Genomic DNA, 45,067 nt, shown 5'->3' on the forward strand with positions numbered 1-45,067 from the left:
CATTGGCTAAAGCATCTATGGTGCCAGTATCTATCTGGCAGTCGGCATCAAATACCATGACAATTTCTGGTGGCGATTGCTTAAGGAACTGCAAGCCGAAATCTAGTGCATAGCCTTTTCCTCTTTTTTCCTGGTCAAATCTCTCAACTGCCTCTACGCCGGCTTGTCTAGCAACCTCCGCTGTATTGTCACTACAGTTATCGGCCACTACAACGATTCTGGTATTGGTGGTGGCCTGCTGCTTGACTGATTGCAAGGTATGCTCGATACCCGCCGACTCATTATGTGCTGGAATCAGAATCGCAATACGCTCCTGACTGGGCACGATCACTGATTTGCGATAACCAGGCAGGATGGCTATGAGAATTTGGAAGGCAAAGGTCAGAACAGGAATCGCCAGTAGCAACAATACAAGATAAAAAAGTGCGATAAGTGCGTCATAAATCATAGCGAAGGCCTATTAAAGTAAATTTCAATTATTTGTCTGCGGCGCGGAGCAGTATGCCACGCGCTGATGAAGCGTCGCCTACCCCACTCGTGACAGTGACCAGCGGGTAAAAACTATCAACAGGCCACTCAAAAGTCACCAACTCATTATTTTGAAGATCGCGGCTGTCGTAAACTTGCTTCTTGGTCTCTTTGTCAATGATCTTGAACCGTAAGCTGGCACCGCCAGTCGTCACCGCTTTTAAAGTGTACCGTTGCCCTTTTTGTGGCTTTGCCCAGTCAATCGCTGGCATGGAGCGGTCTGAATAGTTGGACTGAATCACTGGGGAGTCTGTATTTTGAAACACAACAGCTTGCTGTGTCGGTACGAATTTACCCAAGGGTTTACCGTTGGAGGCCACCCAAGGGCCTCTCATGGAAAGAAGGTTCAAGTTCTTATTGGGGGTAAATGGCTGCCCATTGCCATCAAGCCAACCGCCTGCCGCTTTGACCATGCGCAGACTTTCTCTAACAAGGTGCAGTTCCTGCCCAAGCTTATAATTCCAGCCACCCTTACCAATTTTTAATCCAGAACCAATTTCAACATAAATTACAAAAGGCGTACCATAATTCATATCGACCACATAAGCACCATAAACTTTTAAAGTATTTGCCACCTTCCTCAAGGTAGCATCTTTAATTACAGATGTATCAAAGTCTTGGGGTAACATCAGTAGCGCTCCTTCAGGAATTCGACCTGTATTCTTTTTGGGGGCACTGGAGTCCGCTGCAGTAGCTGGAAATATATAGGCTGGTGAAGGTGAAAGCGCGTTGTTGGTGAGCGAGATTGCTAATGCATGGCGATACATATCGTCACCATCGTTTAATTCATGTTTACGGATAATACCTGCACATGATGGCACACCAGACGCCCGGGACCCTTGATGATAGTGCGCAGGATCTCCCCAGCCAGAGCCATTTATCGGCATCCAGCCAACATGGGTTGTTCGCCACGCACCATCCACTTTTTTCAATTGCCAGAATGAATAAATAATACCGCTTGTGGTATCAAAAATATCAGCATGCCCATCATCCCCTTCAGCGGGCTCTAACTCTTCCGGCCAGTGGGGGATTATTATTTCGTCGCTAAAACTTTCTGCATCTGCATCATAAACGCCCTTCTTACCCACGGCCGGTTTAAGCCTCATAGGAGAGTCTTTAGCTGTTGCAAAGTAACAACGTGTAGAGTATTTTCCTTCCTGAATAGCAGGGAAATAGTTTGATGTTGGAATCACAAAGCTATCAAATACTGGATCTATCGGCTTGCTGTACCAAAGCGAATTGGAAGTAAAGGGCTTTTCAAAACTACCAAACTCAGCAGCAATAACAAAACTCACTTGAATAAAAAGAATAACTATCAGAGTGACAGAACCAAAGATTGAATTAGATTCTCTTTTGCCCATAATTTTACCTTTCAGGCAGTCAGATCAATCCTGCGATGAAATATGCTTTGCAAGCCGCAAAGCCAACGCAATAATCGTTAATGTCGGGTTGGCATGGCTATTGGTGGTAAACACTGATGCGCTGGCTATATACAGGTTTTTTACGCCATGCACTTTACAATTCACATCCACCACACTGTCATTCGGAGCGGTTCCCATACGGGTTGTTCCCATATGATGGCCGCCAACGGGTAAAGCGTTCTCCATTGCCTTTTGTAACTCTTCAGGCTTATATTCAAGCCTGCATGCTTTTGTCTTCTCAAATTGCTTTTGTAATAAATTAAAAGATTTAATACCAGAGGCGATATCCTGAGCGGTCATTCTCCAATATACGCTCACCCTTGGCATTCCAAACCGATCACATTCGTTTAGCAGCTCAATTCGGTTATTAGCATCTGAGACCTGCTCACTATTAAATTCAATTGGGTAAGTGCCATTACGATTGGCTACCAGCGTGTAAGGGATGCGGCGCTTAGCCAGTTTAATTTTAAACAGCCAGTTAAATGCAAAACCAACCACGGAGCCTATATCCATGACAACATTCATCACATGCTTGAATGATTGACCACGTACAGCAGTTTGGTTCACTCCATGATTTAGTATCGCCTGATATTCAGGCTTTAAAATCGACTTGGCGAGGTAAATCGTCGACATCACCCCACTACCATGTACCGGATCAGCATAGGCCGGAAAATGCAACCTGAATGCAGAGTTAAGTAAGCCGTGCTCTGCCTGGTAATCTGCAGAAAACTGCAGTTTACGCCGCGCATAAATGCCTTCAGAGGTTTTCTGAAAATCGAACACCGGCCGCTCACCATTAAACCGCAATGCCCCAAAAATTAAGTCATAGTGGCAGGCATAGTATTTGCCTAACGAATTATCCAGATTACTCCAGGCAGGTATTTTCTGCCGACTAACCAACATTAGCCGTGTGGTTTCAATGCCCCCACCCGCCAACACTACTTGCTTGACCTTAACGTCAATAGACTGTTTGCCGTCATGCAATGTAACTGAGCTAACAACATCGCCTGCATTTGTAGCATTTAGGCCGATACAGCGTGTACGTAGCAATACATAGACATTGTTTGATTCAGTTAACTCTTGGCGAAACTTTCGTCCAAAATCTGTTGGCAGGCTGTAGCGTTCAATATACTCGTTAAGGTCAGGCGCCAATAGTGGCGCCTCGCTGAAAATAGGCTTAGCATCCGGGCCAAATGACGAAATTGTAAAATCGTCATTGCCCGCATCACAATACTCCAGCGCCTGCGGATAATAGTCAGCAATTTCTGCTGCACCTGCAGGCCAGCCACTTTCTGGAACGTGTGCCCTTTTCTCAAAATCATGCTTATCCAGAGGTACGCAGCGCCCACCCCATAAATGTGTGGTACCCCCAAATCGTTGATACCGGAACTCAGTGGTTTGAGGGTGAGGTGTAGTTGCCTGCCCTACATATGCGTCGACAATATCAGGCGTTTCATTCCAGTCGCCGCCCTCTATAAGCAAGACACGTTTCCCCTGCCGACAAAGGCTAATAGCTAGACTGATACCAGCAGCACCTGCACCAATAATGCAAATAGAGAAGGTTTCAAGAGCCGATTTATCACTACTATTGAGATACCCAATCATGTCAGCTCTTTTGATATGTTGTGATCAATTGCTCAAGTTTGTTTACTTCAAGCTCTAAGTTAAATTGTGACTCAACCACTTTTCTTGCTGCCCGCTTTACGCTTTCGCGCAACTCAGGATTACTTAAATAACTAAAGATGGCATTTTTTAATGCAACTTCATCTGATGGCGCAACAACCAAGCCAGAAACGCCATGTTCTATGAGTTCTGTTACTCCGCCAACATTCGTACCAATGACAGGAACACCACAAGCCATCGCCTCCATTAATGACACAGGTACTCCTTCAGCAAAGCTTGGCAGAATAAATACGTCACTTGCCTGTAATGTCGACCTTACAGTTTCCTGGCTAGCAAAGCCGCCGAAATGAACCATCTGCTCTAAACCCTGCGCTTTCACTTCGGCTTCCAAAGCTGCTCGCTCAGGACCATCCCCCAATAATGTTAAATGAAATTCATGACCTTCATTTTTAAGAGCAATTAAACTACGCAGCAAGACAGGAACGCCTTTTTCTGCTGCCAACCTGCCGACATAGAGTAACTTTACCGGATTGTCAGCCTGTTTCTCTGACTGTTGAGAGATGGTGTAACTGTTAATGTCTATCCCGCAATGAACAATCTGTAACTTATGCCAATCTTCAGTATCTGAAAAAAGCATCATTTGGCTTTTACAATAGTTACTAATGCAAACAATAAACTTTGCATATTTAACTTTCTCGCGTAGTGCTAGCAATGTTGGCTCAAAAAAGATATGCGGCCCATGAAATGTGATGCTATAACCTACACCACTCAGTTGACTCGCAAGCATTGTTACCATACCACTGCTGTCACCAAAATGATTATGGAGGTGCTCTACTTTATTTTCTTCGAGGTAACTTGCAAGCAACAAGGCCTCTTGAAAATAGAACAATTGATAAAGCGTACCTTTTACACCTGGTCGACGTGTTTTAAACGCTAACTTGAGTGTTTTTAAATACGTCGATGCAGAACTAACCATATACCTCAAATTGAGTTTCAGTAGTTTTACCGGATTTGCAGGTAGAAAATAAGTCGTCTGTTTACGCTCATTTAATATTAAAGGGCTAACATTATTAGCGCCCTCTGGTTGCCTCAGGGCGGAGGTTAGCACGTCGATACCTGCGCTACGTAGGCCAATCACCTCACGCTGAATAAAGGTGTCTGTTGCGCGCGGGTATGCGCTTGTAAAATATGCAATACAAGTTTTCATTGTTAATCTAACAGAAAAATAAAATTCGTTACGCTATTTTGAGACACTTGAGAAGTTGTTATGAGAGTCTTTGAATTGACCTAAATAACTGAAAGTAATACCTATTACAAACCACATGTACCACTCACTTATTAAGTAATCCAATAAATTATCAGTTAGCGACTGTAATAAGTATTGAATAAAAATGACTGTTACAGTGAAGACAAGCAGTTTATTTCTCTCATAAAGACTCAATAATGTTTTAAGGTAGGAGTACAGCAGATAGCATAATGATGCTAAACCCAAAAGACCCAATTCAAAAAATGTTTGTACATAAATACTATGCGCTTCAATATCAAAGCGAATTTTTTCGAAGGCATTTGCCATTACAAACTCAGGTGAGAAATGTACAAAACTAGAAATACCGTATCCCAGAAAATAGCGAGTCTCACTCATCCAGCCGATGCTGTCTCCCCAAACTTTTAAACGCCATGCAAAAGAATTTAGCCTTTCATACCCAGTCGAACCAAAATCATTCCCTTTAGTTAAATCCAAAATCCTGTCCTGTATTTCTGGTATGAATAATGCAAAAAGTGGTGCTGCTATTACCAGAATCAGCATTTTTCGTTCATGGAAGATTGCGTATAGGAAAAATAACAAATAAGTTACAACCCACGCCGACCTTGTTTTTGTCATCAGCAAAAGTCCGATTAAGACAAGTATGTAAAGAGGGAGAAACTTGCGTAAAGTTGAAGATATAAACTCGGCTTTAGATTTATACAAATAAAAAGTAACAGAAATTATGACAACCAAGTACGGCGCAAAAGGATTGGGGTGAGGAAACGTACTCTGAAGACGCATACCCTCCCATCGATAATTTAGCAGCCCGCTACCACCAAAAGCAAAGCAGTAAAAGCTATATAAAACCGGAATCAATGAAGATGCAGCAACAGCCTTCATCCATTTACCAAAGTCCTCAGGTGTTTTAATTACGAAGAGGCCTAAGAAAAATACCGAAGCATAAGAAACATACACTAAAAATGCTTTTAGACTTGGGATCAAAGTTGGGGCATAGAAAATTGATACGAACGAGAGTGTTAAAAAAATCAGCCAGGCCTTTTTAATAGCATCTAGTTTAAAGTCCAGTTTTACTGGTTTTTCTAATAAAGTTAACGCAGCAATGATGATTACAAGAGCGTTTAAGACTGCCCCCAAACCAAAGTTTCCGATTTTAATAGCATTAAAAGCTGCATCAAGGGATGATCGAGATAGTATTACCATCAAGAAAAATGCATACCGATCAAAAATAAACAACAACCCAATCAGCAATGCCAGCGGAGGCGCTAATAAAAACACATAGTTTGTATTGACTAACTGTACGAAAGCTAAAGAGGCCAACCCAAAAAACAGGGCAGCAAAAAAAGCCAAAAAGATCAGAAGCGCTTTTGGTTTATTGACGTTTAATTTAGCCACTTTTTTGCCTATTTATTGATGATTACTAAGCTGACGATACAAATGAATATAGCTTTTAGCAATGTTTGAAATTGAGAACTTTTCACTCAAGGTTTTCACTGCTGCCTGTATATTTTCCTGTTTTGCCTCTTTGATGAGACTTAATGCCTGCTGCGCAAACTCGGCAGGGTCATGTGAATAATTAATCACACCGATTCTGTTATCTGAAACGATATCTTCTGTGACACCCTGGATATTCATTGCAATGGTTGGTAAACCACAAGCCATTGCTTCGATCATCACAGTTCCGAAACCTTCTTGCCGTGAACAGAACAAGAAATAGTCAGATGCTTTTGTAAACTCATGCACATTGTATTGTCGGCCAACAAAATGAATATTCTGCAATTGATGTTTAGCAATAAAAGCCTGCAAACTCAAATAATAGCTGTTTGACTCGACATTATCAGGTCCGACCACAACAAGGGTAGCTTCCGGCATATGCTTTTGAATATCTACAAAAGCTTGCAATAGCAAATCATACCCTTTGCGATGCTCAACTTTACCCACGGACAGGAAAACGGGCGCATTTAAAGGGATAGCCAGTTGTGTACGCAATGCAGCTTTCTGCGCAGCGTCTGGAATGAAAAAATTTTCCTCATCAAAACCGTTGAATATTTTTTTTACCACCTGATTATCAAAACCTGCCTGGTAGGATCTCTGCTTCAACTCCTCTGAGATGGCAATCATGTGATTTGCAGACCTGAGTCCCCACATAAACAAAGGAGACAATAATTTTCTGCGCTTAAATGCCAGAGGGTCATCCACGCCTACCAGAGTCAGCTTAAGGATAACCTTTTTACCCATCAACCGGATAATCGGGAATGTAAGTAATTCCAGACCGCGGATAGCATGAAAGTGCACAATTTTGAGATCTGGCCTGAACAGCAGGAACTTGATGAGTTTGATCGAAAAAATCAACTCGCGCAATTTTGAATGCAGATTCTCCGAATAAGTCTTTAAGCGTGTAACCACGACGCCATCATATTGATCATTATAAATGGTTGGTTTTGTCGCATTGTCAGACAAGAATTCTACCTGGCATCCCTGCTTGATTAACTCTTTGGCGAGCCGTAGCGATTGCACGGAAGCACCACCAAACGTGGGCGGAAAAAACATTGAAACCATCAAAATTTTGTTCATGAAGCTTAATATCTTTCGGTCATCAATACTAAATGCAATCAAGCAGCTTTGTTTTTTAATAGTTTAGACAGATAACTATTAAAAGTCTCCCGCAGAAACAGGTAGTAAGCCGCAAAATAAATTGTCATGCCCAGCATAGTGAGCCCTATAAGGGCTGCCACATTGTTCCACCACAAGCCAAGGGTGTGCCAATAGACTGCCCTCACAACCGCACACATGACAATCGCGATAGCCACCGGTCGTAAGCAAGCATCAAGCATTTGCAATCCACTGCAATTAACCAGTTTGCCTGCTACTTTCAGTGACAAGATGCCGGAAATAAAACTGGCATAAAAGTACCACTCGGCAACGCCATCGACACCTTGATTAGCCCCTACCCAAAATGCACCAAGATGCAGCCCGGCATTGAACAAGGAAACCCACATCAGTAACCTGGTTTTACCCTGCGCCATAAAAACAGTGCCTGTGGTACTCGATATTGACTGCATAAACCCTACAGACGTCAACCATGCCAGCACACCAGCGACTTGCAACCATTGCTGGCCAAAAGCAACTTCGACGAACACTTCTCTCACCGAAAATATGCCAGCCATTAATGGGGCGGTGAGAAACGAAATAAATCCAAGTGTCTGCAAATAAAGTCTGCCCATTTCGTCGAGTGCATTCTGCTGACGGCTCATCACCGGAAACAAGGCACGAGAAGCAGCCCAAGTGATATTTTGCACTGGTAACAGCATCACTCTGTAAGCCATGGAGTAAACGCCCAGTGAGACGACACCCAACAAACGGCCGACGATCATACTGTCTGCGTTTCTAAAAAAATAAGTAATTAACTGAAATGCCGTCATATGTCCGGTGAATGGCAAAATAGCCTTTAACTCAGCTAAGGTAGGTTTTCCCTTGGGGCGCCAATCGGAGTTCACCCAAATCAGAGTGGAAGAGATTAACGCCATCAATATTGCTTGTAATACCAAACTGTAAACACCGGCACCATTCAGCGCCGCAATGACGGCAATCACCATGGCCACGATAGATGCAACTAACTCAATAAAAGCGAGTTTTCTGAATTTAGATTCGCGCTCGAGTAATGCCTGGTGTGATATTGACGAACTTGAAATGGGGAATACCAGTGCCAGCACAACTAAAATAGTGATCAATTCAGCATGTTTAAAATAACTTGCAATCAAGGGCGAACTGACCATGATTATGACCGCTATCGTAAAACCAACCAGAATATTGAACCAGAAAACCGTATTGATCGTACTGTGTTCCAATCCCTCTTTCTGAATAATCGCTGCAGATGTACCCTGATCTCTGATCAGTAATGCAAGGTTGGTCACTATCGTGGCCATTGCCATCAGGCCATAATCGCTAGGAGGCAGTATCCTAGCGAGGACGAAGATATTGGCTAATTGCGAAAGGATTCTTGCCGCTTGTGAAACTGCAACCCATTTGACATTTGATACTGCTGACATGCAATTACGACTTCAACGCGTTAGGGATGAGCAGTCCAGGCATGTCGTGTTCAACAGTCTCAACAAACTCCTTAAGAAACCTTTCTTGTAATGCATATGCATCTGCCTGCTTACTCTCATCTGAAATGACAGATGAAACTCGTACGAGGATGCCATCATCCAAACGTCGCTTCAGCAATCCATCTTCAATGATTTTCAGGCGCATTTGCAAGCCAGAGGTCAAGGTGCGGTCACCGACGCGTATCCAGTAACTCACAGCCTCAAGGTGATTTTGGCCGTAGTAGAGCTGCCTTTTACCTACGACTGGAGCGCTACCGCTACGTTGTAATGCATCAAATGCAACCGTTTCAGTTTTTTGCATTTGATAGCCCTGTGCCGGGTAGCAGATATCGGGCTGATGAATTTTCACATCCTGACGTTGCTCCCTGGCATAGGCGAGCGCAACCATGACCTGATGACCATCTGCATCTGCATAAGTCCGCATCAGGGTGTCATCATATAGCTGATTAATGAGGCTTTTTTCATCGCTGACCATGCTGACCTGAGGTGTAGACTGTTGCACCTCTACCCATCCATTAATGTCTCTGGGGATATTTTTCTCGAAGTTGCTTTCTGATTTTGCATAATGCTCGTGAGGCTTGAGAATGGTGGCCAGGCCAAAAAAAACAACACTTAACAACAATAGCTGCAAGCCTGTTGCAAGTGTTACAGAAGGCAGTTTTAAGTATAAGTCTTTCATCACGAAGGCTAGTCTTGGCTAAGCAAGCTGTTAAGTTTGAATTTTTCGGCAATTTTTTGAATCAGTGAGTCAATCACAATAATCAAAATGAGCGCTGTCAGGAAAAGAATCATGCCAGAGAAGTTATGCAAAAAGCCCTGCCCTGCTTCATCTCCCATATGGAACGTAATTAAAGCCAAAGTACACACCCGTAATACATTAGAGGTGAAAGAAATCGGCACGATGAGCACTGCAAGCAGCACGTTACGCCAAAAAGCCTGGTGGTTAATCACATTGATATAGAGCAGCCCAATGGCTTCCAGCGTAAACAAGGAGTTGAGACCAGCACAGGCATCAGCCACCAGCAACTTGTATTGGCCGATCTGCAAAATAACGCCAGAGCGCGCAATTGGATAGTCCAGCGCATACAACAGATGATCTGCTGCAAAGGAAACGGCTATTTTCATAGGCTGGGTCAATGTGTCAATCACTGACGCTGGCCAAGGAATAAGGAACACAAAAAAGAACAGTGCAAACCAGTATTTAAGCGCGATGTGAGCGCCAAATATAATGCAAATTAAGCCGCAGAGGATAAACACCAGAGACAAAATAGAGATGATGTAAACACTCTGTGAGTAGCCTATGAGATATAAGCCTGCCCCTAATATAATCATCGGCCAGCCAAGTAAAGGCGCTGGTTTAAAGGTTTGCGGTTTCTCTAGAATTTGTCTGGTTTTAAAATAAAAAAACCAGAGGCCAATACCCAACACTATTGGGCCATGGGACTGTGTGTCCGAGTTCCAGACTGTCACAAACAAATCATGGAATACCGGTACATATAACACCAATAGCGACAGCAATACCGCTATATAGCCGAAGAGCTTATGGTTTGCCCCTGATGGACTTGTGGCTGGAGACACTGACATCTTAGTTTGTATTCAAAGCAATTTGCACATCAATGCCCAGGCTACGGCAAGCCTCGTAAGCCTCTTGAGTATCTTTTAATGTCGTAATATTTTGCAGTGTAGAAATCAGTACACCACCCACCTTTTTCGCCACAATCTGTGCATCTGAAGATTGCAACAATGGTGACGTATCGAGAATGATCACATCATAGTGGTCGGCAAAACTTTGCAACAACTCATCCAGCGCTTCTTTGTTCAGCAGCTCTTGCGGATTAGGTGGCGTTGCGCCTGCTGTCAAAATGCTCAGGTTGAGCAAAGAGGGAATTCTGACCACAACGTCGGTTGTAGCACGGCCAACCAGAATATCTGATAAGCCATGATGATTGTTTAACTTGAACAGCTTGTGCTGTGAAGGGTCTCTGAGGTTGGCATCGATCAACAAGGTGCGCTCACCTAGTTGAGAGAACACAACTGCCAGATTGGAAGCCAGCAAGCTGGCACCATCTGCATCTTTAGCGGACGAAACTGCGATCGTTTTAAAGCCACGCTCGAACCAGCGCAGAATCAGTTGCGTGCGCAAAGAACGCAGCGATTCAACCTGCTTTGAAAACGGATCAAATGCGGCAACCAGTCCTGTATTAAACGAGGCTTTGTCCGGGGTGATGTAAGGGTAATCAAACTGATAAGACAGCGCCTGATTGATATCCTCTATCGAAACAAAACCGAGTGCCAGGGCAGCCTCACCAAAGCGCATGGACTTTTCTTTTTGAAACTTCAGAATGCGCTCGGCATCTTTATCAGTGATTTTCCCCATATCTAGTAACAAATGTCCGATACTGGAAGAGACGGTTTTCAAGGGCGCTTTGTTTTCTGTTTCAATAATATTCATACGCAATCACTTTGTGCCTGATAAATTGTTTTCTAAAACATCAGCTAAAACTAGACTGACTTGATGTTGTATTCAAACACTGGAATCTCACCCAGCGTCAAAAGATCATCCCTGCTGCGAACACGACGATCCAGCATTTCTGCTAACAGAGCAAATAAGCAACCCAGTAATGCGCCGATAACCATTGAGAATGGTGCGATTAAAAACAGGCTGGGATTGCTTGGCTCTAATGGCGGAACCGCTGTTTCAAGTACCGAGATATCCCCCTGATTAGATTGGCCCTCTAGCGCAGTCTGGCTGAAACGGTTGTTCACAGACTCCAGTGCATTCTGCGCAATTTGTACTTCTTTCTCGAAAATGCTTAAATCAGATCTTGAGCGGTTTAAATCCAATACCTTCTGCTTTTGCTTCTCAAGTTGAAACTTCAAGTCGCCCAGGCGCTGAGAGTTGATGCTTGCGCTGTTACTCAGGCTGACGACTGTACGGTCAATTTCATTGTTCAACTGACTTCTCAACTTAGCCACCTCTGCCTCTGAGGCGATATACATAGGGTGGTTTTTACTATAGCGCTGCCCCATTTCTGCCAGCTTTGATTCAGCGGTTGCCAAGTTCATGCGCAAATTCTGAACAATAGGGCTTTGCACTACGTCTGGTGAATCACTCATATTTTTTGAAGCATCATTGCGACGTGAATTCGCTTCAATCGACTGTGATTGTGCCAGGCTGTACTGTGAAGACAAATCACGTAACTTGGATGTTTCAACGTCGTAAGCTTCCTGAATACTGGTTAAGCCATGTTTTTGCTGATACTCGGCCAATCTATCTTGCGCCTGTTGCAAATTTTCGCGCAGGGCCTTGGTTTGCTCGGACAAATACTGTGAGGCCTTGATCGCTGGATCAATTTTAAGTTTCAGGCTGAGGTTGATATATGACTCCGCAAATGCATTCGCCATCGTCGCAGCAAATACCGGATCCACCCCTTTATAGCCAATGCTGATGACACTGCTTTCCTTAGAAGGCAAGATAGTCAGTTTTTGCTGTAACAAATCTGCCAACCACTCATTGATGTCAGCTTGTTTACCTTCCGTGGCTTCAGCGAACTGCTGTTGTAAAGACTTCACCTCCGCCAGATGTAACCGCTTGATCACGTCCAAAGTCACATTTTTGCTTTGAATAATATCCACTTGAGTGGCCATGTAGCCAGGCATCAATTGCGCTGGCATGGCCATGCCGGTCACTGGGTCGACCCCTTTATAATTCAAAATGACTGTTGTGGCTGCTTTATAGCTTTTGGGAAACAGCAAGCTGACCAGACTGGCTGTCAACAACGTAATCACAGCCACCAGCAAAATCATTTTATAGCGTGCTTTTAAAACCAGCACCAACTGAGATAAATTCATAGTCAACCTTTTAAATTACAATAGACTTTCTTCAATAAACAACACATCTTCATCTTGTAAAGTTGCGGTGAGTTCAGGGATTTGTTTCACAGTGGAGCCTTCGGCATTTTTTCTATGCAATTTGACTGAGCGCTGGGTGCCACGTACTGTCAAACCACCCGCTTTAGCAATGCCTTGCATCACAGTCATGTTTTTATCAATTTTGTACATGCCCGGACGTTGCACTTCACCATAAACATAGACTTGCGGCGCTTTAGGCACGTACACGACATCACCTGGCTGAAGGTCTTTATTCAATGCGCTGGATGGGGATCTAAATAATTCATCAATATTGATTTCCTGTGTGACAGGCGTACCGGACCGTGCTGATGTAAAAAACAGGGTCTCGCCCGCATTTTCAGTGGCGCCACCAGCCAATGCGACGAAATCGCTGATTTTACGAGTGCCACCTTGAATACCGTATTTGCCTGGGCGTAACACCTGACCAACAACAGCGACATCACGTGTACTGATATAGATGGTTTCACCACCAGTCAGGCGAACATCCTGGTCGTTGACATTGCGACGCTCGATGACTTCATTCAAATCATATTCGCTACGTTTATCACCGCGCACCACCGTGATTATCTCTGAGGCATCTGGTACTAAACCGCCAGCCTCAGCCAAAATATCTTTTACATCGGTTGGCCTGGTCACTGGGTAGCGTCCTGGCTTGGGTACACCGCCCAGAACAGAAACCGTCTTACTCATAAACTCAAGCACCAACACAGACACTTGAGGATTGGCAATAAATCCACCACGTTTCAACTGCTCAGCAATGCGTTTTTCACTTTCGATGGTGGTGAGACCGCCCACTTTCACTTCCCCGATCAGCGGCATCGTCAATACACCGTCCTCAGAAACCCTGGTTTCCCTGGTCAGCTCAGCATCCCCATAAACGACCACCTTGACATAGTCACCGGCACCCAAGGTATAGTCCGCATGGGCAACCATACTGAACAGGAATAAAAATATAGCAGCGAAGTAATTTTTAAAATTCATCATAAGTGATAACTCTTTATGGTAATTAAGTCTATATATTACGGCGATCATCAAGCAATATTAAGCGAGCCTACAGCACACTATAACTTAAATGATTCGCTACGTGTCATTGCTTATTAGGTTCTGTATCCATTACTTCAATACTGGATAGCGCCTTTAGCCTGGCAACTTCCTTGGCAATAAATTCTTGCTGTTTTTGCTGGTCAAGTAATCGCCCTGCCAGCAAATGAGCATGTTCTTCTGACATCGGCTGCTCAGTAATATCGTCGATTGACTTTACAATAATATTATTGTGATTGTGCAAAAAAAGTAAATCGCCTTTTTTCATGGCCTTTATTTTATCCAGCACTGATTCTGGCAACCTATCCGTAAATAGCTGACTAGTTCCAGTTTCGTAATGGATACCGTTGGCGACCAACCTAGCCTGCAAGTCCTGTAGGGTGACCGCTTCTTTTTCCAGCGAAGACAAATCAAACTGTGCGACGTCGTTTGAAAAAACCACATCTTGCATTTTAAACACCTTACGATGCCTGAACTTGTCAGGATGTGACTCAATAAAGGTGTTTATATCTGTTTCAGATGCTGCTGTAATTTTCGCCAGTTTTTTTGACAAATAGGCCTGAGCATAAATCTTTGCTTTTGCAGACTCTATCGCCTGGACAACTTCAGGGGTTCTTTCCAGGTCAAGCTTCAAGGCTTCCTGCACCAGTAATTGACGATCAATTAAACCCGCAAGTAACTTTTTGGCGGCATCCTGATCATTTTCATTTTGCTGCGCGCCTTTAAGTTCAGCTTGCAAAGCAAAAGCAGTGATTTCATCACCATTCACCGTGGCTAACACCTGAGAACCATGATTGGCATTATTTTGTCCGGAACAACTTGCCAGCACTAAAAGACAGAAATTTGTAATTATATTTTTCATTCTGAAGTCATTATCTATTAACAATGCATTAATAGATTTATCGATTAAATTTTCAAATCTAGATTGATGCTGGTGAGCGTATCATCAAAATCAAACTGCGATAATGTGGAATTACGATATGATTTGCTGCTATTTACAGAAAGGGACACATTCTTAATTGGTGACCATCGCAGCGATCCACCAAAGCCTTTTTCCTTGTCTGTACGTCCAATTGTGCCAAATTGACCACGCCCATCAAAATCACGATCAGATATTCTGGCGTTGACGGTGGCTTGAACTTTGTCGCTGATATTGTAAATGAGCTCGCTCTTGAGCAGGTCTGTAGATGAGTAGGTACTATTGCTCTGTTCGAATGGATAAACCGTGCGAGAAAGGTTGAAATTCGCCAGCATTTTTCCTGTCAGGTACAAGTCGTAATTGACATACCCAATAAATGACTGGTAGTCCCTTAGGGTTAAATTGTCATATTCCCGCTGTATGTAACCAAGCTTTGCACTTAAACTACTCTTGCCCGTCGCTTTTAAAACTGCATCTATTTCATACTCGGACTCATCATAGCCGCTGTCGAAAGTAGGAGTAACCGGCCTGTCCTGATATTCGCCTCTACGTTTGTGTCCAAGAAACGCCAGACTAGAGCCGGAAGAAAAGCGATATTTCGCACCATAGTCAAATGCAAACGCATTAAAGTTGGCTTGTGCATTAAATTGTTGGCTATTTGTGACATCTGTATAGGTCACACCGCTGATGACGGTCCAGACTTGATGGGGGGAGTATTCGGCCCTAAACCGTTGTATTTTTGAGGTTCTGATATTTTGGATCGGATTCGCAAAATCTCTAAAATCATTGAGCATTTGAGTTTGCTCAGAAGTAATTTTACCTGTCAGATTAGGCGTCAGTGACCAGAGCCAGGCAGCGTTATAGTTTTTGGCATCATAATCAAGAAAGTCTGTTTTGTTATATTTAAAGTTTGCATATGATGCATCTAGCGTGAAACGCTGCAAAGAATAGGTTTTGTCTACCTTGATGCCTAGAGTGCTGATTGTAATAACATCAGAGATTCCATTTTGACTCTGACGAAAAATATTGTCATCGTATGTTTTATTGATTGCAGCATTAAACTGTATGGTATCCAACTCGTCAGCAGTGACCATAAATGGTAATGCGCTGAGGGTAAGTGCAATCCAGCACTGGATGGGGCGTTTAATTTTTACTTTGGGAAATTGCTTGCAAGATGACATGTGTTTAAGCAACAGTAAATTGATGTTTGGACACATTCTAACCCGTAAACATACATTTAATGCTAGAGAAATTTAACTTTTTAGTAATACTTGCATTATCAGCAAAAGATGCTGTTTAGTATACGTGAGGTATCAAGACAGTTTTATTACATCTGAACTGATTTTTGATAGCCATTCGCCGATTGCCGTCAAGCCTGAATTTAGTTACACTCAAAGCGGTATATTGAATTAAATAATTATGAAAAAAACTATTAGGCCGCCAATCAGAACCATCTCAGGGTTATCCTCAGGGCCCAGAAGCCCACTTTACTTCGTTGAGTCCATTGTAGAGCCCCTCGTTTTAGTGTTTTTCATGTGGGGTATTTTTATTTATTTTGAAGATAGAATTCCTATCTCTATCTTTTTTACCTCCATCCTGCTATTTTCAGTCACCTTTCCAAGTGGTGCAAAAATTCGCCTCGGCTTTTGGAAAATGGCACGCGATGTCATTTTTCAGTGGATATTGCTGGCCGGCATGGTGCTTGTTTTTGCGCGTATCACGGGTTACATCACGTTATATACCCCTGAGATTATTTACGCCTGGTTAATTGGCACCCCGATTGCACAGATCCTGGCGTTAACAGCGCTGAGAGTGCTGTCACCTTTCTTCATTAGCCTGCAAGGGCCAACCAAGCATGCTGTGATTATTGGCCTGAATGAACAGGGCCTGGCTGTTGCTAACAACCTGTTGGCAGATGAGTATAGCCGTGTTTCTGTATTGGGGTTCTTTGAAGACCGCGCACCAGAGCGTACGCCGCAAGATCACGGCTTCGAAATTCTGGGGGCATTGACAGATATCCCGGCCTACTGCAAAAGTCACCAGATTCACACTATTTACATTGCGCTGCCGATGTCCAGTCATCCGCGTATATTGAAGTTGCTGGATGATTTGAAAGACACGACGGCATCCATTTACTTTGTACCGGATATTTTTGTCACCGACTTGATTCAGGGCCGGGTATCTGATGTGAATGGTATTCCTGTAGTTTCGGTATGTGAAACGCCTTTCACTGGTGTAGATGGCCTGATTAAGCGTACAGCAGACATCTTGTTCTCGCTGTTTGTGCTGATTCTGATTTCGCCGATTTTGTTAGGGATTGCCGCGGCAGTAAAACTCACCTCCCCTGGCCCTATCATTTTCAAGCAGCGCCGCTATGGCCTAGATGGGCAACAAATTCTTGTCTATAAGTTCCGCTCGATGACTGTGACTGAAGATGGTGGCACAGTGACACAAGCAACCAGGAATGATCAGCGCATTACGCCGTTGGGCGCATTTTTACGCAAGTCGTCATTGGATGAGCTGCCACAGTTCATTAACGTGTTACAGGGCCGCATGAGTGTGGTGGGCCCGCGTCCGCATGCGGTTGCCCATAACGAAGAATACCGTAAGCTGATTAAAGGCTATATGGTGCGGCATAAAGTGAAACCAGGGATTACTGGCTGGGCACAGGTCAACGGTTTCCGTGGTGAAACTGATACTTTAGAAAAAATGGAACAACGCGTTCACTATGATCTTGAATACCTGCGTAACTGGAGTCCGCGCCTGGATATGCTAATCGTGGCAAAAACAGCCTGGTTAACCATCGTCGGCCAAGATGGTGCTTACTAGATAATAAAAAACCGGACAATGTCCGGTTTTTTTATGACTGCGTATGCTGCTGTATCATTATTAACGCCTGCTCGACCCAATCCTCACGCAAGCAATCCAGCACCTGCACATCGTCCATGCCGCGTAGCCAGGTGAGCTGGCGTTTGGCAAGTTGGCGCGTGGCATAGACGCCATGTTCGCCCAAATCCGGCAAGTCAATTTCACCATTCAGGAATTGTAGCGCCTGGCGGTAGCCGACGCAGCGCATGCTGGGGCTATCTACGGTTAATTGCGGATATTTAATCAATAGGCGTTTTACTTCATCGACAAAGCCTTGCTCTAGCATGCTTTGAAAGCGCTGGGCAATCCGTTGGTGCAACACGCTGCGCTCGCTGGGCATTAGGGCGAGTTTAAGGATATTAAAAGGCAGTGATGCCTTTTGCGATTGGGCGCGCAATACACTCATCGTTTTACCGCTGATGCGGTAAACCTCCAGGGCACGCTCAATACGCTGCGAGTCGGTAGTATGTATCTTGGCGGCCACGGCTGGGTCGATGCTGGCCAATTGCGCATGCATCGCGGGCCAGCCTAAGGCATTTGCCTCAGCTTCAATCTGGGCGCGGATAGCTACATCGGCTTCTGGCAAATCGCTGAGGCCGTGCTGCAAGGCGTTGAAATACAGCATGGTGCCACCGACCAACACCGGGATACGACCATTTGCCGTCGCCGCATGCATCAGAGCCAAAGCGTCTTTGGCAAATTGCGCGGCAGAATACTGTTCTAACGGTGAAATCAGGTCTATTAAGTGATGCGGCGCCTGGCGTAATGTGTCGGCATCCGGTTTGGCGGTACCGATATCCATATCGCGATAGACCAGTGCCGAATCGACGCTGATGATGTCGACGGGAAAACGCTCACACAGAGCAATGGTGGCCGCTGTTTTGCCGCTGGCGGTGGGGCCCATTAAGAAGATGGCTGGCGGCAAATAGGTGGCGGTCATACAACGTGAAACATTAACAAGCAGACATCAAATGGATTAATCGTATTTAACGTAGCTAAAGCGCAAATCACTCTGCGGCGTTCCTTCCAGGGCTGAGCCGACTTGTAATTGTGGCTGCCATTGCACGACCTCTTCAATTTTACGGGCGAGTTCGATGTCTTTCATGGTGATGCCTTTGGCGCTGTGCGTGCACAGTTTGACGATGACAAAGGCATAAGAGACGGTTAAATCAGGATGGTGCCAGGCAGCCTCAGCCAGGTGGCCGACGGTATTTACGACCATCAGTGTGCCTTTCCAGCTATTGGTTTTGTATTTGCGGCGTATCCAGCCGTCTTCAAATACCCAATGGGGTAAAGACTCAGTTAAATGCTGTTGCAGTTCCTGTTCTGTGAGCACTTGGTCGGTCATGGCATCCTCCTGATAAAACTTGCATTAAGACCATGCAGTATACCTCAGCTATGCCGCCGGACTTAAGAGAAACCGGCAGGTTTGCTTGCTGTTAGCTGTGAGAGCATGACAGTGATCACGGTGAGATCAGCACTGGTACCCGGATTGAGCTTATTCTGCTTGAGCGCCGCATCCCATTGCAGCAATTCAGGCATATAGTGTTTAGGATTATCTAGCGCCTGAAAAGCCTGATAATGCGTGGCGGCAAGTTGTTGGACCTCAGCGACAGTCGCCGCGCCATATTTGCGGGCAATATGGCTGTCCGGCACGCTAGAAAGCCAATATAGATAGACCGCCGTCAGTGCCCAGGCAGGCCGCTGCCAACGCTCGCACAGTTTATGATAAAGCGGTATGGTAGCTGAAAAAATCTGCGCATAGCCATCCACATACTGGCGCGCCACCATGTCGCTCCCACTGGCCAGCTGCATGGCCTCAAGCAAAGTGATTTGGGGTGCCTGCGCCACATCGTGCTCATCGCGCTGACCCATGCCCGCCGGGCTGACCAGCCGGATACCTTCATATACCAGGGCTGCATCGCCCACCGATGTTCGTTGCAATACTTGCTGCAAACCTGCTGACAGTAATAACTGTGGATATTGCAGGTAAGCTTGCACCACGGGTGCAGCCAGCAAAATAATACCCAAATTGGTATTGCAGCCTACTTTGGCGTGGGTCGCCTGCAAAGCGTGCAAGATACGCTGGCCCAGTGTCCGCGTGCCGAATACCTGATCATCACACAATGCTGGCGCAGAGGCTTCGGCGCTATGGATAAAGTCCTGCACCTGCATGCCATGGCCATCAGCAAAAATATGTACATTGCCGGGCTTTAATGCCTCCAGCTCTGCCAGGCACGCTTGCTGGTAGGCCTGTTGTAGTATCGACGTCATACCAAGGCTCCGACTGCATCCGACTGCAGCAACAAATCATTAACCAACACATCGGCAATTTCTACGCTGGTCACTGTTTGCAAGCCGCGCCAGGCCGGAATACTGTTTACTTCTATCACCCACAGTTTGCCATCGCGGTCTCGCATCACATCCACGCCAGCATAATCAATCCCTATTGCCTTGGCAGCCTGAACGCCAATGTCCGCCACATCGATCTCATCACAGGCCGTGCAGCGCGCACCACGCGCCACATTGTGCAACCAACTATCCCCTTGCCGCTTCATCACGGCAATCGGTTCGCCACGCACCACAAATACCCGGTAATCATGCTGGTAGGCACCGCAATCAATCTTCTCTTGCAGATAATAAACGCCATCGACAAACATATCTTGCGGTAGCGCAAATTGCGCGCGCTGCTCGATTAAGCGCACACCTTTGCCCTGTGAGCCAAACAGGGGCTTGATCACCAGTGTTTTTCCATTATCCAGCGCCTGCTGCATGAGCACATGCGCGATGTGCCTGTGCTCGCACACCCAGGTCGCCGGTGTTGCAACGCCCTGCTCTGCCAGCAACTGGCTGGTCAGGCCTTTATCCACAGTCGTTTCAATGGCTCTGGCATGGTTGTAAATCGTCATGCCTTGCCGTTGCAAGGTGTGCAACAGATTCATGCGTGTAATGATTTGCTGCGTGGTGCCGGCAGCGACCCCACGTACAAAAGCCATAGGCGCTGTTTGCGTTAATCCGGGAATATGCACTTGCACCGACTGATTGACGATGCTGACGTAACAACTATCCAAGGAGACCATCAGCGCTTGCCAGCCACGCCGCGCAAATGCCTGTGCCAATGACTGTCCGTGCCAGCCGCCTGCTTGGGCGACCTCGTCGGTAAAAATAGGAACAACCTTCATGTCAGCTCTAAAGAAATCACGCGGGAACAGTGCATGGCATGCATTGATTCCCGCGTGAGAATGGTTTTATAAGACTTTAAGTTTAACTGCCAAATGACTGATTCAAAAGCGCTTCATTAAACTTACCAGCAAAGAATGTCTTGCCGGACTTAAGGTTGGTTACGCTGACTTTGGCTGGCGAGAACAACATCGGATCAATCTGGTAGAAGTCCATGTTCACGGCTTTAAACACTTCAGCGAATGGGCGGCCATAGTCTTTAGAGGATGAAGAAGGTAATTGTTGTGCCAGTTGCTCCGCTGCGGCATCGTCAGCATTGACGAATAACTGCACGAACCCGCCAAACAGGATGGCATCATTGGTGCGTCCCATGCCGACAATAAAGTCCGGGGATGGGGCAGGCACTGGCGCAACCCCATAACCATCCACAATCGTATTGAGGTCAAAATGCAGGGTATGGCATTTGTGCAGCGCGACTTCGAGTACGCGCGCAGTCACCTGCAAAGAGCCAGCCACACTGCGTGTCGGTGTCAGGATAAAGGTCAGCTTATTGGCTGGCAAACCGGTATCTCTAGCCACTTTTTCAATGACTTGCACCGGCGGCACCTTATCGGTTTCAAGCACTAATACGGTTTGCTCGCCTTTGTCGCTATAGTGAATATCTTTAAACACCTCTTCGCGCTGCGCAATCGAGCGTGCCGGGCCACTACCCAGCGAGAAAAACTTCTCGTGTGACAACGCCCAACCAGCATACTGGCTACCTAAGCAAGCGATCACGGGCTGTTTGGCCGTCACTACAACGCTCAGTGGCCAATTGGCAAACTGAGGCACTTGTTGCAAAGCGACACTCCCTAGTCCGCCCATGCAGATTTCGGCAATAATACGCCCCGCCTCTAACCCACCTGGCACTTGAATACCGGCGTCGACAATCGTCGCGCCGCTTTCATGGGTAGATACCGCACAGCCCAGGGCCGGTGCGTTGGCAATCAAATGCGCGACCAACGGTGCGCTGTATTGTTGAACGCTAATGGATGTTGAATTCGATGTTGTCACAGACATAAGTCCCCCATAATGTTTCTAATCGTGTTTTTCTGTCCTGCAAAGCCTGTAGAACTTCGCTGTCTGAGTGCCCTTCTGCATAGAGGCTGCAAACGGGCTGCCCGGCAGCGATGACGCCGCCGCTGGGCCGGTCTTCCAGCCAGTCAGGTAAACTAAACTGGCTTAAATCAATCTCTTGTCGCGCATACGCAATGCAATGACTCGCATGCATTGTTTGCGGTTGCAATACCGGCATGACCTGATGCTGACAACTGGCCATATGCATTTGTATCAATGGCAGATGCCTGTACAAACGCATACTGGCACTCAACCTTGGGTTGACCTCAATGACATGCAAGCGGCCCTCATGCCACATGGCATCAATACTATTGATGCCCACCAAGCCCAACGCTGGTACTAACGCCTGCAACAGTGCGTTAGCAGCGGCATACAAAGTAGCCTCGTGTAAGCGCGTTGCACCGGCATAAGCAAAGCTGTTCACATGTTGCTTGAGCGCATGCACACCAATCAGTGTCGCTGCCTGCCCTTGTGCCGCAAATAATATCCCCACCGCTTGCCCTGGCTGAAATGCTTGCCAGTAGCCTGATGCATCTACATGACTCACCGTCTGCCAATCTTGCACATGACTGCCGCCACATTGTCCTGCCTGCTTGTACAGCCACCGCCCTGCTGCGGGTTTGCTTTCAGCGATAAACGGTGATTGCACGCCTTGCGTATCACAACAAGCTTTTAACCATTGCGGATGTTTGACACGGTCAACAGTGTCAGGCGTATTACCAGCAACCGTGTAGCGTGCAAACAAGGCGGCATACGCAGCCTGATTGGCTTCAAAACCAGACCCCACTAGTACGGCATCCGGTTGATATGCGTCCAACACGTTAAATAACGCTGTCAACGCATCACTCGCATCTTGCTCGTACAGTCCTGGCCATCGATATACCGCCTGTGCGGCTTGCCTTGTATCACTATCCGCAAATGCATCCACTGCCAGTACACGCCATCCCTCTTGTTGCGCGATCTGGCTATAGATACGCGCACTATGAGACAAAATGGCCAGCCGCAAGAATGACCTTATTCTACGTGCGCGCAGGCATACTCATAAGCCTGGTGGTAATCAATGTGCATCGGGCTTTCGCTTTGCAACATTTGCTCCAGCAATTTGTTTTGTGTGACATATTTCAGTTGACCAATCGCCAAGGCGCCAAACCCGGCCACCTGTGTGCCTTCAATCAAGCCGCCATTAGAAAATGTATCCACTCCTTCAATCCCGGAGGGAGGTACCGCGTTGACGTCGGCAACGACTTTTAATGATTTGGAGTTGGCAAACTGCACTACTTCTAATACGCGAATACCTGCTGGTGTCGCGCACAAGGCGACCGTTGCCTCATTCAATACGGCAATTTTTGCAGCCTCGCTGCTACCATCCACCACTTGCAGGCTAACGTCGTAACTGGAGGATAATTTATCCACATAAGCCTGCATGCTTTCCACACCCGCGTGTGCAACCATGAATACCGTCGCTCCCTGGCGTGCGGCGATAAGTGCGGCGGTAGAGCCTACCGTACCACTGGCGCCAAAAATGGCTACTTTTTCCTTGCCCAAGCCACTCCCGGATTTTTGCAGGTAAAAGTCAACTTTGGCCAGCATGGCCGCGGCGGTGGTAAAAGCACCTGAAGGATCAGAGAACGTATGGCACTCGAATGGTTTGAACATGGCACTACGTGCCTGTTTTTGCATTTCCAGCGCAACCTGGATATCGCGGCCGCCAAAGAATAAGGCCTGCTGTTTTAAACCGCTAGGACTACGTGAAAAGATCGCATCTTGTGTCAGCGCGACAATTTCATTCAAGGTGACATCAGTGTAGGAGATGATTTTTTCATAGCCCGCATCAAACGCCATATTCACATCGAATGGACTGGCGTTTTTAGCTGCAGTGAACAAATGCATAATACTGGTTTTTTTCATTCTTCCCCCCGGAACAGTGTGTTAACAATACCTTCTGCCAATATACACATTTCCAGACCAGTTCAAAATAAAGAGTAGACCGTGAAAATCATAACTTTTCAAAATTATCTTAAAAAGTTTTAATTTGCCACATCTTCTATCGTTATGCTGGCTGGTCGGTTGACGGCAGCGGTCACCAGGAAACCCAAGGCAGGCTCTCCTGCATAAGTTTCAAGCAATTGCATTTGCATGGCTATCGCTTCCGCACGAGATGGCAACAGCACAAAACCGGTCGGGCCCCATGAGGTTTGGCCGATGCCGGTATATCCCTGCTGTTTGAGCGACCGTAAAATATTGCCCACCGCCTGGCTGGCATAGGCGCCGCCCTGTGCGGGACCAAAGTAATCCGCATTATATGATTGCAAAACCCCTAAAAACGCGCTGAATCCTGCAAAGTCCTGCTCCATTAAGGCAGGCAGCCCCTCACTTAACAGTTGCTGCTGAATCGCCTGCGTCGCCGCCAGCGTGGGTGGTACCAATTCTTTAAAGGCTGTTTTCTCGCCCTGCCCGTGCAAGCCATCACGGCTATTATCAATGATCAGTAAAAAGTACCAATCCGCAGGAAACGCCTGGTGCACCAGCATGGGCGGTACTATAGTATTTGGTCCGCGTCCGCCATCGACAACCAGTCCGCCATGCTCAAAGGTCGCAATACCTATGCCTGAACGTGCCCCACGCTGATGAACGGCAGCAATCTGCGCGGCGTCGACTGGTTGCCCGAGTAAACTATTCACCGCCGCGCCCAGCGCCAAGGCCATTTGCGTACCTGATCCCAAGCCGCCATGACGTGGGATGGCCTGGTGTATGCTGACATTAAGGTCTATTGCAAGGTGGTGTGCATCCAGATGTCGTTGCAAAATGGCGGCAGCCCAAGGGTCCAATGGTGACGACTGAATACCAGGGCTCAGGCTAAGAGAAGTTTGAAATGCATCAATGGCAACACCGACACTGCCAAACTGGCGCTGCGTCTGCTGATTCAGGTTAAAAAAACCGAGATGTAAGCGACCGTAAGTGGTGACACTGACCGTGCGCTCTGCGGGAATGACTGCATTCATGGCGTTTTATTATAGGGATGCTAAAAAAAATGAAATGCCACCCTCACGGCGACGTGACATTAAAACATGATTTTGGCATAATGGCCGATATAAAAGTCATTCTGTAATCAGACGATGTCCGGTAGACAGCCTCTATTTATCGAATTCAATCCGTTGCACTCCGCGATAGATTATCACCAGTTTTAAAATAATTAAGGGTTTTATATGGTAAGTCATGTTATTCCATTTGAGAATCTACGTAACACTGATGTCCCGTCTGTAGGCGGCAAAAACGCTTCTCTGGGCGAAATGATCTCTCAGCTCACCGCCAAAGGCGTACGCGTACCTACCGGTTTTGCGACCACTGCGGATGCTTATCGTGAGTTTTTGGCGCAAGGTGGATTAAACAACAAAATCAATGACTTGCTGGACAAGCTGAACGCAGACGATACACAGGAGCTGGCCCGCGTTGGTTCACAGATCCGCCAGTGGATCATGGAGGCCGAGTTTCCACCAGCACTGCAGACCGCCATTGCTGAAAACTATGCCAAACTGATTGAACGATCAGCGCAAGGCACCACCTTTGCGGTGCGCTCTTCTGCCACGGCAGAAGACTTACCAGATGCGTCTTTCGCTGGCCAGCAAGAGTCTTTCCTGAACATCCATGGCCTGGACAACATTAACCATGCGATTAAAGAAGTATTTGCTTCTTTGTATAACGACCGTGCAATCTCCTACCGTGTACACAAAGGTTTTGTACACGCAGATGTGGCCCTGTCTGCAGGCGTGCAACAAATGGTGCGTTCAGACATTGGCTGTGCCGGTGTGATGTTTACCATTGATACTGAATCTGGTCACCGTGATGTTGCCTTTATTACTTCATCCTATGGCCTGGGTGAAACTGTGGTGCAAGGTGCCGTGAACCCGGATGAGTTCTATGTACACAAGCCATTGTTGGCACAAGGTAAGCCAGCCATCGTGCGTCGCACCATGGGCTCCAAATTGATCAAAATGGTGTTTTCTGACGCCACCCAAGCGGGTAAATCTACACACACAGTGGATGTAGATGCGGCAGAAAGCAACCGCTACTCGCTGACTGATGCCGATATTCTTGAGCTGGCTGATTATGCCATGACCATTGAGCAACACTATGGTTGCCCTATGGATATCGAATGGGGCAAAAACGGCCTGGATAACAAGCTGTACATCCTGCAAGCACGTCCTGAGACTGTGAAGTCACAAGAAGCGGCGAAAAACGTGACCGAAACGTTCAAACTGCAAAAGCACTCTTCAGTGCCTGTGGTGGCTGGCCGTGCCGTGACACAAAAAGTAGGCGTGGGCCCAGTGCGTATCGTGCTGGATCCGGCAGAGATGCATGAAGTACAGCCAGGTGACGTACTGGTGGCTGACATGACTGACCCTAACTGGGAGCCAGTGATGAAACGTGCCAGCGCACTGGTGACCAACCGTGGCGGCCGTACTTGCCACGCTGCGATTATTGCGCGTGAACTGGGTATCCCGGCGATTGTAGGTTCTGTGAATGCGACTGACCTGCTGCGTGATGGCGAAATGGTGACCGTTTCTTGTGCTGAAGGTGAAACCGGTTTTGTTTACCACGGCGCATTGGACTTCGAAGTCTCTACGCAATCTAACAGCGCACTGGCAAAACCACCTTGCAAGATCATGATGAACGTGGGCAACCCTGACATGGCGTTCACCTTTGCCCAAACACCAAACGATGGTGTTGGACTGGCGCGTCTGGAGTTCGTGATTAACAACATGGTAGGCATTCACCCGAAAGCCATCCTGAACGTTGACGCCATGCCAGCTGCAATGCAGGCAACGATCAAAAACCGCGCTCGTGGCTATGCCAGCCCGAAACAGTTCTACATTGATAAAGTGGCCGAAGGTGTCGCGACCATTGCGGCAGCATTCTATCCAAAACCAGTGATTGTACGTACTTCAGACTTCAAGTCTAACGAGTATAAAAAACTGGTTGGCGGTGACATTTACGAGCCAGACGAAGAAAACCCGATGATCGGTTTCCGCGGTGCGGCACGTTATATGGCAGAAGACTTTAAAGAGTGCTTTGCCATGGAATGCCAAGCCATGAAGAAAGTGCGTGATGAACTGGGCCTGGTCAACGTTGAATTGATGATTCCATTCGTACGTACGCTGGAAGAAGCACGTGCCGTGACTGAAATCATGGCTGCCAACGGCCTCAAGCGCGGCGAAAATGGCCTGCGTCTGATCATGATGTGTGAAATCCCGGCCAACGCGCTGCTGGCTGAACAGTTCCTGGAGTATTTCGATGGTTTCTCTATCGGCTCTAACGACCTGACACAGCTGACATTGGGGATGGACCGTGACTCAGGTATTCTGGCTGACGGTTTTGACGAGCGTAACGATGCGGTGAAAGTATTGCTGAAAATGGCAATCAACACCTGTAACCGTTTAGGCAAATACGTTGGTATTTGTGGTCAGGGTCCTTCTGACCATGAAGACTTTGCCGAGTGGCTGGTCGCAGAAGGGATTCAGTCTGTTTCCCTGAACCCTGACACTGTGGTCGCGACCTGGCAGCGTCTGACAAAGAAATAAGCGTTAGGCTTGATTAGCAATTACTTGAGGCATCTGTATGAATCACCGTTCTGTGTTTATTATTTCTGATGGTACGGGGATTACGGCAGGTGCCTTAAGCAAATTGCTGGAACACTTTCCGAATACAAAATTCACCACCACTCGCCTGCCCTTTACCGACAATGACGAGAAGGTTCAGGCAGCTTTCGAGCATATCCAGAAAATTGCAGACCAGGATGGTATTCGCCCGATTGTGATTATGTCCGTCGGCAATGGCGAACACCGCAACCACCTCAAGCAGGCCAACGCCTACTTTATTGATTTATTCCACCGTTTTATTTACCCGCTGGGCTCAGAGCTCAACCAGGAGCCACTCACAGGCGCCAGTATTGCTTACAGCGCCATGGGTAACAGCTACTCAGAGCGTATGGAAGCGATTAATTTCACGCTGAACCATGATGACGGCATGACCAATACCGGCCTCGATGAAGCGGAAGTCATTCTAATCGGGGTATCCCGCTGCGGCAAAACGCCGACTAGCATTTACCTGGCCATGCAGTTTGGCATCAAGGCAGCCAACTACCCGTTGATTCCAGAAGACTTTGAACGTGGCGCTTTACCTGCCGCATTGCAAAAAAATATCGACAAGATTTTTGGCCTGACGATTAAGCCTGAGCGCTTGCACTCTGTACGTAATGAACGTCGTCCGGACAGCTTTTATGCCTCACTGGATAACTGCCGCAAGGAAATTGAAATTGCTGAAGGCATGATGCGCAGTGCAGGCATCCCCTGGGCAGACTCGACTAGCCGCTCCATTGAAGAATTGTCTGCCTTGATCCTGCAAAAAATTCGCCAGCGCTAAGGCTGGCGGCTAGGATTTGTTGTTGACACAATGGCTGCTTAGGCAGCCATTGCCATTTCACGGGCTGGCGATGTATGAACGCGTTCAGTTTGTGGCTTCAACATGTCGCCACGCCAAAAATAATAAAACTCACGAGAGACGCTGAGGAAGGTGTGCTGCGAACCCAGCGCATTAAACAATGGCAGGTTTCTGTCCACCATCTGGCGGTAGCTATGGGATTGTTTGTGTGAAATGTGGCGCAAAGACAGCAGCAGGCATTTTGCCATGCGCATACGTTCTTTAAACACCGCAGGCTCAAAGCCGCGCACCAGAGTGACTTGCTCAAAAGCGTCCATGACCTGAGTTTCATGACTGTTCATGGCTGTTTTATCCAGGTCATACCAATGCTTGAATAATTCGTCTTGCGTCACCATGGCCACCGGCGTACTGCCATTGAATACTTTGGCCTGGCTCATGGCCGCAATGGCTTTGATATCACGCACCCAGAATGAGAAAAACTCGCGAATGACCGGCAGAATGCTGGGGATTTCAGCTGGATCGATGCTGGCAATAAAACGGTCGACTGCATGTCGGTAATGGCTGCCATCACAAGGGATATCTTTCAGAAAAGCACTGACTCGAATAATAATGAACTCGCGTTGTACCAGCACACGCTCACTTACACCCTGTCCGGTCAGCAATTTGACGTAAGCTTTGCGAGCTTCTTCTTCTCTGGTCATTTCCATGATTCACTCCCCTGATTGATTCTGAATAATGCCTGATTATTCAGCAGGCATTGACAGTTTGATATTAAAACAGGTTGTCGTCGATCAAACATGTAATGAAATTGGTAAATCCCCCACATTTCGGCGCTTGCGCTTAGCGCGTGTTTATCACCACTGGCTGTTTGGGCTGACGCGCCAGCAATAACAACAGGCTACTGAGCAAGGTCATCGCCAGCATAGCAACCGCTAATGTTAGCGTGGAATGCCAGACCAAAGGCACAATCAGTGCCGAGCTCAAGGTTGAGCATAGCATCTGCATAAAGGCCTGCGCTGAGGCGGCCGTGCCGCGTAATGCTGGATAGCAATCAAGCGCTGCTATCGACAACACAGGCATGGCCGCGGCCATGCCCACATTAAACAAGGCGATCGGTAAAATGGCCAGCCACCAGTCGCTGTGCGTGGTAGTGCTCGCCCACCATTGCACGCCTACATTACAGCTGGCAATGAAGAGCATCCAGGCAAATGCCCAGTGCAGAATGCGCGCGGGTGCCACTTTGCCCGCAGTATGCCGTGAGATCCAGGAGCCTAGCATCATGCCTGTCACCGTGGGAATAAATAGGTAACCAAACTGCTGGCTGTTTAAATGCAAATGTTTAACCAGAAAGACTGGGCTGGCCAACACATAAATAAAAAATGCAGAGAAATTCAAGCCCAGGCAAGCGATCAGACCTAGAAATACCTTGTGCTTAAGCATCCTGCCGTAAGTGGCGATGATTCCTTGCACAGAAAAAACAATACGCTTTTCCGGCGTCATCGTTTCTGGCAGATAACGCACCGCCATCCATAGTGCAATCGCGGCATAGACCGATAAGAAAATAAAAATAGCTTGCCAGTGTATGCCTAGTAACACGCCACCTAAAATCGGCGCGACGGCTGGCGCGATGCCGAACAACAGCTGCACGGTCGCCATCACCCGTTGCGCCTGCGCGCCTGAAAACAGGTCGCGCACCATGGCGCGCGCCACCGTGTTACCTGCACCGCCACTCACGCCTTGCAACGCACGGAATAACCATAAAGTCTGCACATTCGGCGCAAACGCACAGCCCAGGCTCGCTAGTGCGAAAATGGCCAGGCCCCATTTAATGGTGGTGATGCGCCCGATGGCATCTGAAATGGCGCCGTGGCATAAGGTCATCACGGCATAGGGCAATAAATACAAGGTCAGGCTTTGCTGAATCGCCAGTTCATCAGTGCCAAACTCCGCGGCCATCACATGGAAAGCAGGCAGATAGGTGTCAATCGCAAACGGTGCTAATGCAGCCAGCCCAGCCAAGACCAGCACCAGGGTAGAAGAACGGGATATCAACATGAACAACCTTGTAAAAAAGCAAAGGTGCCCTCAGGCACCTTTAAGATTATAAGCCACAATGCCTGCGCTATGAGCGGCCTTAAGGCAAGGCATGAAATTGCGCGATTCTTTCCTTGTCACCCTCGACATATTTTTTGGAGTTCTTGTCCGTTCTGAAAATGATGGGCTGCTCACGGACCAAGGGGTTTTGTGAATTGACCAAGGCTTCATCAATCAAATGACGGTTTGGAGATTTGGTACATACCGGATCCGCCATTTCAGCATCCCCACTGAGCAAGTAGGATTGGCAACGGCAGCCGCCCAAATCATTCTCTTTTTCATCGCAGCTACGGCAAGGCTCTTTCATCCACTCCATGCCACGGTATTTAGTAAACGCGGGCGACTCTTTCCAGGCCCATTCCAGGCCATTTTCACGTACATTGGGGAACGTCATGCCTGGCAACACACGGGCTGAATGACATGGCAACACATCGCCATTGGCAGTCACAATCATAAACACTTCGCCCCAGCCATTCATACATTTTTTGGGCCGGTCAGCAAAATAATCCGGCACGACAAAGAACACCTTCATTTTATTGCCCACGCGCTCCCTGAACGCATTGGTAGCCGCTTCTGCGCGATCTAACTGCTCGCGCGTAGGCATCAATTGATCACGGTTGACCAGGCTCCATCCGTAATACTGCGTATTGGCCAGCTCAACATAATCCGCGCCCAAGGCTTCTGCCATTTCCAGGATTTTGCCAACCTGGTCAATATTGTAGCGGTGTATCACCACATTGAGCACCATGGGGTAACCATGCGATTTGATCATGGCTGCGACTTTTTTCTTCAACTCGAAGGTGCGCGTGTTGGTAATAAAGTTGCTGATGTCTTCAGTCACATCGTGCATGGAAAGCTGGATATGATCCAGGCCGCCTTCTTTAAAGGCCTGGATACGCTTTTCAGTCAGGCCCACACCAGAAGTAATCAGGTTGCTGTAATAGCCCAGCTTGTGGGCCTCCGCGACAATTTCTTCAATGTCATCACGCAGTAGGGGCTCGCCGCCTGAAATGCCCAACTGGATGGCGCCCATTTTACGGGCGTCACGCAAGGCGCTAATCCATTGCTCGGTCGTTAATTCATTTTTGGTGTGCTTGTCATAATCGGTTGGGTTATAACAAAACGCGCAATGCAGCGGGCAACGATAGGTCACCTCAGCCAATAACCACAAAGGCTGCTTTTGTGTGACGCTTGCTGCTACACCATTATTTAACTGTGCCATGATGCCCTCCTTGCGGATTAATTCAGCTTGCGCAACCAGGCTTTACCAACGGCCAGGTCGAACATGCCTAAAATATCACTCTCAATGTCTTCGGCATCCGGAAAGGTTGTTTTCAAATCAGCCACAATATCGCCAACACTCGCTTTGCCATCCACGCGCTTGAGAATCTCGCCAGCGCCACCATGCAACTTGACCATGCCTTCCGGAAACAGGATGACATAGCTTTGCTGTGCCTCTTCCCATTGAAAGCGATGGTGTAAGGCAATCGCGTAAATGTCCGCGTGTTGAATATTGTTTTCCATATGTCTACTTTCTAATACGCTGACTTGTCGGTCATTTAATTTTCAATGTTGATGACCGGCTGACGCAGATAATCACGCCCTTCGGTTTTAATCTCGGTCGAAGCCAGCATGATGGCGTCTGCAATCACCCACAGCACATTCAGCTTAAATTGCAAAATTTCCAGTGCCTTCATCTGCATGTCACGTGAAGTACTGAAGTAATCCAGCGTAACGCTTAAGCCTTGCTCGACATCGCGGCGCGCTTCGGTCAGGCGTTTTTTAAAGTACATCAGGCCTTCTTCTTTCACCCAGGGGTACATGCTCGGCCAGGAGCTGATACGTTGCTGATGGATGTGTGGCGCAAACAACTCGGTCAGGCTGGAGCAAACGCTCTCTTGCCAGGGGCGCTGTTTGGCAAAGTTGATATAGGCATCCACCGCAAAACGCACGCCTGGTGACACCAGCTCCAGGCTGGTCACTTGCTCACGCGTCAGGCCAACAGCTTCACCGAGCTTAATCCAGGCCTCAATACCGCCAATCTGGTCATCGACGCCATCATGGTCAGTAATACGCACGATCCATTGTTTACGCACTTCCTTGTCCGGGCAATTGGATAAAATCGCCGCATCCTTCATCGGAATCGCGATCTGGTAATAAAAACGGTTAGCGACCCAGCATTGCAATTGTTCTTTAGTCAACTTACCCTCATACATCATCACGTGAAACGGATGATAGATATGGTACCCCTGCCCTTTTTCGCGAAGCTTTGCTTCGAATTCTTCGCGGGTCCATGGCAACTGTGCCTGAGTCACTGCGTTCATATTGTTCTCCTATAGAATGATGTCCATGCCGTCGTACGCCACCTCGATCTTGTGATCATTGAGAGTTGCACGCTCGGCGGAATCTTCCCTTAAAATCGGGTTGGTATTATTGATATGAATCAGCACTTTACGCACTGCTTTATCCGTACCAAACTTATCCAACTCTTCTATCATGCCGCCTGGGCCAGATTGTGGATTATGGCCGATACTGCGCGCAGTCTTGGTCATTAAGCCCATATCCAGCATTTCAGTATTGGTCCAGAATGTGCCGTCCACCATAATGCAATCAGCCTGATGCATCAGTGGTGGCAAATGTGGCTCAATTTCTGCCAAGCCTGGTGAGTACCAGCATTTCTTGCCGGTAGAAATCTCTTCAATCAGCACGCCTATGGTGTCACCCGGATGCGGATCATTGCGGTGTGGGGAATACGGCGGTGCGGCACTCTTTAATGCCACCGCAGTAAAGCGCAGGTTAGGCACGCCTGGGATTTCAAAACTGTGCGCATTGCTGACATCGTTGGCATCAATCGCGATTTCGTGGTGATTGACACCGCAATAGTGGCCCAGGATATTCAGGATCTGGTTACCGGTGGTCAGGTCTTCATAGACCATTTTTGTACAGTAAATCTCGCGCTTGACCTGGCCTTCGCGCAACATGAATAAGCCTGTCGTGTGGTCAATTTGCGCGTCAATCAGCACAATGCCTTGAATGCCGCTATCACGTACGGCACGGCCTGGTTGCAGAGGTGCAAACTCCTGGATTTGCTGCAACACATCGGGAGATGCATTAAACAACACCCAATCTACGCCATTGCTGGAAACACAAATGGATGACTGAGTGCGGCGTTTGGCCTTGATGGTGCCTTTGCGCAGACCGTCACAATTTGGACAATTACAGTTCCACTGTGGAAAGCCACCGCCTGCCCCAGCCCCTAATACGTGTATATGCATAATCGCTCGTTATTCAATTCTGTTAATTCATGGTTGCAAGAGAGTACCAAGCCTCATCATACAACAATTGTTTGTGACTACTGCATCCATCGCAAACCTTGCGCAACGCTGGCCTGCAATGTCTGTTAAGTAAGACTGGCATCATACGCATGCGTTGCATGAACAGCCTGCAACTGACAATGATTCCCTGCTCATGATTTTCATGAGCGCATACTTGTTTGCGAGATAACACCCATAAAAAAGCCGCGCTCACTGGCGCGGCTTTGATTAAAACGATAGATTACTCTTCTGAAGCATGCTTTTCGCGGCGTGCTTTGACTGCCGCAGCCAGCGTTTCCAGTACAGCCACCGAGTCATCCCAGCCCAGGCAGGCATCGGTAATCGACTGGCCATAATTCAGGCTACAGCCTGGTGAATGGTCCTGGCGGCCTTCATTCAGGTGCGACTCCAGCATCACGCCGATAATGCGCGCATCGCCAGCAGACACTTGCGCAGCCACATCATCCACCACTGCAATCTGGTTTTTGTATTGCTTTTGACTATTGCCGTGACTGCAATCGACCATCAACACAGGCGCCAGGCCTGCATCGGCTAACTGGTCACACACGGCGGCCACGCTTTGCGCGTCGTAATTAGGGGCTTTACCCCCACGCAAGATCACATGGCAGTCTTCATTGCCTTTGGTCGCAAAAATGGCTGATTCGCCTTCTTTGGTCATCGACAAAAAGTGGTGCGGGCTGGCTGCGGTTTTAATCGCGTCTATCGCCACTTTGGCACCACCGTCAGTACCGTTTTTAAAGCCTACTGGGCAGGACAATCCAGAAGCCAGTTCGCGGTGAATCTGCGACTCCGTTGTGCGAGCACCAATCGCGCCCCAACTGACCAGGTCTGCCGTGTATTGTGGTGATACGACATCCAGAAACTCCGTTGCCGCCGGCATGCCAATCTCGTTCACATCCAGCAAAAAGCGGCGTGCTTTTTCCAGGCCTTGGTTAATGTCGTAAGTGCCATCCAGATGCGGGTCGTTGATCAAGCCCTTCCAGCCCACCGTGGTGCGTGGTTTCTCGAAGTAGACACGCATGACAATCAGCAACTCACCAGCCAGCCGCGTACGCACGTCCAGCAAGCGTTTGGCATATTCCATACCAGCGTCAGTATCGTGAATCGAGCATGGTCCGACAATCACCAGTAAGCGGTCATCGCCTTGATGCAAAATATGGTGAATCGCAGTGCGTGTTTTGAGGATGTTTTGTGTACTAACCGTACTTTCCTGCAGGCGTGACAACAATTCCGCCGGTTTTACCAGCGGTTTAATTTCCAGCACCCTTACATCATCAGTGGCTAATTTTTCGTATACAGTCATGACTTCAAAATCTTTTTCAGCACTTCGAGGAAGCGTGCGTTTTCGCTAAACAAACCAATACTGACGCGCAAATAATCCGGCATCTCATAATTGGCCACCGGACGTACGATCACGCCTTGCTTGAGCAAAGCCTGATTGACGGCACTGGCGTTGGTCACTTTAAAACTGACAAAGTTGCCATAAGACGGAATATAGCTCAGGCCTAGTTGCTCCAGCCCCTGCGTAATCTGCGTCATGCCAGCTTGATTAGCAGCATAACTGCGTGCCACAAAATCCTCATCTTGCAATGAGACCGTCGCGGCCACCTGTGCCAGGCTATTCACATTGAATGGCTGGCGCACACGGTTCATTAAGTCAGCCAACGTGGCATGCATCAGGCCAAAACCCACGCGCAAGCCTGCCAAGCCATAAGCCTTGGAAAAAGTGCGTGAAATAATCAGGTTTTCAAATTCGGCTAGCCATGTGATGGCTTCTGACTTGTCAACCGAAGACAAATACTCGTCATACGCCTCGTCCAGCACCACCAGGATGTGCTTGGGCACCTGCTGTAAAAAGGCTTTTAAATCAGTTTTGCTGATCAGTGTGCCGGTTGGATTATTTGGGTTTGCCACAAAAATCAATTTGGTTTTAGGCGTAATAGCTTTTAAAAAACCAGGCAAGTCATGGCCAAAGTCAACTGCAGGCACTACCACGCCATTGGCGCCAACGGCTTGCGTCACTAATGGATACACGGCAAACGCATGCTGGGAATAAATCGCTTCATCACCTGCCGTGAGGAAAGCACGTGCCGCCAGCTCCAGAATGTCATTAGAACCATTGCCAAACACAATTTGTGCCGGTTGCACGCCATATTTGTGGCTCACGGCATCACGCAAGGCAAAGCTGTTGCCATCCGGATAACGCGCAATCTCATAAATGGCCTCTTCCAGCGCCATTTGTGCTTTAGGGCTCATGCCCAAGGGGTTTTCATTAGACGCCAGCTTAACGATATCGGCTTCATTGAGGCCCATTTCACGGGCTAATTCACTGATAGGCTTGCCACCTTGATATGGCGCAATGGCACGAATATTGGCTGGAGCTAACGCTGCTAAAGAGACAGATGACGACATAGAGTGCTTTAAATAATAGCGGTTGGGTAAGAGCCCAACACTTTGAGTAAAGTGGCGCGCTCAGCAAGATCTTTCAGTGCGGCCTGTACGGCAGGTTGTTGCTGATGGCCTTCGATATCCACAAAGAACACGTAATTCCACAAGTTTTGACGCGACGGGCGTGACTCCAGCTTGGTCATGCTGACGCCATGGCGTGAAAATGGCTCCAGCAACTGCAACACGGCACCAGGCTTGTTGTGTGCACTCATGACCAGCGAGGTTTTGTCCTGACCGGAAGGCGCAACACCGTGATTGCCCACCACCAGGAAGCGTGTGGTATTTTTCGGGTCATCCTCGATATTTTCAGCAAGGATATGCAAGTCAAACAGTTCGGCCGCACGCTTGCTGGCAATTGCCGCCGCAAACGTACCTTCACTGGCGACTAACTCATGAATCATCTGTGCGGCACGCGCATTGCTGGTCACCGCCTCACGTGCCGCATTCGGCAAGTGTTTGTTTAACCATTCATGACATTGCGACAAAGATTGCGCATGCGAAAACACATGGCTGATCTGGCGGATATCCTGCTGAGCAGATAACAGGCAGTGATGCACAGGCAAAGTGATTTCACCGATTACCTGCAAGGGGCTAGATAGTAGCAAATCCAGAGTAATGCCCACAGCACCCTCGGTGGAGTTTTCAACCGGCACCACGCCGTAGTCGGCCTGTCCAGCTTCTACGGTGCGGAATACTTCATCAATGCTTGCACAGACGACGGCCTGACGGCCCTCGCCAAACTGCTTGAGCGCGGCTTCTTCGCTGTAAGTGCCTAATGGGCCCAAGAAAGCAATGGAAAGTTCTTTTTCAAGGGCGCGGCAATTGGACATGACCGCACGGAAAAGATGACTTACCGCCTCAGGCGACAAGGGGCCCTGGTTTTCAGACTGCAGGCGCCGTATGACCTGCGCTTCACGCTCAGGGCGATAAATGACACCATCATCTTTCAAATGCCCGATCTCGCGTGCAAGCGCTGCGCGCTCATTGACGAGCGTCAGCACCTGCGTATCAATCGCATCAATTTTATCTCTAAATTGTTTTAATAAATCAGACATTTAAAAGTAATATTTAAAGTGTTTTATGAGTGACTTTTTTCGAATTCCTGCATGAATTCGACCAATGCCTGCACACCTTCAATCGGCATGGCGTTGTAAATACTGGCACGCATGCCACCGACGGAACGATGGCCTTTTAATTGCAGCAAGCCACGCGCATCAGCAGCCTTCAAAAAAGCGTCATTGAGGCTTTCATCACGCAAACGGAACGGGATATTCATACGCGAGCGGTAAGCTGGTTCAATGTCATTGTGATAAAACTCGGTTTGATCCAGGTAGTTGTATAACAAGTTGGCTTTGGCAATATTGATTTTCTCAATCGCTTCCACGCCGCCTTGCGCTAGTAACCACTCGAACACCAGGCCAGCAATATAAATGCTATAGGTCGGTGGCGTGTTAATCATACTCTGGTTATCGGCCTGGGTTTTCCAATGGAATACCGCCGGGGTCAGTGCTGAGGCCTGTTCAAGCAAGTCTTCACGCACAATCACCAGGCACAAGCCTGCCGGGCCGATATTTTTTTGTGCGCCGCCATAAATCACACCATATTTTGAAACATCGATTGGGCGCGACAAAATATGTGACGACATATCCGCCACAATTGGCACTCCATGCGTATCTGGTACCTCCAGAAACTCAACGCCGTTGATGGTTTCGTTGGTGCAATAGTGCACGTAAGCCGCGTCTTTGTTCAGTTTCCAGTCGGTAAAAGCGGGCACGGTGGTAAAGCCACCAGTCTCTGCACTGGCAACGACATTAATCTGGCCGTAGGCTTTCGCGTCTTCTACGCTGCGCTTGCTCCAAGAGCCAGTGACCACATAATCCGCAGACTTGCCGTTCAGCAGGTTCATGGGGATGATGGCATTTTCGGCAATCGCCCCGCCCTGCAAGAACAACACTTTGTAATTGGCTGGAATAGCCAGAAGTTTGCGCAAATCGGCTTCGGTTTTTTCCAGGATGCTGGTGAATTCCTTGCCGCGATGTGACATTTCCATCACGCTCATACCGGAGCCATGCCAGTCTAGCATTTCAGCTTGCGCGCGCTCCAACACAGCTTTAGGCAACACTGCCGGACCGGCAGAAAAATTAAAGATTTTCTTCATGCGTGTATTTATTCTTCGCTGTACTTATTCTTCAGTCTCGTCACCATCATCGTCGGTCTCTACGATTTTCTCCAGACCTGACAACTTCTCACCTTCACCCAGGTTAATCAGGGTCACACCTTGTGCGGCACGGCCCATATCGCGGATTTCCTTGACGCGGGTACGGATCAATACGCCACCCGTGGTAATCAACATGATTTCGTCTTCTGCCGTCACCAGTCTTGCCGCCACAGCCAAGCCGTTACGTTCACTGATGGCAATGGCTTTCACGCCTTGGGTACCACGGCCAGAATGACGGAACTCTGACAGCACCGTACGCTTGCCGTAACCGTTCTCGGTGGCGACCAAGACAGACTGCTGGTCATTTTCAGCAATCAGCAAGGACAGCACCTGCTGTTTAGCGGCCAGTTTCATGCCACGTACACCACGCGTTGCACGGCCCATCGGACGCACATCGTCCTCAGTAAACCAGACCGCTTTACCCCCATTGGAAACCAGCACAATGTCGTTCTGGCCATTGGTCACTTCGGCACCAATCAGGTAATCACCTTCATCCAGGTTAATCGCGATAATGCCGGACTTACGTGGGTTAGCAAACTCCGTCAGTGCGGTCTTTTTCACGGTGCCTTTGGCTGTCGCCATAAACACGTAGTGATTTTCGTCGAACTCTTTCACCGGCAAGATGGCATTGATTTTTTCGCCCTCTTCCAACGGGAACAGGTTCACAATCGGTTTACCACGGCTGACACGGCTACCTTGCGGCACTTCGTAGACTTTCAGCCAATAAACACGGCCACGGCTGCTAAAGCACAGGATGTAATCATGCGTATTCGCCACAAACATCTTGTCGATGAAGTCATCTTCCTTCGTGGCTGCCGCCTGCTTGCCACGGCCACCACGGCGTTGCGCGCGGTACTCATCCAGTGGCTGGGATTTGACATAGCCGGTGTGCGATAGCGTCACTACCACATCTTGCGGTGTAATCAGGTCTTCTAGCGACAAATCTTGCGTGTTTTGCTCAATTTCGGAACGGCGTTTATCACCAAACTGTTTCTGGATTTCATTCAACTCTTCGACAATAATCGCGGTCACGCGCTCTGGCTTGGCCAGGATATCGAGCAAGTCGGCGATGATATCCATTACCTCTTTGTATTCATTGACAATCTTGTCCTGTTCCAGGCCAGTCAGGCGTTGCAAGCGCATTTGCAGGATTTCCTGCGCCTGCACATCAGACAACTTGTAGCCTTTGGGCGTCATGCCAAAGTCTACAGACAAGCCTTCTGGACGCGAGGCCTCCATGGCCGCACGTTTAAGCATTTCCTCAACCACTGGTGAGTTCCAGCTACGCGCCATCAATTCTTTTTTCGCTTCTGGTGGCGTTGGCGCAGCTTTGATGATGGCAATCATCTCGTCCACGTTCGCCAGTGCCACAGCCAGGCCTTCCAGCACATGGCCGCGGTCACGAGCTTTGCGCAGTTCGAATACGGTACGGCGTGTCACCACTTCGCGGCGGTGGCGCAAGAAGGCTTCCAGCATCTGTTTCAGGTTGAGCAAGCGTGGCTGGCCATCCATCAGCGCCACCATGTTCATGCCGAAGGTGTCTTGTAGCTGTGTCTGCTTGTAGAGGTTGTTTAAAATGACCTCTGGCACTTCGCCGCGCTTGAGCTCAATGACCACACGCATGCCTGATTTATCAGACTCGTCACGCAGGTCAGAAATACCTTCGATCTTCTTCTCGTTAACCAGCTCGGCGATTTTTTCAATCAGTGTTTTCTTGTTAACCTGATACGGTAACTCATCAATAATAATGGACTGGCGGCCGCCTTTTTCCAGGTCTTCAAAGTGGGTGCGGCCACGCATCACGACACGGCCACGACCAGTGCGGTAGCCCTCTTTGACGCCTACCGTGCCATAAATAATGCCTGCGGTCGGAAAGTCTGGCGCCGGAATAAACTCAATCAGTTCATCGACGCTGATTTCAGGGTTTTTCAGCAGCGCAAAACAGGCGTTCAGCACTTCGTTCAGGTTATGTGGCGGAATATTGGTCGCCATCCCCACCGCAATCCCTGAGCTGCCGTTAATCAGCAGGTTAGGAATACGCGTTGGCATAATCAGCGGTTCTTGCTCGCTACCATCGTAGTTAGGGCCAAAGTCTACCGTCTCTTTTTCAATATCTGCCAGCAACTCATGGGCAATCTTGGACATGCGGATTTCGGTATACCGCATCGCCGCCGCATTGTCGCCATCCACAGAACCAAAGTTACCCTGGCCGTCGACCAACATGTAGCGCAGAGAGAAGTCCTGCGCCATACGCACAATCGTGTCATATACCGCGGTATCGCCGTGCGGATGGTACTTACCGATCACGTCACCGACAATACGGGCAGATTTTTTATAAGGCTTGTTGTAGTCATTAGACAGCTCGTGCATGGCGAACAGTACGCGTCTGTGCACAGGCTTTAAACCATCACGCACATCGGGAAGCGCACGCCCCACAATCACGCTCATGGCGTAATCGAGGTAGCTGCGACGCATCTCGTCTTCTAAGCTGATAGGCAGGGTTTCTTTAGCAAATTGATCTGGAGACTGACTCATTCTTGACCCAATTTATAGTTAAAAGTTATCACGCGATTTTAGCATATCTAGCGTAATCTGGCTTGCCAAATCGCGGCTGCCAGGCCAATTAACCACGCAGCGCCGACATATGAGCCGCCAGAAAAAACAATGGGGAGCAATTTTGCTCCCCATGCAGTGATGATTGCCGTCAACGATGCTGCATTAAGCGCGCGTCAACAGCTGCAAGTCCGCCTTCAGGTCCTCTACATGTTCCAGGCCAACAGCAATCCTGACCAGATTATCTTTAATGCCAGCTTCAGCCCTGGCTTCAGCGCTCACGCGACTATGCGTGGTCGTTGCAGGATGCGTGATGGTAGATTTTGCATCGCCGAGGTTGGCCGTGATCGAAATCAGGCGCGTGGCATCAATTAACGCCCATGCCGCCTCTTGCGCCGTTTGGCCCGCCTTTGGTTTAACCTCAAAGGTGACAATGCCGCCACCCAAGCGCTGCTGTTTTTGTGCCAGCGCATATTGCGGATGTGACGGTAAACCCGGGTAATAGACGCGCTCAACGCCAGGCTGCTGCTCCAGCCACTGCGCCAATGCCAGTGCACGCGCGGCATGGGCCTCCATACGCACTTGCAAGGTTTCCAACCCCTTGACGAACACCCAGGCATTAAAGGCGCTCATGGTGACGCCTGCCGTACGCAAGAAGCCATAGACCAGCTCAATCAATGCTTTGCTACCCAGCACTGCACCGCCCAGCACTCTGCCCTGGCCATCGATATACTTGGTCGCAGAATGAATCACAATATCCGCCCCCAACTTAAGTGGCTGTTGCAAGGCCGGTGTACAAAAGCAGTTATCCACCGCCAGGTAGGCACCTGCGGCATGCGCCACTTCTGCCAGCCTGGCAATGTCACCCACTTCAGTCAGTGGGTTAGAAGGGGTTTCTGCAAAAAACAATTTTGTATTTGGCTTGGCAGCGGCTTTCCATGCCTCCACATCGGTGAGTGACACCAGGGTCACTTCCAGCCCCCAGCGCTTGAGAATATTGGTAAACAGCTGCACGGTGGTGCCAAAAATGCTACGGGAGGCCACGATATGGTCGCCTGCGCTGCAAATGCCCATAATGCAAGCCAGGATCGCAGACATGCCACTGGCAGTCGCCACGCACTGCTCGGCCCCTTCCAAGGCAGCCAGTTTATCCTGAAACATGGTGACCGTCGGATTGGTAAAACGCGAGTAAATATTACCTGGCTCGGTGCCACCAAAACGCGCTGCCGCCTGTGCCGCACTATTAAAGCGAAAACTGGAGTTTAAAAACAAGGCTTCAGAGTTTTCACCAAACTCGGTGGTGAGTGTGCCAGCGCGCACCGCCAGCGTTTCCAAATGGTATTGGTCGTTCATGTTTCCTCAATCTTCTGTCCGGGATACGGACGGCAATAAAAAACCCGTTTCAGCATTGCGCTAAAACGGGTCTTTGGGGCTCTCGCTTTAGCGGTATTTATAATGCGCTCGCAAGCTGAGTTTGGCTTCGTTTAAAGTTCGCCACTCAAATCAGCGCAATTTCATTAAACGCCTTTTGCCGGCGCCTGTCAACTTCTAATCGGCCCCTACCAGGTCTGTAGATAACAGGTTTAAATCCAATTGCGTGGTCGAGTTTGGCGGCAATTGCTTTTTATTCATATCACTGCGCGCAGACTCAATGCGGTTCAAATAAGCCGCATCAATATCGCCAGTGACATATTTACCATCAAAGCAGCTGCAGTCAAACTCAGTCATGTGCGGATTAGACTTGGTGATGCTTTCACGCAAAGCATCCAGGTCTTGGTAAATCAGCGCATCAGCACCAATTTCAGCACAAATTTCCTCATCAGTACGATTGGTCGCCAACAACTCATGACGGCTAGGCATATCAATGCCGTACACATTCGGGTAACGCACCGGTGGCGCCGCAGAAGCGAAGTAAACCTTGCTCGCACCGGCATCGCGAGCCATTTGCACGATTTGTTGCGAAGTCGTGCCACGCACAATCGAGTCATCGACCAGCAGCACATTCTTGCCTTTGAACTCAATGCCGATCGGGTTCAGCTTCTGGCGTACGGATTTTTTACGCAATGCCTGACCAGGCATAATAAAAGTACGGCCGATATAACGGTTTTTGATAAAGCCTTCACGGTAATCCAGGCCCAAAGCAATACCCAACTGCAATGCACTTGGACGGCTGGTGTCCGGGATAGGAATCACCACATCAATCTGTTTATCGGCCCATTCACGCTTGATTTTTTCAGCCAGCAATGTGCCCATATCCAGGCGTGTCTGGTATACCGATACACCGTCAATCACAGAGTCAGGACGTGCCAGGTAAACGTATTCAAAAATACAGGAAGTCAGTTTTGGATTGGTCGCACATTGACGGCTGAACAGGTTACCGTCCATATCGATAAATACCGCTTCACCAGGCTCCACATCACGCAACATGGTAAAGCCCAACACATCCAGCGCCACGCTTTCAGAGGCGACAATATATTCGGTGCCCTTGTCAGTCTCCTGCTTGCCGATCACCAAAGGACGAATACCATGTGGATCACGGAAGGCCAGCAAACCAAAGTTGGCGATCATCGCCACCACGGCATAAGCACCTTTACAACGTCTGTGCACACCAGCCACGGCATCAAACACCATGTCACTGTTAAGCAAGGCATTTTTAGATGTGCTTTCGATTTCATGTGCCAACACGTTCAACAACACTTCTGAATCAGAGTTGGTATTGATGTGACGTAAATCTTGCCTGAACATTTCAGACTTGAGTTGCTCGGAATTGGTCAAGTTACCGTTATGGCCCAACACAATACCAAATGGTGAGTTTACGTAGAACGGCTGCGCTTCAGCCGCGCTGGAGGAGCCGGCGGTCGGATAACGTACATGGGCAATACCCACATTGCCGATCAGGTTACGCATATGGCGGGTGTGAAATACATCTTTCACCAGGCCATTGTTTTTGTGCATGTGGAAAGTGTTGCCATCACAAGTGACAATACCAGCGGCATCCTGACCACGGTGCTGTAATACCAGCAATCCGTCATACAACAACTGATTCACCGGGTTTTTGCCTACAATACCGATAATTCCACACATAGCGACATCCTATCAAACACTTGATTACAAATTAAATGGCAGACTCATCTACCCGCTGATGATCCAAATGCACGTGCCTTGCAATACTAGATGGCATCCACGGCAATAATTTCAAGACCAACGCTTCTACTGGCGCACTGAATGTTGCGTTCGTCCAGCGCGGATCCTTGGGTAAATCGGTCATGGCAGCCAGCATCACCAGGATACACACTACCAACACCCCTTTCACAATCCCGGCCAAACCGCCCAACACCCGGTTAAGTCCACCCAAGCCCACGGCCTTGATTAAAGTGGTCAGCAACAAGGCCAGCAAGGTGCTCACGAACAGTACCAGTAAAAAAACCACTAAAAAAGCTGCCATGGCTTTCACTGCATCGCCAGGTATCTGCTCAGGCATATAACTGATGACTTCGCCATTAAAGCGGTTTGCCAGGTAAAAAGCCAGCACCCAGCCCAGCACAGAAAACAACTCACGAATGGCGCCACGCATCAGCCCGACCAAAATGGAAAAGCCGATAATGCCCAGTACCAGATAATCAAAAACCGTCATGGCCGACATCAGGACTTGCTGGCGACAATACCGCTAAACCCGGCCGCTTCCAGTTTTTTCAATGCGGCAGCGGCATCATTACGTGTGGCATAAGTACGTGTGCGCAAGCGTAATTTCTGGCCAGCCGCATCCACTTTTTCAGTGGCCGATTCAAACCCAGCCTGCTTCAGCTTGCCTTGCAGGTTTTCCAGGTTCTTAGGGTCAGAAAACACACCAAACTGCACAAAGAACTTACCCGTTTTTTTATCGGATGCAACAGACTCTTCTTTAGCCTCAGCCTTGGCTGCCGCAACTTTGGGTTCAACTTTGGGTTCAACTTTGGGTTCAACTTTGGGTTCAACTTTGGGTTCAACTTTGGGTTCAACT

General features: G+C 48.2%; 40 protein-coding genes (1 of these 40 running past the window's edge). 3 read left to right on the plus strand and 37 right to left on the minus strand.

The genetic code is table 11. From position 1 onward, the window contains the following. The 14 genes from ACIDE9_RS13600 to epsL form a co-directional block, all read right to left on the minus strand. Nucleotides 1–448, minus strand: the beginning of a protein-coding gene (locus tag ACIDE9_RS13600) for a glycosyltransferase family 2 protein (protein WP_411995230.1). Its footprint begins 740 nt before the window's first position; 448 of the gene's 1,188 nt are visible here — the first part of the coding sequence; the start codon lies at nucleotides 446–448; its stop codon lies beyond the left edge, outside the window. A 28-nt stretch (nucleotides 449–476) separates the two neighbouring features. Next, entirely contained in the window at nucleotides 477–1,889 is a 1,413-nt protein-coding gene (locus ACIDE9_RS13605; protein WP_411995231.1) for an Atrophin-1 multi-domain protein, read from the minus strand. Nucleotides 1,890–1,913: 24 nt separating this feature from the next. Next, nucleotides 1,914–3,554, minus strand: a complete 1,641-nt coding sequence (locus ACIDE9_RS13610; RefSeq protein WP_411995232.1) for a GMC oxidoreductase — start codon at nucleotides 3,552–3,554, stop codon at nucleotides 1,914–1,916. Nucleotide 3,555: 1 nt separating this feature from the next. After that, nucleotides 3,556–4,779, minus strand: a complete 1,224-nt coding sequence (locus ACIDE9_RS13615) for a glycosyltransferase family 4 protein (RefSeq protein WP_411995233.1) — start codon at nucleotides 4,777–4,779, stop codon at nucleotides 3,556–3,558. 33 nt (nucleotides 4,780–4,812) lie between these two features. Continuing rightward, on the minus strand, nucleotides 4,813–6,231 hold the full coding sequence (locus tag ACIDE9_RS13620) for an O-antigen ligase family protein (protein ID WP_411995234.1): 1,419 nt from the start codon (nucleotides 6,229–6,231) through the stop codon (nucleotides 4,813–4,815). A gap of 12 nt (nucleotides 6,232–6,243) precedes the next feature. Then, nucleotides 6,244–7,410 (minus strand): glycosyltransferase family 4 protein, encoded by a 1,167-nt coding sequence (locus ACIDE9_RS13625; RefSeq protein ID WP_411995235.1) that lies wholly within the window; start codon nucleotides 7,408–7,410, stop codon nucleotides 6,244–6,246. A gap of 38 nt (nucleotides 7,411–7,448) precedes the next feature. Next, a complete protein-coding gene (locus ACIDE9_RS13630; RefSeq protein WP_411995236.1) occupies nucleotides 7,449–8,885 on the minus strand; it encodes a lipopolysaccharide biosynthesis protein in 1,437 nt (478 codons plus the stop codon). Between the two features lie 4 nt (nucleotides 8,886–8,889). Further along, on the minus strand, nucleotides 8,890–9,624 hold the full coding sequence (locus tag ACIDE9_RS13635) for an exosortase C-terminal domain/associated protein EpsI (RefSeq protein ID WP_411995260.1): 735 nt from the start codon (nucleotides 9,622–9,624) through the stop codon (nucleotides 8,890–8,892). A gap of 8 nt (nucleotides 9,625–9,632) precedes the next feature. Next, nucleotides 9,633–10,529, minus strand: coding sequence for an exosortase B (xrtB, locus tag ACIDE9_RS13640; protein ID WP_411995237.1), 897 nt, complete (start codon nucleotides 10,527–10,529; stop codon nucleotides 9,633–9,635). 1 nt (nucleotide 10,530) lies between these two features. Beyond that, nucleotides 10,531–11,397, minus strand: a complete 867-nt coding sequence (gene epsG / locus ACIDE9_RS13645) for a chain length determinant protein tyrosine kinase EpsG (RefSeq protein WP_411995238.1) — start codon at nucleotides 11,395–11,397, stop codon at nucleotides 10,531–10,533. Nucleotides 11,398–11,447: 50 nt separating this feature from the next. After that, nucleotides 11,448–12,797, minus strand: a complete 1,350-nt coding sequence (epsF, locus tag ACIDE9_RS13650) for a chain length determinant protein EpsF (protein ID WP_411995239.1) — start codon at nucleotides 12,795–12,797, stop codon at nucleotides 11,448–11,450. Between the two features lie 15 nt (nucleotides 12,798–12,812). Next, a complete protein-coding gene (locus ACIDE9_RS13655; RefSeq protein ID WP_411995240.1) occupies nucleotides 12,813–13,841 on the minus strand; it encodes an SLBB domain-containing protein in 1,029 nt (342 codons plus the stop codon). Between the two features lie 103 nt (nucleotides 13,842–13,944). Beyond that, nucleotides 13,945–14,760 (minus strand): EpsD family peptidyl-prolyl cis-trans isomerase, encoded by an 816-nt coding sequence (locus ACIDE9_RS13660; protein ID WP_411995241.1) that lies wholly within the window; start codon nucleotides 14,758–14,760, stop codon nucleotides 13,945–13,947. A gap of 44 nt (nucleotides 14,761–14,804) precedes the next feature. After that, complete coding sequence (gene epsL, locus ACIDE9_RS13665) at nucleotides 14,805–15,998, minus strand: XrtB/PEP-CTERM-associated polysaccharide biosynthesis outer membrane protein EpsL (RefSeq protein WP_411995242.1); 1,194 nt, start codon at nucleotides 15,996–15,998, stop codon at nucleotides 14,805–14,807. A 352-nt stretch (nucleotides 15,999–16,350) separates the two neighbouring features. Between epsL and ACIDE9_RS13670 the strand changes: the two genes are divergently transcribed. Then, on the plus strand, nucleotides 16,351–17,646 hold the full coding sequence (locus ACIDE9_RS13670; RefSeq protein ID WP_411995243.1) for an undecaprenyl-phosphate glucose phosphotransferase: 1,296 nt from the start codon (nucleotides 16,351–16,353) through the stop codon (nucleotides 17,644–17,646). A gap of 31 nt (nucleotides 17,647–17,677) precedes the next feature. On the opposite strand, the gene miaA is transcribed toward ACIDE9_RS13670, so the two are convergent. The 8 genes from miaA to ACIDE9_RS13710 form a co-directional block, all read right to left on the minus strand. Beyond that, nucleotides 17,678–18,625: a tRNA (adenosine(37)-N6)-dimethylallyltransferase MiaA gene (gene miaA, locus ACIDE9_RS13675; RefSeq protein WP_411995244.1), complete on the minus strand. Its 948-nt coding sequence runs from the start codon at nucleotides 18,623–18,625 to the stop codon at nucleotides 17,678–17,680. A gap of 36 nt (nucleotides 18,626–18,661) precedes the next feature. Beyond that, the gene (locus ACIDE9_RS13680; RefSeq protein WP_194754394.1) at nucleotides 18,662–19,033 is read right to left on the minus strand and encodes a 4a-hydroxytetrahydrobiopterin dehydratase; all 372 of its coding nucleotides are present in this window, start codon (nucleotides 19,031–19,033) and stop codon (nucleotides 18,662–18,664) included. A 62-nt stretch (nucleotides 19,034–19,095) separates the two neighbouring features. Beyond that, complete coding sequence (locus ACIDE9_RS13685; protein WP_411995245.1) at nucleotides 19,096–19,959, minus strand: triphosphoribosyl-dephospho-CoA synthase; 864 nt, start codon at nucleotides 19,957–19,959, stop codon at nucleotides 19,096–19,098. Further along, complete coding sequence (locus ACIDE9_RS13690) at nucleotides 19,956–20,867, minus strand: ATP-grasp domain-containing protein (RefSeq protein ID WP_411995246.1); 912 nt, start codon at nucleotides 20,865–20,867, stop codon at nucleotides 19,956–19,958. Before ACIDE9_RS13690 ends, ACIDE9_RS13685 begins: the two co-directional genes overlap by 4 nt. A gap of 82 nt (nucleotides 20,868–20,949) precedes the next feature. Then, nucleotides 20,950–21,924 (minus strand): methenyltetrahydromethanopterin cyclohydrolase, encoded by a 975-nt coding sequence (gene mch / locus ACIDE9_RS13695; protein ID WP_411995247.1) that lies wholly within the window; start codon nucleotides 21,922–21,924, stop codon nucleotides 20,950–20,952. Further along, complete coding sequence (locus ACIDE9_RS13700) at nucleotides 21,890–22,972, minus strand: ATP-grasp domain-containing protein (RefSeq protein WP_411995248.1); 1,083 nt, start codon at nucleotides 22,970–22,972, stop codon at nucleotides 21,890–21,892. The genes mch and ACIDE9_RS13700 overlap by 35 nt, the downstream gene beginning before the upstream one ends. A gap of 23 nt (nucleotides 22,973–22,995) precedes the next feature. Next, nucleotides 22,996–23,889 (minus strand): NAD(P)-dependent methylenetetrahydromethanopterin dehydrogenase, encoded by an 894-nt coding sequence (locus tag ACIDE9_RS13705; protein WP_194754390.1) that lies wholly within the window; start codon nucleotides 23,887–23,889, stop codon nucleotides 22,996–22,998. Nucleotides 23,890–24,008: 119 nt separating this feature from the next. Then, nucleotides 24,009–24,983, minus strand: a complete 975-nt coding sequence (locus ACIDE9_RS13710; protein WP_411995249.1) for a hypothetical protein — start codon at nucleotides 24,981–24,983, stop codon at nucleotides 24,009–24,011. 204 nt (nucleotides 24,984–25,187) lie between these two features. Here ACIDE9_RS13710 and ppsA point away from each other — a divergent pair, with 204 nt between their 5' ends. Both ppsA and ACIDE9_RS13720 read left to right on the plus strand, forming a co-directional pair. Further along, entirely contained in the window at nucleotides 25,188–27,560 is a 2,373-nt protein-coding gene (gene ppsA, locus ACIDE9_RS13715; protein ID WP_411995250.1) for a phosphoenolpyruvate synthase, read from the plus strand. A gap of 37 nt (nucleotides 27,561–27,597) precedes the next feature. Further along, nucleotides 27,598–28,401, plus strand: a complete 804-nt coding sequence (locus ACIDE9_RS13720) for a pyruvate, water dikinase regulatory protein (protein WP_194742032.1) — start codon at nucleotides 27,598–27,600, stop codon at nucleotides 28,399–28,401. Nucleotides 28,402–28,439: 38 nt separating this feature from the next. Here ACIDE9_RS13720 and ACIDE9_RS13725 read toward each other — a convergent pair whose 3' ends face one another. From ACIDE9_RS13725 to ACIDE9_RS13795, 15 genes are all read right to left on the minus strand, one after another. After that, on the minus strand, nucleotides 28,440–29,126 hold the full coding sequence (locus ACIDE9_RS13725) for a hypothetical protein (RefSeq protein ID WP_194754388.1): 687 nt from the start codon (nucleotides 29,124–29,126) through the stop codon (nucleotides 28,440–28,442). Nucleotides 29,127–29,259: 133 nt separating this feature from the next. Further along, nucleotides 29,260–30,474, minus strand: a complete 1,215-nt coding sequence (locus ACIDE9_RS13730; RefSeq protein WP_411995251.1) for a multidrug effflux MFS transporter — start codon at nucleotides 30,472–30,474, stop codon at nucleotides 29,260–29,262. 79 nt (nucleotides 30,475–30,553) lie between these two features. Next, nucleotides 30,554–31,735: a pyrroloquinoline quinone biosynthesis protein PqqE gene (gene pqqE / locus ACIDE9_RS13735; protein ID WP_194742035.1), complete on the minus strand. Its 1,182-nt coding sequence runs from the start codon at nucleotides 31,733–31,735 to the stop codon at nucleotides 30,554–30,556. A 17-nt stretch (nucleotides 31,736–31,752) separates the two neighbouring features. Beyond that, nucleotides 31,753–32,037, minus strand: a complete 285-nt coding sequence (gene pqqD, locus ACIDE9_RS13740; protein WP_194742036.1) for a pyrroloquinoline quinone biosynthesis peptide chaperone PqqD — start codon at nucleotides 32,035–32,037, stop codon at nucleotides 31,753–31,755. 35 nt (nucleotides 32,038–32,072) lie between these two features. Then, nucleotides 32,073–32,837, minus strand: coding sequence for a pyrroloquinoline-quinone synthase PqqC (gene pqqC, locus ACIDE9_RS13745; RefSeq protein WP_194754385.1), 765 nt, complete (start codon nucleotides 32,835–32,837; stop codon nucleotides 32,073–32,075). A 9-nt stretch (nucleotides 32,838–32,846) separates the two neighbouring features. Next, the gene (gene pqqB, locus ACIDE9_RS13750) at nucleotides 32,847–33,788 is read right to left on the minus strand and encodes a pyrroloquinoline quinone biosynthesis protein PqqB (protein WP_194754384.1); all 942 of its coding nucleotides are present in this window, start codon (nucleotides 33,786–33,788) and stop codon (nucleotides 32,847–32,849) included. Between the two features lie 280 nt (nucleotides 33,789–34,068). Continuing rightward, the gene (locus tag ACIDE9_RS13755; RefSeq protein WP_411995252.1) at nucleotides 34,069–35,151 is read right to left on the minus strand and encodes a 3-deoxy-7-phosphoheptulonate synthase; all 1,083 of its coding nucleotides are present in this window, start codon (nucleotides 35,149–35,151) and stop codon (nucleotides 34,069–34,071) included. Continuing rightward, nucleotides 35,148–36,260, minus strand: coding sequence for a histidinol-phosphate transaminase (hisC, locus tag ACIDE9_RS13760; RefSeq protein ID WP_411995253.1), 1,113 nt, complete (start codon nucleotides 36,258–36,260; stop codon nucleotides 35,148–35,150). The genes ACIDE9_RS13755 and hisC overlap by 4 nt, the downstream gene beginning before the upstream one ends. Nucleotides 36,261–36,268: 8 nt before the next feature. Then, entirely contained in the window at nucleotides 36,269–37,351 is a 1,083-nt protein-coding gene (gene pheA, locus ACIDE9_RS13765; protein WP_194754381.1) for a prephenate dehydratase, read from the minus strand. A gap of 23 nt (nucleotides 37,352–37,374) precedes the next feature. Then, nucleotides 37,375–38,454: a 3-phosphoserine/phosphohydroxythreonine transaminase gene (gene serC / locus ACIDE9_RS13770; RefSeq protein WP_411995254.1), complete on the minus strand. Its 1,080-nt coding sequence runs from the start codon at nucleotides 38,452–38,454 to the stop codon at nucleotides 37,375–37,377. Nucleotides 38,455–38,478: 24 nt separating this feature from the next. Continuing rightward, on the minus strand, nucleotides 38,479–41,049 hold the full coding sequence (gene gyrA / locus ACIDE9_RS13775; RefSeq protein ID WP_194742043.1) for a DNA gyrase subunit A: 2,571 nt from the start codon (nucleotides 41,047–41,049) through the stop codon (nucleotides 38,479–38,481). A gap of 183 nt (nucleotides 41,050–41,232) precedes the next feature. Beyond that, nucleotides 41,233–42,420 (minus strand): O-succinylhomoserine sulfhydrylase, encoded by a 1,188-nt coding sequence (locus ACIDE9_RS13780; protein WP_411995255.1) that lies wholly within the window; start codon nucleotides 42,418–42,420, stop codon nucleotides 41,233–41,235. A gap of 195 nt (nucleotides 42,421–42,615) precedes the next feature. After that, nucleotides 42,616–44,151, minus strand: a complete 1,536-nt coding sequence (purF, locus tag ACIDE9_RS13785) for an amidophosphoribosyltransferase (RefSeq protein WP_411995256.1) — start codon at nucleotides 44,149–44,151, stop codon at nucleotides 42,616–42,618. A gap of 31 nt (nucleotides 44,152–44,182) precedes the next feature. Continuing rightward, a complete protein-coding gene (locus ACIDE9_RS13790; RefSeq protein ID WP_411995257.1) occupies nucleotides 44,183–44,701 on the minus strand; it encodes a CvpA family protein in 519 nt (172 codons plus the stop codon). Nucleotides 44,702–44,709: 8 nt separating this feature from the next. Continuing rightward, nucleotides 44,710–45,067, minus strand: a 358-nt coding sequence (locus ACIDE9_RS13795; RefSeq protein WP_411995258.1) for an SPOR domain-containing protein, incomplete at its 5' end; no start/stop codon positions are given.

This window comes from Methylophilus sp. 'Pure River' (assembly GCF_046765995.1).
Taxonomy (GTDB): Bacteria; Pseudomonadota; Gammaproteobacteria; order Burkholderiales; family Methylophilaceae; genus Methylophilus.

Coding starts and splice junctions, on each gene's coding strand:
- ACIDE9_RS13605 (WP_411995231.1), bottom strand. CDS start 1,889: ATGGGCAAAAGAGAATCTAATTCAATCTTTGGTTCTGTCACTCTGATA.
- ACIDE9_RS13610 (WP_411995232.1), bottom strand. CDS start 3,554: ATGATTGGGTATCTCAATAGTAGTGATAAATCGGCTCTTGAAACCTTC.
- ACIDE9_RS13615 (WP_411995233.1), bottom strand. CDS start 4,779: ATGAAAACTTGTATTGCATATTTTACAAGCGCATACCCGCGCGCAACA.
- ACIDE9_RS13625 (WP_411995235.1), bottom strand. CDS start 7,410: ATGAACAAAATTTTGATGGTTTCAATGTTTTTTCCGCCCACGTTTGGT.
- ACIDE9_RS13630 (WP_411995236.1), bottom strand. CDS start 8,885: ATGTCAGCAGTATCAAATGTCAAATGGGTTGCAGTTTCACAAGCGGCA.
- ACIDE9_RS13635 (WP_411995260.1), bottom strand. CDS start 9,624: ATGAAAGACTTATACTTAAAACTGCCTTCTGTAACACTTGCAACAGGC.
- xrtB (WP_411995237.1), bottom strand. CDS start 10,529: ATGTCAGTGTCTCCAGCCACAAGTCCATCAGGGGCAAACCATAAGCTC.
- epsG (WP_411995238.1), bottom strand. CDS start 11,397: ATGAATATTATTGAAACAGAAAACAAAGCGCCCTTGAAAACCGTCTCT.
- epsF (WP_411995239.1), bottom strand. CDS start 12,797: ATGAATTTATCTCAGTTGGTGCTGGTTTTAAAAGCACGCTATAAAATG.
- ACIDE9_RS13655 (WP_411995240.1), bottom strand. CDS start 13,841: ATGATGAATTTTAAAAATTACTTCGCTGCTATATTTTTATTCCTGTTC.
- ACIDE9_RS13660 (WP_411995241.1), bottom strand. CDS start 14,760: ATGAAAAATATAATTACAAATTTCTGTCTTTTAGTGCTGGCAAGTTGT.
- epsL (WP_411995242.1), bottom strand. CDS start 15,998: ATGTCATCTTGCAAGCAATTTCCCAAAGTAAAAATTAAACGCCCCATC.
- ACIDE9_RS13670 (WP_411995243.1), top strand. CDS start 16,351: ATGTGGGGTATTTTTATTTATTTTGAAGATAGAATTCCTATCTCTATC.
- miaA (WP_411995244.1), bottom strand. CDS start 18,625: ATGACCGCCACCTATTTGCCGCCAGCCATCTTCTTAATGGGCCCCACC.
- ACIDE9_RS13680 (WP_194754394.1), bottom strand. CDS start 19,033: ATGACCGACCAAGTGCTCACAGAACAGGAACTGCAACAGCATTTAACT.
- ACIDE9_RS13685 (WP_411995245.1), bottom strand. CDS start 19,959: ATGACGTCGATACTACAACAGGCCTACCAGCAAGCGTGCCTGGCAGAG.
- ACIDE9_RS13690 (WP_411995246.1), bottom strand. CDS start 20,867: ATGAAGGTTGTTCCTATTTTTACCGACGAGGTCGCCCAAGCAGGCGGC.
- mch (WP_411995247.1), bottom strand. CDS start 21,924: ATGTCTGTGACAACATCGAATTCAACATCCATTAGCGTTCAACAATAC.
- ACIDE9_RS13705 (WP_194754390.1), bottom strand. CDS start 23,889: ATGAAAAAAACCAGTATTATGCATTTGTTCACTGCAGCTAAAAACGCC.
- ACIDE9_RS13710 (WP_411995249.1), bottom strand. CDS start 24,983: ATGAATGCAGTCATTCCCGCAGAGCGCACGGTCAGTGTCACCACTTAC.
- ppsA (WP_411995250.1), top strand. CDS start 25,188: ATGGTAAGTCATGTTATTCCATTTGAGAATCTACGTAACACTGATGTC.
- ACIDE9_RS13720 (WP_194742032.1), top strand. CDS start 27,598: ATGAATCACCGTTCTGTGTTTATTATTTCTGATGGTACGGGGATTACG.
- ACIDE9_RS13725 (WP_194754388.1), bottom strand. CDS start 29,126: ATGGAAATGACCAGAGAAGAAGAAGCTCGCAAAGCTTACGTCAAATTG.
- ACIDE9_RS13730 (WP_411995251.1), bottom strand. CDS start 30,474: ATGTTGATATCCCGTTCTTCTACCCTGGTGCTGGTCTTGGCTGGGCTG.
- pqqE (WP_194742035.1), bottom strand. CDS start 31,735: ATGGCACAGTTAAATAATGGTGTAGCAGCAAGCGTCACACAAAAGCAG.
- pqqD (WP_194742036.1), bottom strand. CDS start 32,037: ATGGAAAACAATATTCAACACGCGGACATTTACGCGATTGCCTTACAC.
- pqqC (WP_194754385.1), bottom strand. CDS start 32,837: ATGAACGCAGTGACTCAGGCACAGTTGCCATGGACCCGCGAAGAATTC.
- pqqB (WP_194754384.1), bottom strand. CDS start 33,788: ATGCATATACACGTATTAGGGGCTGGGGCAGGCGGTGGCTTTCCACAG.
- ACIDE9_RS13755 (WP_411995252.1), bottom strand. CDS start 35,151: ATGACTGTATACGAAAAATTAGCCACTGATGATGTAAGGGTGCTGGAA.
- hisC (WP_411995253.1), bottom strand. CDS start 36,260: ATGTCGTCATCTGTCTCTTTAGCAGCGTTAGCTCCAGCCAATATTCGT.
- pheA (WP_194754381.1), bottom strand. CDS start 37,351: ATGTCTGATTTATTAAAACAATTTAGAGATAAAATTGATGCGATTGAT.
- serC (WP_411995254.1), bottom strand. CDS start 38,454: ATGAAGAAAATCTTTAATTTTTCTGCCGGTCCGGCAGTGTTGCCTAAA.
- gyrA (WP_194742043.1), bottom strand. CDS start 41,049: ATGAGTCAGTCTCCAGATCAATTTGCTAAAGAAACCCTGCCTATCAGC.
- ACIDE9_RS13780 (WP_411995255.1), bottom strand. CDS start 42,420: ATGAACGACCAATACCATTTGGAAACGCTGGCGGTGCGCGCTGGCACA.
- purF (WP_411995256.1), bottom strand. CDS start 44,151: ATGTGTGGAATTATCGGTATTGTAGGCAAAAACCCGGTGAATCAGTTG.
- ACIDE9_RS13790 (WP_411995257.1), bottom strand. CDS start 44,701: ATGACGGTTTTTGATTATCTGGTACTGGGCATTATCGGCTTTTCCATT.